The following is a 53,710-nucleotide window of genomic DNA, read 5'->3' as shown; positions in this document are numbered from 1 at the left end:
CACTCAGCGTGGAGCCGTCGGAGCCGCCCAGCGAGACCTGGTACCACTCGAGGCCGTCCTTGTCCACGCCCAGGATGCCGATGTGGCCGCTGTGGTGGTGGCCGCAGGAGTTGATGCAGCCGCTGATGTGTAAATCGATCTCGCCCAGGTCATGCAACTCGTCCATGTCCTGGTAACGCTCGGTAATCGCTTCGGCTATCGGGATGGAGCGGGCATTGGCCAGCGAGCAGAAATCGCCGCCGGGGCAGGCAATCATGTCGGTCAGCAGGCGGATGTTGGGCTTGGCAAAACCGGCCTTGCGCGCGGCGCGCCAGAGTTCGGGCAACTCGTCGCAACGCACCCAGGGCAAGAGCAGGTTCTGGTCGTGGGTGACGCGGACTTCGCCAGCGCTGAAACGATCCGCCAGGTCGGCGGCGGTGTCCAGCTGGTCGGCCGTGGCATCACCCGGGGCTTGGCCCAGGCGCTTGAAAGACAGGGTCACGGCACGCAGATCCGGGTTGCGGTGTGGCGCCACGTTTTGTTTGAGCCAGCGGCCAAACTCGATGTCGTCTTCGGCGGCGGCGCGCAGGATGTTGGCGATCTTGGCATCGGCACTTTTGCGGTCGCAGTTGAGCGTGGGCGGAACGAAGGAGGCCGTGACCCGGTCCAGTTCGGCCTGGGTGATGGTGTGCGGTCCACCGTCGTGTTCCAGAATCTGTTGGTACTCGGCCTCGACGTCGTCGATGTAGCGCTGGCCTTCGGCCTTCACCAGGATTTTGATACGCGCCTTGTAGATGTTGTCGCGGCGGCCGTAGCGGTTGTAGACCCGCACGATGGCCTCGATGAAATTCATGATCTGGTGCCAGGGCAGGAACTCGCGGATCACGGTGCCAATCACCGGCGTGCGGCCCATGCCGCCGCCAACCTGGACCTTGAAGCCGAGTTCCCCTTCGGCATTACGAATCAGGTGCAGGCCCACGTCGTGCCAGGCGGTGGCGGCGCGGTCTTCGCGGGCGCCGCTGATGGCGATCTTGAACTTGCGTGGCAGGAAGGCAAACTCCGGATGCAGCGTGCTCCACTGGCGCAGGATTTCGCCGAAAGGCCGCGGATCGGCAATTTCGTCCACCGCAATGCCGGCGCGTTCGTCGCTGGTGATGTTGCGTATGCAATTGCCGCTGGTCTGGATGCCGTGCATGCTGACACTGGCCAGCAAGTCCATCACCTCGGCCGATTTGTCCAGCGGAATCCAGTTGTACTGGATGTTCTGACGCGTGGTGAAGTGGGCGTAGCCAGTCGTCAGCTTGGAGCTGACGGACAGGCCGTTTTTCAGCTTGACGGGGCCGAGCTGGTCCTGCTTGGCCTGGGCTTCCTTGAACAAGGCAGCGTTAGGCTGGTCGTAGTCGCGCGCAATTTTGGCCAGCACACGCACTTGTGCTGTGGACAGTTCGCCATAAGGCACGGCCACACGCAACATGGGTGCATAACGCTGAACATACCAGCCGTTTTGCAGGCGCAGGGGGCGGAATTCGTCTTCCGGCAACTGGCCGGCCTGCCAGCGTGTCAGCTGGTCGCGGTACTGGGCGGCGCGGGCCTTGACAAATTCGCGGTCAAATTCTGTGTATTGGTACATGGCTGTCAGAGATCAAAAATGGATTCAGATGGCGATTAACTTGAGGCCGGCATACGCCAGCAGCAGGGAAAGCAGGGAACGTATCCAGCGGTCGGGGGTGCGGGTGACCAGGCGCGAGCCCAGCCAGATGCCGGGCAGGGAGCCGGCCAGCAACTTGGCCAGCAAAACCCAATCGACGGAGCCGATGGAGGCGTGGCCCAAACCGGCAACCAGGGTCAGCGGCACGGCGTGGGCAATGTCGGCGGCCACAATACGCGGCAGCGGCAGGGCCGGGTAAAGCAGCATCAGCACGATGACACCAATCGCGCCTGCGCCCACCGATGTGAGCGTGACCAGGCAACCAATCACCGCGCCAAACAGCATGGGCAGAGCCCAGTGGCGGGCCTGGGTGGCGGCGGCCAGGTCGGCGGCGGCAATGGCGCGTGGCGCGGCTTTGCCGTAAATGGCTTTGTACAAGGTGGCCGTGGCCGTCAGCAGCAGGGCCACGCCCAGGGTGGTGGTCATCACCGCATGGGCGGCCGGGCTAGCCGGACCGAGTTGCTGCAGCGCATACAAGGTGGCCAGCGAGGCCGGGATGCTGCCCGCCGCGGTTTGGCCGACAATTTTCCAGTCCACCACGCGGGCGCGCGCCAGGCTGACCGTGCCGCCCATCTTGGTGAAGGCGGCAAACAGCAGGTCGGTGCCTATGGCCAGATGGGGCTTGATGCCGAAAAAGAAGATCAGCAGCGGCGTCATCAGCGAGCCGCCGCCCACCCCGGTCAGGCCAACCACCAGGCCCACCGCAAATCCGGCAAATACAAAAGCAAAATCATGCATAAGCCGCAAACTGTAGAAGCCGCGCTTATAAAAACAAACTACAAATTTGTTGTGCGCTTATGCGAATAAGCTTATTCACTAGGCTGCATGCGGGTTCGCCGTGTTTTGAGGGGGTGTGGGCAAACCCCGAGGAAAAAGCGCCACACGCGCCCCGCATAATCCACGGCAAATAACAAGCACGGAGACAGCCGGATCGTGAAACGAATATTCGTCAAATACTACGGGTTCAGTGAGACCGAGCGCCATGCGCTGGACACGGTGTTTCGCCTGTCCGAATCGCGCGAGACGGTGTATTCCGCCTGGACGCCAGAGACCACGGACGCGCCGGACGTGCTGCTGATCGAAGGTGACAGCTGGGAGGCGGCGCTGGCACTGGCCAATCCCGAGCACGATGAACTCAAGCTGGTCTGGGTCGGCGATGATGCGCCCGGGCAGGTGTGGCGGGTGTTTCCCGCCCCGGTCAAATGGTCAGCCCTGATCGAAATCCTGGACGAGGAATTTGCGCCGCTGACTTCGCATGGCTTGTCGCTTGATCTGGACCTGGTGCATGCGGAGGACCTGGAGGTGCATTTCGACGAAGCGGACGATACCGCGCCACAGGAGCTGGAGCCGGCCGTCCCCCAGCGGCGGGTGCTGGTGGTGGATGCCGGGCGCGACGAACGCCTGTACTGGCGCGCCAAGCTGGCGGCCGCCGGCCTGTATGACGTGGATGAAGCGGCCAGCGGGGCCGAGGCGCTGGCCTTGTTGTATGAGCAGCCTTATCACCTGGTCACCGTCGATCTGGGCCTGGCCGACATGGACAGCTGGCAACTGATCAAGGCGGTGGAAGCCAGCAGACCGGTCGTGCCGCATCTGTTTGTCACAGGTTCGGAGCTGGCCTGGCACCAGGGCGTGCGCGCCTGGTTTTGCGGTGCCAAGGTGGCCTTGAAGAAACCTTTGCACCCCGGCCAACTTAAAGAGTTGCTGCAAAATCTATAGCTGCTTGTGCCCGTTCCATAAGGGCTGGAGGCCTAAAAGACTATGAGTGTTGGGCTGCGACCGGGGAAAAGCGCTGCGCCGCCAGCGCCTGCGCCAGGCGTTGTTCCAGCGGCAAGGGTTCACCGTGCAGCCTGGTGGCCAGCAATTCGCCACACAAGACGGCAAAGGTCAAACCACGTGAACCCATGGCGGTGTTGACCCACAGCCCTGGCTGCGCAGCCGCATCCACAGGCCCGACCAGCGGCAGCCGGTCCGGCGAGGCGCAACGTACTCCGGCCCAGGCCTGCGCCGCGCCGTTGCTAAACGCTGTGGCCAGGTGGGCTGCCGTGGTCGGCAGCAAGGTCTGCAGGCGTTCAAAATTGCTTTGCTGGTCTTGTGGTTGGATACGTGTGTGGTCTTGGTCACGCTCGAAGTTGGCGCCGGCCAGCCAGGCCAGGCCTTCGTCGGTCGGCACGGCAGGGATGAAGCTGCCGTGACCATTGACCGGGAACGAAGGAAAGGCCCCGACAGCCATTGTCTCATTCGCAGGCCGTAGCCCCCAGGACACCTGCCCGCGAATCGCCTGCAAAGGCAGACCAACGTCCACCAGCAGGCGGCTGGCGTAACCCGCCGCCAGGACCACCAGGTCGGCCTGCGCCAGGCACAAGCCCTCTGCATCAAAGACCTGCCAGACGCCTGTTGCCACGTCGCGCTGCAAACGTGCGGCCTGGCTGGCACCACGCCAGTGGATGCCAGGCTGCGCCAACAAGGCCTGGACCAAACGCGCGGGTTTGATCCAGCCTGCGCGGTGGTGCCAGCAGGCCGTCCCATCCGCGGTGGTGAGCCCGGCACCGGCCAGTTGCGTGGATCCGGCCGCTTCGCTCCAGTCGCGGCCGGCCGCCGGCCAGTCTGCGGGCAGGCCGGCGCTGCCGTCCAGGCGCCGTTCCAGCACACCGGAGGCTTGCCAGTCGCGGCCGTCCTGCAGCAGCGTCGCCGCCTGCTGCCAGGTGGCACGCACACCGCAGCGTGACAGACGTGAGAGTAGGCTGTCATCGGGGGAAATATGTGGCACCAGCAAGCCGGCCGGCAAACCCGACGCGCCACCGGCCGGCGTCGTTTGGCTGTCCAGCACCTCGACCCGCCAGCCGCGCCGGGCCAGACTGGCGGCCGTGGCCGCGCCGGCCAGGCCGCCGCCTATCACCACACAAGTCGAGGGTGTGACTGTCATGGCAGGTTTGGCCTTGCGTGGCTCCCAGCGCGGATTAAATTCGCCTTGCAGGTTGTCACGTTTGGGCGGCAGGCCAGGTGTTTTTGTGACGACAAAACCGCACTGGGTCAGGCCGTCCAGCACGGCGCGTGCCACGGTCCAGCTCGCGATACGTGTGCCGCGGCGGCAGCAACGCGCGACTGACTTGAGGGTGTGGAGGTCCCAGATGCCGGGGTTTTTGGACGGACTGAAGCCGTCCAGGTAAACCGTGTCGGCTTCAAACACCTGCTCACGCAACACGGCTTTGGTGTCGCCAATACACAGGCTCAAGAGCACCCGGCCTTCCTCAAACACCAGCCTATGCACGCCCGGCAACAAACCCCAGCATTGAGCCTGCAATTGCTCGGCCAACGGCAGCAGTTTCGGATGCGCCATCGCGGCGCGCAACACGTCGGCGGCGCTGGCCGGATGGGCTTCGGTCGCGACAAAATGCAACAGGCGCGGGCGCTGCGGATCGGCCTTCCAGGCCTGCCAGGTGACCAGAAAGTTCAGGCCCAGGCCGAAGCCGGTTTCCAGGATGCGCCACTGCGCTTGACCCGCCCAAGCCGCAGGCAAGCCGCAGCCGCGCAAAAACACTTCACGCGATTGCGCCAGGCCGCCGAGTTCACTGCGATAACGGTCGCCGAAGCGCGGGCTGTAGGGCGTGCCGTCCGCCAGCCATTCGATCACTTCAGACATGTTGGTCAGAAATACGGCAATGAGCGAGGAAAGAGGTCTTCATACAAGCCGGGGCCGCGGAACCGGCTTTGCCGGGCCGCAGGCGCAACGGCCCCCTAGGGGGGCAGCGCAGTACGCGAAGCGACAAGCGTGGGGGCTTAAGGTTGCGTCGGTGGGATGTAACCCTGCACGGCATCGGCGCCATCACCGAAGAAGTGTTTTTCCATCTGCCGCGCCAGGTATTGGCGGGCCCTGGCATCGGCCAGGTTCAGGCGGTTTTCGTTGACCAGCATGGTTTGCTGCTTCATCCATTCCGCCCAAGCTTCCTTGCTGACTTCTTCCCAGAGGCGTTTGCCGAGGGGGCCGGGGTAGGGCGGAAAGTCCAGGCCTTCAGCGTCCCGACCCAGTTTGATGCAATGAACAGTGCGTGCCATATGAGATTCTTTCGTGAAGAAGTATTTATAGATGTTATGGGTATTAAGAACTGAATTTTTATTCGTTCCAGTTTTGAATCAATGCTTCCAGAATCCAGTTTCTTCTTTAAATCGCATGCAAATGCAGCTGGACCCAGAAAGCAGATATGACTACTCGCCGCCATTTTATGAATGTTTCCACCCGCCTGGCATTAGCCGTGGCGCTGGCAGGGTCGGCGGGTGCCGCCTTGGCCCAGAAAGCGCCCGTGAGCTTGCTCAATGTGTCTTACGATCCGACCCGCGAACTCTATGTGGAATACAACGCCGCGTTTGCCAAACACTGGAAGGCGATCGCCGGCCAGGACGTGACCATCAAACAATCCCACGGCGGCTCGGGCAAACAGGCGCGCTCCATCATTGACGGCCTGGACGCCGATGTCGCCACGCTGGCTCTGGCCGGAGACACCGATGCGCTGGTGAAAAACGGCGGCTGGCTGGCGGCCGACTGGCAAAAACGCTTGCCGCACAACGCCTCGCCTTACACCTCGACGATTGTGCTGGCCGTGCGCCAGGGCAACCCCAAAGGCATCAAGGACTGGGACGACCTGATCAAACCCGGCATCAGCGTGATCACGCCCAATCCCAAAACCTCGGGTGGCGCGCGCTGGAACTACCTGGCGGCCTGGGAGTTCGCCAAACGCAAATACGGCAGCGACGCCAAGGCCAAGGAGTTTGTCGCCAAGCTCTACGGCAATGTGCCAGTCCTGGACACCGGTGCGCGGGGCTCGACCATCACCTTTGCCCAGCGTGCCCAGGGCGACGTGTTGATCGCCTGGGAAAACGAGGCCTACCTGCTCGAAAAAGAGTTCGGCGCCAAGTTCGACGTGATCGCGCCGTCCATCAGCATCCTGGCCGAGCCGGCCGTGGCCGTGGTCGATAAAAACGTCGACAAAAAGGGCACACGCGCCGTGGCCGAGGAATACCTGAAGTACCTGTATTCGGAAGAAGGCCAGGACATTGCCGGCAAAAACTTCTATCGCCCGGCCGTGTCGCAAAAGGCAATTGCCAAATACGCCAAACAATTTCCCAAGCTCAACCTGTTCACCATCGACCAGGCCTTTGGCGGCTGGGCCAAGGCGGACAAGGAGCATTTTGCCGATGGTGGCAGCTTTGACCAGATTTACGTCAGGAAATAAGCCGTACCTGCTCCCGCCTTTATTTCCACTGAAGAAAGAAAAACAGCCATGTCCGTGCAGCCTTCCGTGTTGCTTATCGCCGGCAGTCCGTCGGAGTACTCGCGCTCCTCCGGGCTGCTCGACTGGGTCGGCCAGCGGCTGGCCCAGCAGGGCCAGGCGGTGGATCGCCTGCCCATCCGTGAACTGCCGGCCGCCGCCTTGCTGCTGGCCGACTGGACCCACCCCGCCGTGATCCGGGCCATTGACCAGGTGGCCAGGGCCGCAGTGATCGTCGTGGCCACACCGGTGTACAAGGCCGCTTACAGCGGTGTGCTCAAGGTTTTCCTGGACCTGCTGCCGCAAACCGCGCTGAAAGGAAAAACGCTGCTGCCGCTGGCCACAGGCGGCAGCCCGCACCACATGCTGGCGCTGGACTACGCCTTGCGGCCCGTGTTGCAGTCGCTGTCGGCACGCCACATCCTGCCGGGTGTGTACGCCACCGATACGCAGGTACCCCCCATCGGCCGGCGGCGCTTATGCGCCTGGGCCCGATATTTCAACGCGGCTTGACGATGCCATCGCCACGCTGATGCTGGAAAGCTTCCAGTCGCCGGCCACCACCGGCTTCGAGCCCGTGCATTTTTCCAGGGTCCGATGTAGCGTTTGACGCTTGCTCCGCAGGCTGCCTGACGGCCTGCCATAACTCCCAGCTTGACGAATTGATCAACCGCCTGCGCAGGCGGCAGGGGACTGCTTTGCCTGCGCCAACGTTACGAGGACTTTCATGACATTTTTTTCCGCGAATTTTCCAAAACCGACGCCCTTGTGGCGCCGATTCAACCCGCTACAAAACCTGGCGCTGGTCGCGCTGGGGCTGGTGGGCCTGGCCTTGCTGCTCAGCCTGTTGCTGCTGCCCGTGGCCAGGGCGCAAGGCAAGCCCGCGACCGAGCTGCGCATTGGGTACCAGAAAGGCGCCAGCCTGTTTGTGTTGCAAAAAGCCAAGGGCACGCTGGAAAAACGCCTGGCACCGCTGAGCGCCAGCGTCAAATGGGTGGAGTTTCCGGCGGGCCCGCAATTGCTGGAAGGCCTGAATGTGGGCTCGGTGGATGTGGGGTATGTCGGCGAGGCGCCGCCCATTTTTGCGCAGGCCGCAGGGGCCCGTTTTGTCTACATCGGGCATGACCCGGCGGCGCCGCAGGCCGAAGCGCTGGTGGTGCCGAAAGACTCGGTCATCAAAACCGTGGTCGAACTCAAGGGCAAAAAAATCGCGCTGAACAAGGGCAGCAATGTGCATTACCTGCTGGTCAAGCTGCTGGAGAAAAACGGCCTGAAACTCAGCGACGTGCAAACCGTTTACCTGGCGCCGGCCGATGCCCGCGCCGCGTTTGAAAGCAAAAACGTCGACGCCTGGGTGATCTGGGACCCGTTCACCGCCGCAGCTGAAAAAGCCATTGGCGCCCGTGTGCTGGCCGACGGCACGGGGGTGGCCAACAACTACCAGTACTACCTGGGCGAACGCGGTTTTGTGGACAAACACCCCAAGCTGATTGCCGCCTGGTTTGAAGACTCGGTCGAGCAGGGCCGGTGGCTCAAAGCCAATGTGAAGCAGGCCGCCGAGTTGATTGCCCCTTTGCAAGGCTTGCCGGTGGACGTGACCGAGTTGAGCTTGCGGCGTTATGAATTCAAGGTCCAGCCGGTGTCCGACAGCGTGATCGCCGAGCAGCAAAAAATCGCCGACACCTTTTTTGAACTCAAGCTGATCCCCAAGCTCATCGCCGTGCGTGATGCCGCCTGGAAACCCGCGTTTTAACTGCAAAACATTTTCAGGACCACATCCCCATGACTCCTTTCGACTCCTCTTCCTCAGGCGCCGGTTTTTTGCGCCGCCGCTTTCTGCAAATCATGGGCACCACCGCCGCCGGCTGGGGCCTGAGCGGCAACGTGACGGCCCAGCCGGCCAGTTCCAAAGCGGAAAAAGCCCCTGAACAGTTGCGCATCGGTTACCAGAAGTCCGCCGTGAACCTGGTCATTCTCAAGCAGCAGGGTGTGCTGGAGAAACGTTTCCCCAACACCCGTATCCAGTGGGCCGAGTTTCCGGCTGGCCCGCAGTTGCTGGAGGCCTTGTCGGTCGGCAGCCTGGAGTTTGGCCTGACCGGGGACTCGCCACCGGTGTTTGCACAAGCGGCCGGCAAGGACTTGCTGTATGTGGGGGCGGAGCCGCCCAAACCGGACAGCTCGGCAATCCTGGTGCTGAATGGTTCGCCGCTCAAAACCCTGGCCGACCTCAAGGGCCGCAAGATCGCCTTGCAAAAAGGCTCGAGCGCGCATTACCTGCTGGTGCGAGCGGTGGAAAAAGCCGGCCTGTTGTGGAGCGACATCCAACCGATTTATCTGCCGCCCGCCGATGCACGCGCCGCGTTTGAGCGCAAAAGTGTGGACGCTTGGGCCATCTGGGACCCGTTTTACGCCGCCATCGAGTTGGCCATCAAACCACGCGCTTTGGCGACCGGCCGCGATTTGTCCAGCAACAACTCGTTTTACCTGGCGGCGGGCGTTTTTGCGACGCAACACAGCCAGGCCTTGGGGGTGCTGCTGGACGAACTCTCGCGTGCCGACCTGTATGCACAGACCCAGCGCAAGGACACCATCAAGCTGATTTCCAGCTTCAGCGGCCTGGACGCCGGTGTGGTGAGCCTCTTTATTCAGCGCCGGCCCAAGTCGCCGGTGTCGCCGCTGAGTGCCGCCACGGTGGCTGATCAACAACGCGTGGCCGATGCCTTTTTGAAACTCGGACTCATTCCCAAACCCATCAAGGTGGCCGACATCGTCTGGCGGCCCGAGGCCGCCCGCCTAGCCCAACTCGACCGCAAATAAGGAACACATCTCATGCAAGTTTTCTGGTTCATTCCTACCCATGGCGACAGCCGTTACCTGGGCACGGGCGAGGGCGCGCGCGAGGTCAGCCATGACTATCTGAAGCAGGTCGCCGTGGCGGCCGACACCCTCGGTTATGAAGGCGTGCTGATCCCGACCGGCCGTTCCTGCGAAGATCCCTGGGTGGTGGCCGCCAGCCTGCTGCCGGTGACGAAGAAGCTCAAGTTCCTGGTCGCGGTGCGGCCTGGATTGCACCAGCCCAGCCTGGCGGCACGTATGGCTGCCACCTTTGACCGGCTCTCGGGCGGACGGCTGTTGATCAACCTGGTCACCGGCGGCGACCAGGCCGAACTGGAAGGCGACGGTGTTTACCTCGACCACGCCCAGCGTTATGAGCAGTCGGCCGAATTCATCCGGATCTGGCGCGACATTCTGGCGCGCAGCCATGACGGTGAAAGCTTGGATTACCAAGGCCAACATCTGAGCGTCAAAGGTGCCAAGCTGCTGTATCCGCCGGTGCAAAAGCCTTATCCACCGGTGTATTTTGGTGGCTCTTCGCCGGCCGCCCACGAGCTGGCGGCCGAGCAGGTCGATACATATTTGACCTGGGGCGAGCCGCCCGCGGAAGTGGCGAAAAAAGTGGCCGATGTACGGGAGCGCGCCGCCAAAAACGGCCGGACCGTCAAGTTCGGCATACGCCTGCACGTGATCGTGCGCGAGACCGAGGACGAAGCCTGGCGTGCCGCCGAAAGCCTGATCAGCCGGCTCGACGACGACACGGTGATTCGCGCCCAGGCCGCGTTTTCACGCATGGACTCGGAAGGCCAGCGCCGCATGGCGGCTTTGCATGCAGGAGGCAAGAAGCGAAGCCGGGCCGACCTGGAGATCAGCCCCAACCTCTGGGCCGGTGTGGGCCTGGTGCGTGGCGGCGCCGGCACGGCGCTGGTGGGGGATGCGAAAACCGTGGCCGCACGGATCGAGGAATACGCTGGACTGGGGCTGGACACCTTTGTGTTCTCGGGTTATCCGCACCTGGAAGAGGCCTACCGTTTTGCCGAACTGGTGTTCCCGCTGCTGCCGCGCAAGTTGCGTGACAGCTTGTCAGGGCAAGGCCTGAACGGACCTTTTGGCGAGGTCGTGGCCAACGACTATCTGCCGCGGGTGTCGCAAAGCTGAGCCCCAGGAGTATTGATGACAACTTCTTATCCACGTGAAATCCAGGTCACCCCGGTGCCCGATACGGTCGATGCGCCTGGGCTGGGTTTTTTACCATTGGGCGCGGTCCTGAGCGGGCCGCAACTATCTGCTTTTCTGCGAGATGTGGGGCAACGCCTCTTGCCCTGGCTGGTGCCGGTGGGCCTGATCACGCTGTGGCAGCTGGCTTCGGCGCAGGGCTGGCTTTCGACCCGCGTCTTGCCCGCACCACTGGAGGTGATCAAGGCCGCCTGGGCGCTGGCCTTGTCCGGCGAGTTGTGGACCCATGTGAAAGTCAGCGCCGGTCGAGCGCTAGCGGGGCTGGCGATAGGCGGCAGCCTGGGGCTGTTGCTGGGCCTGCTGACCGGGTCGGTGCGGTTTTTTGAAACCCTGCTGGACTCGACCATCCAGATGGTGCGCAACATCCCGGCGCTGGCGCTGATTCCGCTGGTCATCCTGTGGTTTGGCATTGATGAGACGGCCAAAATTTTCCTGATTGCGGTGTCGGTGTTTTTTCCGATCTACATCAACACCTTTCACGGCATACGCAATGTGGACCCCGGCCTGATTGAGATGGCTCGCACCTATGGGCTGTCGCGTGCCCAGCTTTACCGCGAGGTGATATTGCCCGGCGCCTTGCCGTCCATCCTGGTGGGTCTGCGGTTTTCGCTGGGCCTGATGTGGGTGATCCTGATCGTGGCCGAAACCATTTCAGCCCAGGCCGGCATTGGTTACATGACCATGAACGCCCGGGAGTTTTTGCAGACCGATGTGGTGCTGGTCGGCATTCTTTTGTACGCCGCGCTGGGCAAGATCGCCGATCTGCTGGCCCGCGCACTGGAGCGCGGCTGGCTGCGCTGGCATCCCGGTTACCAGACAGCCAAGGCCTGAGGAGCACCCATGACAACAACGACAACATCTTCTGCCCCTGCCGGCGTGCGCCTGGACGTGCACGACGTGCACAAACGTTATGGCCCGCGCGAGGTGCTCAGCCATACCGAGATCACGATTTCACCCGGCGAGTTTGTCGCCATCGTTGGTCGCAGCGGCTGCGGAAAATCCACCTTGCTGCGTCTGGTGGCCGGGCTGGAAAGCCCGAGCACCGGCAGCTTGCGCATTGACGGCGAAGAGGTCACCGGCCTGCGCGAAGACACCCGCATCATGTTCCAGGACTCGCGCCTGTTGCCCTGGCGCCGTGTTTACGACAACGTGGCGCTGGGCCTGCCGCCCGCGCAGCGCTCACGCGCCAAGGATGTGTTGGCCCAGGTTGGTCTGGGCGACCGTGGCGGCGACTGGCCGGCCCGGTTGTCCGGCGGCCAGCGCCAGCGTGTGTCGCTGGCCAGGGCCCTGGTGCACAACCCACGCTTGTTGCTGCTGGACGAGCCACTGGGCGCCCTGGATGCGCTGACCCGCATCGAGATGCATCAGCTCATCGAAGGCCTGTGGCAGCGCAAAGGTTTCACGGCCTTGCTGGTCACCCACGATGTGCAGGAAGCCGTGGCGCTGGCCGACCGCGTGATCCTGATCGAGGACGGGCGGATTGCGCTGGACGAACGCATTGAACTGGCGCGGCCCCGTGTGCGCGGCAGTGCAGCTTTTGCGGCGCTGGAAGCCCGCGTGCTGAACCGCGTGCTCAGCAAGGACGGCCATGAACCAACCAACGAACGCGGCGACCACTCGCTGTTTGCCTCGGTGGCTCAGGTGCGCTGGGCCATCTGATTTTTTATTGTTTTTTAAACCCCAAGGAAACCCATGTCCATTCAAGCCATCAACGTACGCAATCAGTTCAAAGGCAAGGTCAAGGAAATCATTCGCGGTGACGTGATGTCCGAAATCGATGTCGAAACACCGTGGGGCATCGTCACCTCGGTCATCACCACGCGCTCGGTCGATCACCTGGAGCTGGTGATAGGCAGCGACGTCGTGGCGCTGGTCAAGGCCACCGAAGTCTCCATTGCCAAGCTCTGAGCCTTTCGACACCGCTCAAAAATCGCGCCGCCACTCGCAAGCTTCAGCGACCCCATCACCTCAAAGCATCGAGGTCTTCTGGCGCAAGCCTGAGGGTGGCTGCGCGCACGTTTTGCTCGAGGTGATCAATGGATTGCGTCTCAGGGATGGGCAGCATGACAGGCGACTTGGCGAGCAGCCAGGCAATGGACAAGGCGGCATGCGTGACACCGTGCCGCGTGGCGACCTGCTTCACCTTGCCTGCCCGCAGTCCGCATTTGCCACCCAGCGGGTACCAGGGCAGAAAGGCGATCCCCCAGACGTTCGCACGCGGCAAGCACGTCTTCGCTGGTTCGGTCCCGCAAGTTGTAGACGTTTTGAACCGACACGATGGGCGTGATGCGACGTGCCAGTTCGAGCTGCACGACGCTGACGTTCGAGAGGCCGAGATGGCGAATTTTGCCTGCGCGTTGTAAATCCGCGAGCGCGCCAACCGACTCTGCAAAGGACACCTTGGGATCAGGCGCATGCAACTGATACAGATCGATGCGCTCCAGCCGCAAGCGCCGCAGACTGCCTTCGACGGCCAGCCGCAAATGCTCGGGGCGCCCGTCCGCTACCCATGATCGCCGGTTAGGCCGCAGCAAACCACCTTTCGTGGCAATGACCAAACCTGGGTTTCCAAGGCCAGGCATGAACGATTGTTGACCAGGAAATCAACTGGATTGCCGATACGACAACGGGACTTTTCCAGAACGGCATCGAACGCCAACCCGGTTCTTGACAAGTCCTGATTTGATCTCACAATGAATCACGTTTTTGTCATATCCAAAGGTATGGCGAAAACGCTTGTTTTGCCGCATCCATGCACGTTGGCAAGCCAAGCCGACGCCAATCGGGCTTCGCGGCAGATATTGACGTTCAACCGTGTAGGAGATCGCCATGCAGAAAAGAAATTTTTTGGTCAATTCGGCAACCGTGTTGTGCGCCACCGCGCTGCTGCTTTCTGGCTGTACCACCACCCCTATGTCCGGGGCGAACACGTCCGCCAAGAAACAGGAAATCGATACCAGCGTGAATTCCACATTGGCCAGGCTGTCCAGTACGGTGCCCGGTTCGCGTGAACTGGTGAACAAAGCACGCGGCGTGCTGGTCTTTCCCTCCGTGCTGGCAGCCGGCTTGGGAATCGGCGGCGAATACGGCGAAGGCGCATTGCGCGTAGGCGGCAAAACCGTCGATTACTACAGCACGGCGACGGCTTCCTTCGGACTGCAGATTGGCGCGCAATCCAAGGCCGTCGTCTTTGTGTTCATGACGCAGGAGGCGCTGGATAAATTCCGCAGCAGCCAAGGGTGGACGGCCGGTGTCGATGCGTCGGTGGCCGTCATCAAGGCGGGCGCCAACGGCGACGTCGACCTGAACACGGTCACACAACCGGTGAACGTTTTCGTCATGACCAATGCGGGATTGATGGCCAACCTCACCGTGGAGGGTACAAAAATCACCAAGCTGAAGATGTCATAAGGACGATGACGGCGGTGCGCAGTACGCCCGGGTTCGTGTTCAACGTGCGTAGTGCGTCGTCTTGGGTACCCAGGGCGTCCGATCACCCAGATTTCCTGGAACGGCGAGAATGGAAGGAATGCAAACAACCTCTCGTTCTCCCGCCTCGGCTCGCCGCTGGCTTGCTCCCACGGTGCTGGCGATTTTCACCCTTGCGGGTTGCGCCTCCGCACCACCGGCCGAAACCAAGGCGCCGGCGCCATCGGTGGCTGTCGCCAGCCCGACCCCAGCCGTAGCCGGCGAGGTCGAACACGGCCAGAGGTTTGCCCGCTGGGTGGCCGAGTTCAGCACCAGCGCATGCGCAGCCGGCATTGACGAAGCAACGCTACACATCGCATTCGACAAGGTCCGCTTCATCCCGCGCGTCATCGCGTCGGACCGGGCACAACCCGAGTTCACCCGCACCGTATGGGATTACCTCGACGGCGCGCTGTCGGCGCAGCGCATCGCCCGCGGCCAGGACAAGCTGCTGCAATTACGCCCTGACATCGATATCACGACGGCGCGTTACGGCGTTCCGGCTGAGATCCTCGTCGCGATCTGGGGCATGGAGAGTAATTACGGCAGCAACGTCGGCGACATCCCGACCATAGACGCCCTGGCGACGCTAGGCTTCGAGGGCAGACGCGAGGAGTGGGCGCGTGGCCAATTGCTCGCAGCATTGAAAATTTTGCAGAATCGTGACATCACCCGCGCGCAGATGATAGGTTCGTGGGCCGGGGCCATGGGCCAGACCCAGTTCTTGCCCTCTAATTTTCTGGCTTATGCGGTCGATGCCGATGGCGATGGCCGCCGCGACATCTGGGGCAGCGTCCCCGATGTCATGGCTTCGACCGCGAACTTCCTGGCACGCTCCGGCTGGCAAGCCGGCCAGCCCTGGGGGCTTGAGGTGCGCTTGCCGCCGGGATTCGACTACGCGCGTGCCGATGCCGACGTGCGACAGCCGGCGTCCTTCTGGGCGGACCAGGGGGTGCAGGCGATGGATGGCGCGCCGCTGCCGGCGATGGAGGGCGCCTCGATTCTGCTGCCGGCCAGCGCACGCGGGCCGGCCTTCCTGGTCGGACCCAATTTCCGCACCATCCTGCGCTACAACAACTCGACCAGCTATGCGCTCGCGGTCGGCTTGTTGGCGCAAAAGCTGGCTGGCGGCCCCGCGGTGCAGGCACCCTGGCCGCGCGATTTGCAGGCGCTGACACGCAGCCAGTTGCTGGCGCTGCAGACGGCGCTGAATGGGCGTGGCTTCGACAGCGGCACGCCCGACGGCACCATGGGCCCAGCCACGCAACGCGGTATTCGCCAATACCAGCGCAGCCTGGGCCTGCCGGCGGACGGTTATCCAAGCCTGGACCTGCTGCAGCGCCTGCAGTGACAGGGCGGCACCGCGCCTTGATGTTGCTTATTGCCGCGTTTTTGTCCGGCAACCATCCAGCGCCCCGCACACCGCCCCCGAAAACCCGCATGGGCCAGGGCCGTGTCGCCGACTTGAATGGCTCGAAAAAAGATCTCATGCCCACTTTTTGCCAAGTGCCTCCAGCCCCGCTTTTTGCAAATCTTCAGGGCTCATCAACATGCGGAATTTGCAGTCGGCCTGGAAGTTGAGAAAAAAGGGCTCTGAAAAGCTGGACAGGTCCGAGAGCATTTTGATGTCGATCACGAAAATGCCGCCGCGCCTGCCGTCTTGCTCCGTGAAATAAGCCGTCTCCGGCTGGATGGCTTCGAGGATGCGCCCCGGGAGCTTGCCCGACATGCCTATGGCCAGGGCAAACGCGGCGACCACTCGCTGTTTGCCCCGGTCGCCCAGGTCCGTTGGGCCATCTGATTTTTTATTGCTTTTTTAAACCCCCAAGGAAACCCAAGTCGATTCAAGCCATCAACGTACGCAGTTCAAAGGCAAGGTCAAGGAAATCATCCGTGGTGACGTGAGGTCCGAAATCGATGTCGAAACACCGTGGGCATCGTCACCTCGCTCATCACCACCCGCTCGGTCGATCACCTGGCGCTGGCGTCACACGGCGCCAGCGTCTGCCCTTGGATGTGTCTTGCGGCTACAGGCGGGTCGCTGACACCTCCAGGTATTCCGCCTCATAACGGGTCGAGCCATCGGTGGCGAGGTTGTGTTGCGTCCACAGCTGCTCCAGGTCGCTGCGTAAGGCGGCCTGTCCTGCAGCGTCGAGTGCGGCGAAGGCGCGATTCGTGGGGCCGTAGTAACTGCGGTAGAACTCCACAACTTCCGGTGGGCCGAAGGGGTATTGAAACGGATACAGGTATTTGGTCATGCGCAGGTCGGTGATCCCGTCCTGCAGCCGCTCACGCACAGTCGCTTCGTTGCCCCACAACAAGGGCGAGGGCATCAGCGGCGAGGGCGGCACATGTTTGCCAATTGTCTTGAACATCTGGCCGACGAAACCTTCAGGTGTCCAGTTCGCCATGACGATGCGACCCCCCGGGCGGCAGACGCGGATCAGTTCCGCCGCGACACGTTCGGGCCGGGGCGCAAACATCGCGCCTATCAGACTGACCACCAGATCGAAGGTCCCATCCGCAACGGCCAGCATCTCGGCGTCGCCTTCGTTAAAACGGGCGTCCAGTCCCTCGGCCTGGGCGCGAGCGCGGGCCTGTTCAATGGAGTTCAGCGCGATGTCGACACCGGTCACACGGACACCGGCGCGCGCGGCCGGAATAGCGATCTGACCCGCACCGCAGCCCACGTCGAGCATGCGTGTTCCCGGTGCCACCGACAGGCGCTCCAGGAACGTCAGCGCGCCCGGTTCCAGGTACTTGGCAAAGTGTCCGTAGTCGCCGGCCATCCAGGTGGCTTTGAGGCGAACTTTCAGTGATTCCATCTCGGGCGTCATGGTGCTCATGGTTTTCTCCTGAACTGACGTGTTAAAAAAACAGAACTCGGGAAGCCGCCGAACATGTGCGTTCAGCGGCCGCCAGAGGCGAACCGACGGGGAAAGCTTGGGTGCGTCATCAGGAGGCGTAGGTATGGCACCCGCAATCCCACAACCTGGCGAGGTTATTCGGCTGTTGTCGGATCTATCATGGTTCGGACTTGCGACACCTTGTTGGCGGGAAAGCCGCCCAGGCGGGCATGCTCTCGAACCATCGCTTCATTCGGGGCGATGTAGACGCAATAGATCTTGTCGTCGGTCACGTAGCTTTCGACCCATTGAATCGACGGTCCCAGCTCCCGCAGCACATCGCAGGACTTGACGGCTACCCCTTGAAGATCGGCGGTGCTGGACTTTCCAACAGCGGGTATTTCACGTTCGATGACGTACTTGGGCATGTTCATCTCCTTGTGGCGGTTGCGATGGATTTCACTACACGCCGTTGCAACCCATGCGGCTCGTAGCGGCTGGCATCGTAGATTCCTTGTGGCATTGATAGGCTGCGTGATCAGGGGTCAGTTATTGCCGCAACCGATGTAGCAATTGCCCAAGGTTGAAGGTAAGGGGCGGGCTGCTTTTAACGCGTCCCGCTTGACCTCTGGGTGAGGCGGATCTCACGCCCACTTCTTGCCAAGTGCCTCCAGCCCCGCTTTTTGCAAATCTTCAGGGCTCATCAACATGCGGAATTTGCAGTCGGCCTGGAAGTTGAGAAAAAAGGGCTCTGCAAAGCTGGGCAGGTCAGACGGCGTTTTGATGTCGATCACGAAAATGCCGCCGCGCCTGCCGTCTTGCTCCGTGAAATAAGCCGTCTCCGGCCGGATGGCTTCGAGGATGCGCCCCAGGAGCTTGCCCGCCTGGCCATTTCTGACCAGGGTGTTGAAAGGTTCATGGGGGATGTCGACCGTCAATAACATTTTCATGAGGGGTTCTCCTGCTTTTGTTGCGGCAGGTGAAGGCGGTGCCGCACACGCCGTGGGCAAGGGAGCGTCGGGTGTTTATCCCAACTTGCCCAGAATCCCGTTCATTTCCGTCGCCGTGTAGGCGCGCAGGGTTTGCGTGCGGACATTGCCGGCCATGCCTATGGCCAGGGCAAAGGCGGTGGCCGAGGCGTCGTCGGGTGCTTCGATGATGGCCACCACGTCGTATTTCCCCAAGGTCCAGTAAATCTGCGTCATCTTGGCGCCAAACTTCTTGCCGGCCTCCTTGACGGCTTCGGCGCGTTGGGTGGTGTCCTTGACGTTGCGTATGCCTTGATCGGTGAAGTTGGAAAGTGCAATGTAGGTAAGCATTTTGGGTTCTCCGTCCGGGTAGAGGGCCTGACAGACAAACAGGCCAGCAACGGCCCCGTTGTGCTGGCGCAGGGTCACCCGTGCCGGCAGACTGCGCCTGCGTGGCGATCAGGGTGGCGGTGTGTGGCATGCCCGGCAACCCTCTCTCCGAATGACCTCAGCAACAGGCTACTAGCCTCTGCCGGCCACGCCTATGCCCAGAAATGGTGAGTGCTGCTCGCGCGGATTTGGCCTTGTATCAGGCCTCGCCTCCAAATTACTACTAAAACGTCTAACTAATAAATTTATTATTCTTTTGAGGTCTAGGGGAAACCCTGTAAAGTTCCACCTTGTTCCAAAAAAGAGCCCATACGCCTTCACCAGAGATGCGCGCGGCCATGACGGGTTTTCATGATTGAGCTCAAGAGTATTTTTCAAACGTACAAAGGCCCGACCGGGCCGGTTGAGGCCTTGCGAGGCGTCGATTTGCATATCCAGCCGGGCGAAGTCTTCGGCATCATCGGCCGCAGCGGCGCCGGCAAAAGTTCGCTGGTGCGTGTCATCAACCTGCTGAACCGTCCGACCTCGGGCCAGGTGCTGGTGGATGGCCGGGCGCTGACCTCGCTCGACGGTGACGCTTTGCGTGTGGCGCGGCGCGACATCGGCATCATCTTCCAGCACTTCAACCTGCTGTCGTCACGCACGGTGTACGACAACGTGGCCTTGCCGCTGGAGATTGCGGGGCTGTCGCCGCAAGAGATCAAAAAACGTGTCGAGCCCTTGCTGGACCTGGTCGGTCTGACCGCGTTGCGCGATCGTTACCCGGCGCAGATCAGTGGCGGGCAGAAGCAGCGGGTGGGTATTGCCCGCGCACTGGCGAATCGCCCCAAGGTCTTGTTGTCGGACGAAGCGACCTCGGCGCTGGACCCGGAAACCACACGCTCCATCCTGGGCCTGCTCAAGCAGATCAACAAGGAATTCGGCCTGACGATTGTGCTGATCACACACCAGATGCAGGTGATCAAGCAGGTCGCCGACCGCGTGGCGGTGATTGACGCCGGCCGCATTGTCGAAAGCGGCCCGGTGATTGATGTTTTTACCCGCCCCAAACACGAAACCACGCGCAGCCTGATCGCCGAAATCGTGCCGCAGGACTTGCCCGAAAGTGTGCTGGCGCGTATCCGTACCTTGATGAGTGCCGAACACCCCGAACAGGGCCATGAAGGTTGCCTTCTGCGCCTGGCTTTTGCCGGTGATGAGTCGGACCGGCCTTTGTTGTCGGATGTGATTCGCCGTTTTGGCATAGATCTGTCCATCGTGCATGGCCAGATCGACGAAATCCAGGGCAAACCGTTTGGCACGCTGGCGGTGTTTGCGCGTGGTGCGCGCGAGCAACTCAATGCCGCCGTGGCGCATTTGCGCGGTGCCGGTGTCCATGTTGACCAGGTGGGGAGTTAAGCCATGTTCAGTAATTTTTCGCAAGCCCTGTTGGAGCTGTTTGTCAGCTCGCTCTGGGAAACCGTGGTCATGGTCAGCATTTCGGGCCTGGTGGGTGCGCTGATCGGCATTCCGCTGGGTGTGTATTTGCGGCTCAGCGATGACGGCGGCGTCTTGCACAACCCGGTGGCGAACCGCGTGGTGGGCGGCATTGTCAACGCGGTGCGCTCCACACCTTTCATCATCCTGCTGGTGGCCATCATCCCGCTGACGCGGTTTATCACCGGCTCGTCCATCGGGACGGCAGCCGCCGTGGTGCCGCTGACGATTGCGGCGGCACCGTTTGTGGCGCGGCTGGTGGAGGCTTCGCTGCGCGAGGTCGACCATGGCCTGATCGAGGCGGCGCTGGCCATGGGCGCCACCACGCGGCAGATCGTGCTCAAGGTCTTGCTGCCCGAGGCCTTGCCTGGCATCGTGGGCGGCCTGACCATCACCTTTGTGAGCCTGACCGGTTATTCGGCCATGGCCGGCGCGATTGGCGGCGGCGGCCTCGGCGACCTGGGTATTCGTTACGGCTACCAGCGTTTTTTGCCTGAAGTGATGCTGGCCGTGGTGATTGTGCTGATCCTGTTTGTGCAGGCGGTGCAAAGCCTGGGCGACTGGGCGGTGCGGCGGCTGAGCCACAAATGAGCGCGCAGCTTCCGCTAAGCGCTTACCAGCGTTGTTGACGATGCTATATTTTTAATAGCTGCCTGCGCCCGTCCTGTCTGGGCTGGAGCCCTGTTTTTCTTAAGAAACAGGTGCGCAAACGATTTCTCCGATTTTTTTCATTCATTCCCCTGTTATTTCTCAAGAAGGACACATCATGAACAAACGTACGCTTATCCAGTCGGCCCTCGCGCTGGCCCTGGCCACTTCTTTCTCCACCGGCGTGCTGGCGCAGGACAAACCGATCAAAATCGGCGTCACCGCCGGCCCACACGCGCAGATTTTTGAGCAGGTCAAAAAGATCGCCGCCAAGGACGGCCTGAACATCCAGGTCGTCGAATTCAGCGACTACATCCAGCCCAACGCCGCTTTGGCGTCCGGCGACCTCGACGCCAACAGTTACCAGCACAAACCTTTCCTGGACCTGCAGGTGCAAGACCGTGGCTACAAGATTGTCTCGGTGGGTTACACCGTCAACTTCCCGATCGGCCTGTATTCCAAAAAGGTCAAAAGCCTGGCCGAGCTGAAAGAGGGCGCGCGTTTCGGCATCCCCAACGACCCGACCAACGGCGGCCGCGTCTTGCTGGTGCTGCAGGACAAGGGCCTGATCAAGCTCAAGCCCGGTGTCGGCCTGAAAGCCACGCCTCTGGACGTGATCGAGAACCCCAAGAAACTCAAGTTTGTCGAGCTTGAAGCCGCGCAACTGCCGCGTTCGCTGGACGACCTGGACGCCTCGGCCGTCAACACCAACTTTGCACTGTCCGCCGGCCTGAACCCCAAGGACGCGATTGCCCAGGAAGGCGCCAAGTCGCCTTACGTGAACATCCTGGCCGTGCGCGCCGCCGACAAGGACAAGCCATGGGTCGCCAAGTTGCTCAAGGCTTACCAGTCCGAAGAAATCCGCAAGTTCATCCAGACCGAGTTCAAGGGTTCGGTGCAGGCCGGCTTCTAAACAGCAGGTGTATCCAACGGCAACTGCCTGGGCTTGATTTTTAAATAAATCGGGCTATCCCCCTTGTCCACCGGGCGCAAGCAGCTATGAAAAAAATAGTGAGCCGGAAGGGGCAGGGCAGGGCTGTTGCGCATCCTGGGGCCATTCGGCTGGTAAAATGGAGGCTTCCCGCGTTTGATTTTCAGGCGGGAACCCCCAGCTACCGTGCATGACTACCACCCAAACCCCTTCATCCAGCGCGAGCCTGACCGTGACGCACGTGCTGGCCGAGTTGCTTGAGCGGCTGGAGCACAGTGCCGAGCCGGTCGGGCCTGAGCAATACCTCTCCGTGGTGAACCACCTGGTTCATGCCTTTGAGGATGTGGCGCCCGGTCTGGCATTGGGGGCTTTGCTCGATACTCACCCGGCCGCGGCCGAGTTGTACGAAAATATCAACTACCAGTACGCCGGCCTGTGCCGCTCACCGCTGGAAAGTTCACTCAGCGCCGAGCAACAAGCCAGGCAAGCGATAGAACGCGCAATGCGTCCACCCACCAACAAAGGAAACCCCAATGGCCAGAGCTGATGCCAAAACCACTGTCCTTGCCGACGGGCTGCGCTACAAGTCCAAGGTGTCGGGCTCGCCTTTTGTGGCGTCCGCATCTTTCGGCGCGGCCACGATGTCGTGTTTCATGTGCGGCAAACACCGGCCCCGTTCGCAGATGGGCACACGCAAGGTGCTGGGCAAGTCCCACGCCGTGTGTGCGCCTTCCTGCAAGGCGCTGGACGAAGCCAGCAGCAGCTAACCCTGCTCAGCAACAAAGCGGGCGGGCGCGATGACTGATTCCCTTCACATCGTCTGCCCGCACTGCCACACCACCAACCGCGTCAGGCAGGGCGATCTGGCCCAGGCGCCCGACTGCGGCAGTTGCCACCAGGCCTTGTTCACAGGCCGGCCGGCGGCGCTGGGTGAAGCCGCGTTTGAGCGCCACCTCACCCGCAGCCAGATTCCGCTACTCATCGATTTCTGGGCGCCCTGGTGCGGCCCCTGCCTGCAGATGGCGCCGGCCTATGAACAGGCGGCGGCGCAACTGGAGCCCCGCTTTCGTGTGGCCAAGGTCAACACCGAAGAAGCCAGCGCCTTGGGCGCACGATTCAATATTCGCAGCATTCCGACCCTCGCACTTTTTGTGGGTGGCCGTGAAGTGGCGCGCCAGCCCGGTGCCATGGGTGCGGCCGACATCGTGCGCTGGGCACAGTCGCACCTGCCAGCCGACTTGCGCTGAAGCCTGTTGCTGCATTCCGGAGCCCATGCCATGAATGCCCATGCCAAACCCGACCCGGTGCTCCAGCCCGACCTGGCCATCGACCATATCCTGGGGCCGGTATCGGCCGGCGTGACGCTGGTCGAATACGGCGATTTTGAATGCCCGTCCTGCGCCCAGGCGCATTCGGCCATGAAAGTTTTGCGTGCACATTTCGGCCGGCAACTGTGTTTTGTCTACCGCCACTACCCGCAGCGCCGGGTCCACCCCGATGCCGAACTGGCGGCCGAAGCCGCTGAGGCCGCGGCGGCCCAGGGCAAGTTCTGGCCGTTTCACGACCTTTTGTTCGAGAACCAGCAACACCTCAAAGAAAAACACCTGGCCGCGTATGCCGGCCGGCTGGACCTGGACCTGGCCCGCTTCCAGAACGAAATGAACGACCATGTCTACCTGCAGCGTGTGCAGGAGCATCTGCACAGCGGGCAATACCTGGGCCTGCGCAGCACGCCGGCGTTTTACGTCAACGGCCATTTCACCGACGTGTCGTTCGGTCTGCGCCACCTGCATGAGGCGATTGAGCAGGCATTGGCGGCCGCGAATTAGTTGCTATCAATAGCGTAGCTGCTTGCGTCCGTCCTGCCTGGACTGGATGCCTTTTTTGTGCATAAACTCGGCAAAAGCCGCGTCATGACGCAGATGTCCGTTTCCGGCGAGTCTGAACGCGCTGGCTGCCCCAAACTCGGCGCCATGACCTTGTTTTCCACCCCACACATCCAAACCCCGCCCACAGGCGCGGCGTTGCCGTGGCCTTTGCTGCTCGACACCTTGCAAACCCGCGGCAGCGTGGTGCTGCCTCAACTGCTGAGCGCCGCTGAATGCCAGGCCATCGCCGGGCTTTACCCTCAAGCAGAGCATTTCCGTAGCCGGGTGGTGATGGCGCGCCATGGTTTTGGCCAGGGCGAGTACCAATATTTCAGCTACCCCTTGCCCGAGCTGGTGCAGGAACTTCGCAGCAGCTTGTACCCCCGCCTGGTGGGGGTGGCGAATCGCTGGAACGAAGCCATGGGTATAGACGTTCGTTACCCGGCCGAGCACGCCGCTTTTCTGGCGCGTTGCCATGCGGCAGGGCAGACCCGCCCGACACCGCTGCTGCTGCAATACGCAGAAGGCGACTACAACTGCCTGCACCAGGACCTGTACGGCGACCATGTGTTTCCGCTGCAGGTGGCGGTGTTGCTGTCGCGGCCGGGGGAAGATTTCAGCGGCGGCGAGTTTGTGCTGACCGAGCAGCGCCCGCGTATGCAGTCGCGGCCCGAGGTGGTGCCGCTGGCCCAAGGCGATGCGGTGGTTTTTGCCGTGCACCACCGGCCGGTGCAGGGCAGCAAGGGCTTTTACCGCGTCAACATGCGCCATGGCGTGAGCCAGCTACGCTCCGGCCATCGCCACACACTGGGTGTGATTTTTCATGATGCGCAGTAGCATGAGTGGACGCGACTGCACGAACAGGACACCGTTTGACCGCAGACCTTTTTGATGACTTGCCCGTACTCGGGCCCGCGCATGAACTCATCGCGCCGGGCGCCGTCTTGCTGCGCGGTTTTGCCCGGGAGCTTGATGCGGCCCTGCTGCAGGCCCTGGACGATGTCATTGCCCAGGCGCCTTTGCGCCACCTCGTTACCCCCGGCGGCTACACCATGTCGGTGGCCATGAGCAACTGCGGCCCGCTGGGTTGGGTGTCGGATCGCAGCGGTTACCGCTACGACGCGCTGGACCCGCGCTCGGGCCGGCCCTGGCCGGCGATGCCGGCGTGCTGGATGGACCTCGCGGTGCGGGCCGCCGCGCAGGCCGGCTTCGCGCAGTTCCGGCCCGACGCCTGCCTCATCAACCTGTACGAACCCGGCGCGAAACTTTCGCTGCACCAGGACAAGGACGAGAAAGATTTCTCCGCGCCAATTGTGTCCGTGTCGCTGGGCTTGCCCGCGGTGTTTTTGTTTGGCACCTCGCATCGCAGCGATCGCCCGCGGCGCCACTGGCTGAGCCACGGCGACGTGGTGGTCTGGGGTGGGCCGGCGCGGCTGGCTTATCACGGGGTTGCGCCGCTGGCCGACGGCGAACACGCCTTGCTGGGCCGGCGCCGCATCAACCTCACTTTTCGGCAGGCCGGCTGATTTTTAAGTCAAAAAGCCTCCTGGCCTCCGAAGGGTAAGCGCGGCAAGCTATCGAAAGCATAGCGATCGGAGGCCGGTCTGACGCCTGCAAGCCCCTGTCGCTGAGGGTTTCCACGCCCGGCTTTTCATCGTCTAATGGGCGTGTATTCAGCGCCTGATGCGCTGGGTCATGGCACGCTGGAGTTACCTCATGGCTGACGCTTCATTTGACAACGCGCCTCCCGATTTGCCTGCTGAGGGCACAAGCCGGCGCCACCAGATGTTTCCTGTCCTCAGCGAAGACGATATCGCGCGCATGCAGCGTTTTGGCCAGGTGCTGCACTTCGGGCGCGGTGAGCGCCTGTTTGCCGCCGGCGAGCCCAGCCCAGGCATGTTTGTTGTGCTCAAGGGCGAACTGGCCGTCACCCAGCGTGACGGCCTGGGCCATGTGGTGCCGGTGGTCACGCACAGGCGCGGCGAGTTTTCGGCAGAAGTGGGCCAGCTCTCGGCCCGTCCCTCACTGGTGGACGGCCATGCACAGGCCGATGTTGACGCACTCCTGATCGCACCCGAGCAGTTGCGCGCGCTCATCATTGCCGAGGCGGACCTGGGCGAGCGCATTGTGCGCGCGCTGATTTTGCGGCGCGTGGCCCTGATTGAAGCGGGCGCCAGCGGTCCGGTGCTGATAGGCCAGCCGCAGTCGGCGGGCGTGATTCGCCTGCAGGGGTTTTTAAACCGCAACGGCCAGCCGCACCACGTCATGGACATCAGCCGGGACGCAGATGCCGCCGCGCTGCTCGAGCAGTACAGCGCGGGCGCCGCAGACATGCTGGCGGTGTGCCCGAACGGTTCGGTGCTGCTCAACCCGACAGAGGGCGAACTTGCCCGCTGCATAGGCATGGTGGACACGGCCGACCACGACGAGTTGTTTGACGTCATCGTCGTCGGTGCCGGACCGGCCGGCCTGGCGACGGCGGTGTATGCCGCATCGGAAGGTCTGCATGTGCTGGTGCTCGACTGCCGGGCCTATGGCGGCCAGGCCGGCGCCAGTGCGCGCATTGAAAACTACCTGGGTTTTCCCACCGGCATCTCGGGTCAGGCGCTGGCCGGCCGGGCTTTTGTGCAGGCCCAGAAGTTTGGCGCTGAACTGCTGATCCCGGCGCAGGCGAAATCGCTGGATTGCAGCTACAAGGCCAGCGATGGCGAATTGCGCCTGGAACTGACCGACGGCCGGCACCTGCGCGCCAGAACCGCCGTGGTTGCCAGCGGTGCCCGTTATCGCCGGCCGGACGTGCCGCGCCTCGCGGAGTTTGAAGGCCGCGGTGTCTGGTACTGGGCTTCCGCGCTGGAGGCCAAGATGTGCAGCCAGACCGAAGTCGCACTCGTAGGCGGTGGCAACTCGGCCGGCCAGGCCGCGGTGTTTTTGTCGCAACATGCGGCCAAAGTGAACATGCTGGTGCGCGGCCCCAGTCTGGCGGCCAGCATGTCGCGCTACCTGATCGACCGCATTGACGCCGCGTCCAATATCGAACTGCTGCCGCATACGGAGCTGGCTTCGCTGCAAGGCGACCCTGGGACAGGCCTGACGTCCATTGGCTGGCGCAACCGCGAAAAAGGCATCGAGCAGCAAGCCGCGATACGCAATGTCTTCCTCTTTGTGGGGGCAGACCCCGAAACGGAATGGCTCACCAACTGTGGCGTGGCAATTGACGCGCATGGTTTTGTGCTCACGGGCGACAAGGTCGCCAGCCATGATCCGGCCCATACAACCGCGCCGCTGGAGACCAGCATCCCGGGCCTCTTTGCCGTGGGTGATGTGCGCAGCGGCTCGGTCAAACGCGTGGGCGGCGCGATAGGCGAGGGCGCGGCGGCGGTGGCGATGATTCACCAGAACCTGGCGGCGATGAATGGCAACAAGACTGCCGCCTGACCGGCAATGACATTAGACTGTTCCAACCCCGGAGTCCTGACATGCGCATCGAACCCTGCTCCCATGTCCCTGCTGAGATCCATGCACCCCATTCCTTACGGGGTTGTGAAGAATGTCTACGGACGGGCGACAGCTGGGTGCATTTACGGCTGTGCGTGCATTGCGGCCATGTGGGCTGCTGTGACGACTCCAAGAACAAACATGCGACCAAACACCATGCCGCGACCGGGCATGCGGTGATCCAGTCCCTGGAGCCGGGGGAGGGCTGGATGTGGTGTTATGCGCATGAATTGCAGGTGGGCTAGCCCGGGCGCCTCCATTCACCTCTGCTCTAGCCTCACTTCACCTTGATGAATTCCGTGACCGCAACTTCCACCGGATCGGAGCGTGGGCTGCGTTGCCAGTGTTCGTCCGCGGCTTTTTCTATCGCTTCTTTGTTGAAGACCCCTTTGGACAGGTCGGACCAGACGTGGACATAGGTTTGGCACCAGAGTTCTTTGTCCTCTTTGACTTTTTTCTCCGCAAACTCCGGATTGAGTTTTGTGTCCATCCAGACATCCTAGCGGGCTATGGGTCACGCCGTCCATGCCCAGGTGAAATGATGGGCAGAATGTGCCCATGAGCGATTTACGTTGGCGGTACGAAAGCGCGGTGACCACCCTGGGCGAACAAGTCGCCCGCATGCTGGCGTCCGGCATGGCCGAAGAAAGCGTGGCGCTCTGGGCGGTTGCGCAGCGGAATCAGCTCAAGCAGGTCTACCGCGACATGACGCCGCCGGAGGTGCTGGCAACCATAGAGGCGCGGTCCCTGGCGCAATACGGAAACGTCCTTGGGCCGTCGCTGGCGCAGCTCCGGGCGGACGGAAAATCCTGGGCCGCGATTGCCGTCGCGGCCGGGCGCCCGGGGACATTGCCCCAAAGCCGTCCCGCCGAGACGAAGCTCACACCAGGCGCTTGATCGCCTTCTTTTTCCACACCAGCCGGTAATACGCCGTCTGCAAAGTCAGCATCGCAATAAACGTCACCGGGTAGGCAATCCAGATGCCGTTGATGCCTATGCGCTGGCTCATGAACCAGGCCACCGGCACCTCGACCGCCATGATGCAGAAAATCGCGATGCCTGTGGGCACCAGTACCGAGCCGCTGGCGCGCATGACGCCGGACAACACCGAAGCCATGCCGAAGATCACGGTGCTCCACAGCATGATGTGCAGCAAGGTCTGGGCGATTTCGATCACCGGGGCGCTGGTGATGAAAAACCGACCAGGTAACGCGAGAGCAAATAACCCAGCAGCACCAGCGAACCGGTCAGCACCAGGTTCATCATCAGGCCGGTACGGGCGATGGCACCCAACTGGTCGGCGCGGCCGGCGCCTATGGCCTGGGCGCCCAGGATGGAGGCGGTGATGGCGATAGAGATCGCCGGGAACTGCACATAAGCCACCACCTGGTTCACCGCGCCATAGGCGGCCGTGGCATTCGAGCCATAGCTGTTGACCATGGACAGAAGCGCGACTTCGGCCAGCGAAATCACAATCATCTGCACGCCGGTGGGCACGCCGACCTTGAGCACGGTTTTCAGGATGCCCGGGTTGATACGCAGGCTGTGCGCAAAAGCGGCATCGGGTGCCAGCGGACTGCCGATGCGACGCAGGCGAAACCCCAGCCAGGTGGTGGCCAGGATAAAGGACACCACCGTGGCGGCCGCGCCGCTGGCCACACCCAGCATGGGCAGGCCGAACCAGCCGCGTATCAGCGCCGGCGTGAGCAGCAGGCCGATCACGGTGGAAATCGCCAGCGTGTACAGCGGCGTGACCGTGTCGCCCACGCCGCGCAACATGGCGGTCGAAAGCAAAAACACAAACAGCCCCGGCATCGCGATCAGCATGATGCGGGCGTACACCGTGGCGTCTGCCAGGATGTCGGGCGGCGTGCCGAGCAGGTCCATCATGGGCCGGGTGAAGGTGCCGCCAAACACCGCGACCAGCAGCCCGAAGGCCACACCCACCGTGAGTGTGGTGCCGGCCACGGCCTTGACCTTGCCGACATCACCCGCGCCCCAGGCCTGGCCGATCAGCACCGAGGCGCCGGCGCCCAGGCCTATGGTGAAGGCAATGAAGAAAAACATCACCGGGAAAAAACTCGACACCGCCGCCAGCGCGCCGACGCCCAGCATCTGGCCCAGATAGACATTGTTGAGCGTGCCCGAGAGCGACTGCAGGATGTTGCTGAGCAACATGGGCGCGAGAAACGCCAGAAAAATTTTCCAAAGCGGGCCTTTGGGCGTGGGCGGGCGGCGCCGTGCCGCGGCAGCGGGGGCCGCTGGCGCAGTCATTTCGCCGGCCACGGCCCGGTCTGGGGTGGGTTCGGTCATGGCAGGTGGTTTCATGAATTTTTAGCGCAGGATATAAGCTGCCAGAACACTTTGCACTTCATAAATGCTCAGTTTCTTGTTGAAGCGCTTTTGTACAGGCGCAGCCATCCCGGAAATCCAGATTTTCAGTTCGGCATCGAGGTCGAAATGGCCGCCGGTCTCCACGCTGAAATGCGTGATGCTTTTGTAGGGAATCGAGTGGTATTCCACCTTGCTGCCCGTCATGCCTTGTTTGTCGACGAGAACAAGACGCTTGTTGGTGAACACAAAGTAGTCACGGATCAATTGGTAAGCATGTTCGACTTGCTCGCCCGTGGAGAGTATCTGACTGAATTCTTGCTGAATCTTGCCGGCATCGATCTTTGACGCATTCCCCAATATTCCGTCCAGCAAGCCCATGAAAAATCCTTGGTGACAATCGTTGTTGAGATCTTGATGCCAGGCGCGTGGCCTGGACCAAGTCATTCTAGGCTGTGAGTTTGAACAGGGTTCTAACGTTGGTTCAATCCGCAAGCTCCCACTGCGGGTTCCACGCCACTTCCCACACATGCTGGTCCGGGTCCTGGAAGTAGCCGGCATAACCGCCCCAGAAGGTGTCCTGCGCCGGTTTCACGATAGTCGCGCCGGCCGTGGCGGCTTGCGCCATCACAGCATCAACCTCGGCTTTGGACCCAACGTTGTGCCCCAGGCTGAATTCGGTCGGATTCGCTTGACCAGCGGGCAGACCGGTATCGTGCGCCAGGCTTTGGCGCGGCCAGAGCGCCAGCTTCAGCCCGGCCTGCAGCTCAAAAAAGGCGACGGCGCCATGTTCAAACTCTGTGCCGATGATGCCCTCGGTCTTCAGGCCCAGGCCGTCGCGATAAAACATCAGTGCGCGTTCCAGGTCGTCCACGCCCAGGGTGATGAGGCTGATGCGGGGTTTCATGTGGGTTTCTCCTCAGGGTTTGTTTTGCCTTTTTCAATCAGCCCCGCCAGCAGGCTGAGCTGCTCCTTCTGAATGGCCAGCAGTTCACCCCATTGGCCTTCCCGCAACAAGTCCAGCTTTTCGTGCAGCAGCATGATTTCAAGCTCGGCCTTCAGGTTGACTTCGTAGTCATGTTCTGCACTGAGCCGGTCTTTTTCGGCTTGCCGGTTCTGCGACATCAGGATGATGGGCGCCTGAATCGCGGCCAGCATGGAGAGCACCAGGTTGAGCAGGATGTAGGGGTAGGGGTCAAAACTCGTGTTGTACCTGGCCAGAATCAGCGAGTTCAGGCCTACCCAGGCGACCAGGACCACCGCGAAGATCATGATGAATGTCCAGGAACCGCCAAAACCCGCCACCAGATCGGCGGCGCGTTGGCCGGTGGTGGTCCTGGCATCAAACTCCGTGACCGTGTTTCTGGCGATGTGTTTGCGTCCGGCGATGTGGCGCGCCACTTTTTGAGTGCGTTCGTCCAGGGCTTCGTACGGCATGCCCAGCTGCTTGGCTGCAATCTCTTCAGGTTTTTTCATGGTGGCTTGACGTGAGTTCGGGTGGTCAGCGGGGCCCGGCGTAGCGTAAAACCGCTGTGCGGGGGCATGCCTGCATTCTGAACCTCCGTCGCTCGTCGTTGCGGCCCCTTGCATGGCCAGCACGATTCCCGGCCACTCCGCATAATGGGCGGGCCACTTCATTTTCAAATCCCGTCCACCCTCTTTTCCAGGAGAAGCTCATGGCTCAATACAAAATTGCCGTTGTTGTCGGCAGTCTGCGCAAGGATTCGTTTAACAAAAAGCTGGCGCTGGCGCTGGCCAAACTGGCACCGTCCGACTTCTTGTTCGAGCAGGTGCGGATTGACGACTTGCCGCTGTACAACCAGGACGACGATGGCCATCCGGCCGAACAGGTGAAACGCCTGAAGTCGCACATCCTGGAGTCACAGGGTTTGTTGTTTGTCACGCCGGAGTACAACCGCTCGATGCCGGGTGTGCTGAAAAATGCGATTGACCATGCCTCGCGCCCTTATGGGCAAAGCGCCTGGGCCGGCAAACCCGCAGGGGTGATCGGAATCTCCGTCGGCGCCATTGGCACGGCATTGGCCCAGCAGCACCTGCGCAACGTTCTGGCTTACCTCGACGTGCCGGTACTGGGCCAGCCCGAGGCTTTTGTCCAGGCCAAAGAGGGGGTTTTCAATGCGGACGGCAGCGCTGGAGATGGCATCAAAAAGTTTTTGCAGGGCTGGATGGATGCTTACGTGGCCTTTGTCAAAAAACCGCGTTAAAAAGACAGTCCGAAAAAAAAAGCCCGCAGCTGCGGGCTTTTTTGATTGCAGCGCCTGATCAGCGCCACATCAGCTTCGTGGGCTCAGGCGGCCAGGGCAGCTTGTTCCTGGTTGGCCGCCGTCTGGACTTGCGCCTTGATCTCAAGGGCCGCGGCCGTCACCGCCGCCGCCTTGGCGGTATCACCCATGGCCAGGCCTTCGGCGCGCACGATACGCACATCGGTCATGCCCATAAAACCAAAGACGGTTTTCAGGAAACTTTCCTGGTGTTCCATCGCATTGCCGGCATCGCTGGTGGAATAAGCGCCGCCGCGGGTGGACGCCACGATCACGGTTTTGCCGGTGGCCAGGCCAACCGGGCCTGTTTCGGTGTACTTGAAGGTACGGCCGGCTTGGGCCACACGGTCAATCCAGGCCTTGAGCTGGGTCGGGATGGTGAAGTTGTACATCGGTGCGCCCACGACGATCACGTCGGCGGCCAGGAGCTGTGACACCAGGGCTTCGGACACGGCGTTTTCGCGCTTTTGCACATCGCTCAGTTCAGCACTTGCGGGCGCCCGAAAACCCAGGGACTCGGCCGAGAGGTGGCTGGGCGTGTCCACGGCCAGGTCCAGGTAGCTGACTTCGGTGGCCGGATTGGCCGCGCGCCAGGAGGCAACGATCTGGGCCGTGAGTTGGCGCGAAACCGAGTTGCCGCCAAGAATGCTGGAGTCGATGTGAAGAAGCTTGCTCATGATGAATTCCTTTGAAGATGTGAATCGGGTGGTGGCCGTGTTCACCGTGAATCGCAGCCATGGATAGATTGTGCTGTTGAGTCGATTGATTGATAAGTCGGCAAAATTGCGATTAATTGTTCTATTGGTGGGACAATTGGAGCCATCAAACCTTTGAGGAACGCCCACATGCAGGATTTGAACGACATGGTGTATTTCGCCGAGGTAGCGGAGCGGGGCGGTTTTGCGGCGGCGGGGCGGGCGCTGGGTTTACCCAAATCGCGCTTGTCGCGGCGTGTGGCCGAACTGGAGGCGCAACTGGGCGTGCGGCTGCTGCAGCGCACCACGCGCAAACTGTCGCTGACCGAGGCCGGCGCGCTTTACCTGCGCCACTGCGTGGCCATGCGCGAAGAGGCACTGGCCGCCGGCGAAGCGGTGGCGCAGATGCAGATGGAGCCGCGCGGCACCTTGCGTGTGACCTGCCCGGTGACTCTGGCGCAGGGCACGCTGGGTTATCTGATTCCGCGCTACCTGGCCAAACACCCGCAGGTGAAGCTGGACATGCGCGTGACGAACCGCGTGGTGGACCTGGTGGAGGAGGGCATCGATGTCGCGCTGCGGGTACGGCCCACCCTGGATGACAGCGGCAGCCTGGTGATCAAAAACCTGGGCGCCACGGGCGGCCAGTTGCTGGCCAGCCCGGCGCAACTGCAGCGCCAGGGTACGCCCAAGGGGCCGCAAGACCTGGCCAGGCTTGACACCATCGCCATGTCGGCCAGCGACGGGCGCAGCAGCTGGACGCTGATAGGCCCCGAGGGCCAGGAGTTTGTGCTCCAGCACCAGCCGCGTTTTGTGGCCGACGATTTGTTGACCCTGAAGCTGGCGGTGATGGCCGGCAGCGGCATCAGTTTTCTGCCGGACACCATCAGCCAGGCCGAGTTGCAAGCCCAGTTGCTGGTGCCGGTCTTGCCGGGCTGGGCGCCCCCGCCGGGCGTGGTGCATGCGGTGTTTCCCTCACGCCGCGGCCAGGTGCCGTCGGTGCGCAGCTTTCTGGATTTCCTGGGGGAACACATGCAGGGCGACCGGCTGGTTTAACGGCGCCCCTGAGCCGCTCTTGTTTTGATAGCTGCTTGCGCCCGTAGTAATTGGGCTGGAGGCATATTTGATGTTCAATCGTAGCGTTGGTCAGACGCCAGCCGATTTTTCGCTGTGTATTGTCATCATCCGCCGCGGGTCAGGAGGTTCACTCCAGCCCGGCCTTCCGTAAGGCCAAGGCCCGCTTGAACAGGCCACGACAGGCAAATCTTGTATCAACGCCGCGGGCGGGCGCGGCAAATGCCGCAAGCCATGCCGCACACAGGGCCGCGCAGTGGTGAACGCAAGTGGCTGGTCGTTTGGGGCCGGTTGTGTGACGGGGACAGCAGCCGGGTTTGTTGCGTAACAGGCGAGCCGGGCAAGCCTTGTGGTGCAAGCCGGCGGCCGTGTTTTGTAAGCCTCGGTGCCGGGTTTGTAAATCTTTATATTCATTTATGGAGATAAATTAAGAGCGATATATTCTTTTGAGTTTTAGCCTTTGCTCTCCACAATGATTGTCATGGTGTTTTTTGTAGCACCCGCAACCCATCAGGAGCACTTTATGGCGACTCTCAGACTTGGCGACACCGCCCCCGATTTCACGCAGGAATCCACCGCCGGCACCATCTCTTTTCACGAATGGGCGGGTGATTCATGGGTGGTGTTGTTTTCGCATCCGGCTGATTTCACCCCGGTGTGCACCACGGAACTCGGCAAAACTGCGGCCCTGAGCGGTGAATTTGCCAAACGCGGCGTCAAACCTATCGCCGTCAGCGTGGACCCGCTGGACTCGCACCAGCAATGGGTGAGCGACATCAACGACACGCAAAACACCACGGTGAACTTCCCCATCCTGGCCGATGCCGACAAAACCGTGGCCAACCTCTACGACATGATTCACCCGAAGGCGCTGACCAACGCCACCGTGCGCAGCGTGTTCATCATCGACCCGAAAAAGGTCATACGCACCACCTTTACCTATCCCGCCAGCACCGGCCGCAATTTCGACGAAATCCTGCGTGTGATCGACTCGCTGCAACTGACCGACGGCCACAAGGTGGCGACACCGGTCAACTGGAAAGACGGCGACGACGTGGTCATCCTGCCCAGCATCCAGGATCCGGCCGAATTGGCCCAGCGTTTCCCCAAAGGCTTTAATGCCGTGCGGCCGTATCTGCGCATCACGCCGCAGCCTAACAAGTAACCACTCAAAGAAGTAACCACTCCAAGATCGGCCTCGCAGCGTGCGTTTCATCATTGTTCCCGGCTGGCGCGACTCCGGCCCCGGCCACTGGCAAAGCCTGTGGGCCGACCGCCTGGACGATGCCGTGCGGGTACAGCAGGACGACTGGATCACGCCTTCGCGTCCGGCCTGGGTGGCTTCGCTGGCCCGCACCATCCTGCTGCAACAGGAGCCGGTGGTCATCGTGGCGCACAGCCTGGGCTGTATTGCCACGGCGCATCTGCCGGCCGAGGTGGCGGCCCGTATCCACGGGGCTTTGCTTGTGGCGCCGGCCGATCCGGAGCGGCGCGCCATCCTGAGCGACTTTGCGCCCGTGCCGTATCAGAAGTTGCCTTACCGCAGCGTGCTGGTGGCCAGCAGCAACGACCCGTATTGCCCGGTGCGCCTGGCCGGGGCTTATGCCCGGGCCTGGGGCAGTGAATTTGTCCGCATCCAGGATGGCGGCCACATCAACATCGAATCGGGCCACGGCGAATGGCCGCTGGGTGCGGCCCTGCTGCAATCGCTGGCCGGTGATGCGCCCGTGGCCTCGCGCCTGCATCAATCGCTTTCTTCCTCTTCTTCTTTTCCTTCTTCCTCTGCTTCTCTGGAAACTGTATGACCTCCAAAATCAAACTCGCTCTTGCATCCATCGCGCTGGCCACAGGCGGCCTGGCGTCTGCCCAGACCCTGCTCAACGGCTCTTATGACGTGGCGCGCGAGTTCTACAAGGACTACAACGCGGCCTTTATTTCCAACTACAAAAAGACCACCGGCAAAGATGTCAAGGTGGACCAGTCCCACGCCGGCTCCAGCGCCGTGGCGCGCGCCGTGGCCGACGGCCTGGACGCCGACGTGGTGACCATGAATACCACGACCGACATCGAGTTCCTGGCCGACAAGGGACTGGTGGCCAAAGACTGGGCCAAACGGTTTCCGAATGACGCCTCGCCCACCACCTCGACCATGTTGTTCCTGGTGCGCAACGGCAACCCCAAAAACATCAAGGACTGGAACGACCTGATCAAGCCCGGCGTGCAGGTGATTGTGGTCAACCCCAAAACCGGCGGCAACGGCCGTTACGCCTACCTGGGCGCCTGGGGCTCGGTGCGCAAAAACGGCGGCACCGATGCGCAGGCCGCCGAGTTTGTCAGCAAGCTCTACAAAAACGTGCCGGTGCTGGCCAAGGGCGGGCGTGACGCCACCGCCACCTTCCTGCAGCGCAACATTGGCGACGTGTTGATCACCTTTGAGTCCGAAGTCTTGTCCATCAATCGCGAGTTTGGCGAAGGCAAGGTTGACGCGATTTACCCGTCCGTCAGCATCGTGGCGGAAAACCCGGTGGCCGTGGTCGAACGCACCGTGGCCAAAAAAGGCACGGGCGAACTCGCCAAGGCTTACCTGAACTACCTGTACTCGGATGAAGGCCAGGAGATCGCCGCCAAACATGCGCTGCGCCCACGTTCGCAAGCCATCCTGAAAAAATATTCCAACATCTTCAAGCCATTGCAGCTGTTCACGGTGAAGGACTATTTCGGCTCCTTGAGCGAAGCGCAAAAAGTCCACTTCAACGACGGTGGCCTGTTCGACAAGATCTACACCGTCAAGTAATTACATGACTGCCGCGACCCTTTCCGCGGCGCCGCCCCCGGCGCTGCCGGCCCGGCGTGCCGCCAAAAAAGTCCTGCCGGGTTTCGGTTTGACCTTGGGCTACACGCTGTTTTATCTCAGCATCATTGTGCTGATTCCGCTGTCGGCGCTGTTGTTCAAGACGTTCTCGTTAAGCTGGGAGCAGTTCATCGCGGCGGTGACGTCGCCGCGTGTCATGGCCTCTTACCGCCTGACCTTTGGCGCTTCGCTGATTGCGGCGCTGGTCAATTTGGTGTTTGGTTTGCTGGTCGCCTGGGTGCTGGTGCGCTACAAATTTCCCGGCAAAAAAATTGTCGATGCGCTGGTCGATTTGCCTTTTGCCCTGCCCACCGCCGTGGCCGGCATTTCGCTGACCGCCATCCTGGCCGGCAATGGCTGGATAGGCCAATACCTGGAGCCGCTGGGCATCAAACTGGCCTTCACGCCGGCCGGTGTGGTGATTGCGCTGATTTTTATCGGCCTGCCGTTTGTGGTGCGCACTGTGCAGCCGGTGCTGGAAGACGCCGAAAAAGAGCTTGAAGAAGCCGCCACCTCGCTGGGCGCAACACGCCTGCAGATTTTCACCAAGGTGATTCTTCCGCACATCGCGCCGGCGCTGCTGACGGGCTTTGCCATGGCTTTTGCACGTGCCATTGGCGAGTACGGCTCGGTGATTTTTATCGCCGGCAACATGCCCATGATTTCCGAAATCACGCCGCTGATCATCATCGGCAAGCTCGAACAATACGACTACGCCGGCGCCACGGCCGTGGCGGTGGTGATGCTGGTGATTTCTTTTGTGCTGCTGCTGGTCATCAATGCGCTGCAAGCCTGGCAGCGGCGCAACACAGGGGCGCCCGCATGAGTGCCACTGCCCGTACCAACACTGCCGGCGCCAGGGCCGGGACCACCGAAGCACCTTGGGTTCGCTACACCTTGATCGGTATCGCGCTGGTCTTCCTGTTTCTTTTCCTGGTGCTGCCGCTGGCCGCCGTCTTCACCGAAGCCTTGCGCAAGGGCTTCGGCGCCTACCTGGCCGCACTGAAAGAACCCGACGCCTGGTCGGCCATCAAACTGACCCTGATCGCTGCCGCGATTGCCGTGCCGCTGAATCTGGTGTTTGGTGTGTCCGCCGCCTGGGCGATTGCCAAGTACGAGTTTCGCGGCAAGTCCTTTTTGACGACCCTGGTGGACCTGCCGTTTTCGGTGTCGCCTGTGGTCGCCGGCCTGATGTATGTGCTGCTTTTCGGCGCCCAGGGCTGGTTCGGCCCCTGGTTGCAGGCACATGACATCAAGATCATTTTTGCGGTGCCAGGCATTGTGCTAGCCACGGTGTTTGTGACTTTTCCCTTCATCGCCCGCGAGCTGATCCCGCTGATGCAGGCCCAGGGCAGCGACGAAGAGCAGGCCGCCATCGTGCTGGGCGCCACCGGCTGGCAGACCTTCTGGCATGTGACCCTGCCCAACATCAAGTGGGGCCTGGTCTACGGCGTGATATTGACCAACGCTCGCGCCATGGGCGAGTTTGGCGCGGTGTCCGTGGTGTCCGGCCACATCCGTGGGCAGACCAACACCTTGCCCTTGCACGTGGAAATTTTGTACAACGAATACCAGTCGGTGGCCGCCTTTGCCGTGGCCTCGTTGCTGGCACTGCTGGCGCTGGTCACGCTGCTGATCAAGTCGGTGGCCGAGTGGCGCGCCGAGCAGGAGCAAAAAGCCGCGGCCGACTTGCCGCCGGAGCGGCCTCCCACCCCCGCCGCACCGCTTGGTGCGTTGTGATTGAGCAGAAACGAGATTCCCATGAGTATTGAAATTCGCAACGTCAGCAAACATTTCGGCAACTTCCAGGCGCTGGGTGACGTCAGCCTGGACATCGCGTCGGGCGAACTGGTCGCCTTGCTCGGCCCCTCGGGTTGCGGCAAAACCACCTTGCTGCGCATCATTGCGGGGCTGGAAACCGCCGACCAGGGCAGCATCTTTTTCAGCGGCGAAGACACCACCGACGTGCATGTGCGCGAGCGGCAGGTCGGTTTTGTGTTCCAGCATTACGCCTTGTTCCGCCACATGACGGTGTTTGAAAACGTCGCCTTTGGCCTGCGTGTCAAGCCGCGCGGTATGCGCCCCAGCGACGCCGACATCAAGAAAAAAGTGCACGAGCTGCTGAGCCTGGTGCAGCTCGACTGGCTGGCCGATCGTTTTCCGTCACAACTCTCCGGCGGCCAGCGCCAGCGGATTGCACTGGCTAGGGCCCTGGCGGTCGAGCCCAAGGTCCTGCTGCTGGACGAACCGTTTGGCGCCCTCGACGCCAAGGTGCGCAAAGAGCTGCGCCGCTGGTTGCGCCGCCTGCACGACGACCTGCATGTCACCAGTATTTTTGTCACGCACGACCAGGAAGAAGCCCTGGAAGTGGCCGACCGCGTGGTGCTGATGAACCAGGGCCAGGTCGAACAAATCGGCTCGCCGCAACAGGTCTGGGACCACCCGGCCAGTCCCTTTGTCTATGGTTTTTTGGGTGATGTGAACCTGTTTCACGGCCGCGCCCACGAAGGCCAGATCCAGCTCGAAGGTATGCGCCTGGACTCGCCCGAACACAGCGGCGCCCAAAACGCCAAGGCTTTTGCCTATGTGCGCCCGCACGACTTCGATGTGCAGCGTTATACGCCGGGCGCCGAAGGCATTGCCGCGCAACTCAGCCGCGCGATTGTGATCGGCCCGATTGCCCGGCTGGAACTGCTGCCGTCCGAAGAAAGCCAGCAAGCCGACCCGCTGATCGAAGCGCAGATTCCCTCCCAGCAATACCGCGACATGGGTTTGCGCGAGGGCGACCTGCTGGTGCTGACACCGCGCAAGGCGCGGGTGTTTGTGGAGGAGGGGGCGGGGATTTGAGGTTTTTTAAGACGATTGCACTGCGCTGATCTGGACTGTGGCTATCCTCCTTGAATTACGACGATGACCGGGTTTGGGTCTAACGTTTGAGCTAGGCCTCAATTCCCGTAGACACGATGTGCGACATCGTTGCCTTGCAGCGCAGCTTTTGCTTCGGCCGACTCGAGTCCAGCGGGCGAAAACTTGATAGTGATGAGACGCCTGTCGTTTGTCGTAACGCTGAGTCCTGCAGGGCTCGGAGTGGACTCATTGGCCGCTTTAGGCGAAAGGACCACATTGACGACCGTAGAGTAGGTTCCGTTGCGATCTGGGAGTTGAGAACTGAGCTTCTCCAAATAGGTAAGAAGGTACTTCCGGACATCTATGTGAGCCAGAGCTTGCGGCTGGAGCGCAGCCCGAAGATCCAATCGCGCCGAGTGCGCAGGCAGCGACCGAAACTCTAGCATTGGGTTTGACAGAAACTGTGTCAGTCCGACTATGCCAATGATCTCCAGGGCTACAGCGTCGATTGCCTTCTTTCCCGTGTTCTGCACCGTGACGATCGTCTTCAGTTCCTCCTTGAGGATGGTTGGGTCGGTGAAGTCAAAGGTGAAGCGGGACTGGTCAGAGAACGCAAACTCCAGCACGGCAGGTTCCCGAACTAGACCCAGAGAAATTTCGTTCGCTTGGCGCGCGGTCTTCAATGCCTCGGTTGCGATCTGGTTCGTCGTCTTCGTGCCTGCGAATGCGACATAGAGCGCAATTGCGCTAACAACTAAGCTAACTACTGCCGTTAGGGCAGAAACGATCTCCCACTTCAAGGTATCTTCTTCCATCGTTTGCTGAACGATCCGACGGTTATGTTGAGGCCTAACGCCCACGGTAAGCGATGCTGGAGGCCGCAGGCCTGCGCAGCATACTGGCATCCGCTTGACCACCCAGTTAGGCTGGAGGGCGTAGAGGAACGCTGGTTGCGCGACGTTGTTCTAGAGATGATGGCTACCTCTTGCATCAATGATTATTGAAGTTGTTGACTTGGATGTTTTGCGCGTAGTTGTTGATGACGATAGTCACGCGCTCCGGCTCAACATCGGTGCCATTCACGATTACCTTTTCAGGTGGTTTTTCTTTGAACCTATCGTAAAGCCATGCCGCTACTAAATTTACGTCAATGGTGACTGATGCTTCAACAATGAAGCTGAGTACTTTTTCTACCGGTGGAATCCATTCTGCGGAGTCACATGTGAATGCTCGTCTCATTAGGCGCAGACCTTCAATGTTTTGAGCTTGAAGATCTCGCAGGAGGGCCGTGTCAGATGTTTCAATTTCTATGCGCAGAACGGAAGAGGACATGATGTTGTTCCCAAGTTTCGAGTCGGATTAGAGGCCTAACGTGAGATAGACCGCAAACCTGCGAAACAATGTGGCTGAGTTCGCATGCCTGTATCCCCTTTGTTTTTGTAACTGCTTGGTTTATATCAGTATCTTCCAGGCTGGCAACGGGCACTCGCCACAACAAGCCCACATATGCCGCAAAGGCGCCAGGGCCTCAAGCGAGCCGCCTATAGTCAAGATAGCGCTTCTGATTTTTCCTAGCTCGGGAACTTATCCCCGCCCAAACTCACGAACCAGCGGACAATTCGTACATCGATCAAAAAGGAACGTGATGTTTTTAAAGTATTTCGAAGCGGCACCGCGCCGTGTGCTGGCGCTGGTGGCTGTGGCCTGTGTGGCCATGCTGGCTTTTGGTTTGTATTTGCAGCATGTGGTGGGCCTGGAGCCTTGCCCCATGTGTATCGTGCAGCGTTATGCCTTGATCGTGGTGGCCGTGGTTTCTGGCCTGACGGCTTTCGCCTATAAAAAGGGCTTGCTCATCACAGGTTCTTTCGTGACGCTGCTGGTGGCTGGTTTTGGTGCTTTTGTCGCCGCGCGCCAGAGTTTTCTGCAGTGGTACCCGCCTGAAATCTCCTCTTGTGGCCGTGACTTCTACGGCATGATCGAAACCTTTCCGCTCAAACGCGCGATTCCCATGATCTTCAAGGGCAGCGGCGACTGCACGAAGATCGACTGGACTTTCCTGGGGGGCTCGATTGCCAACTGGTCTTTTGTCTGTTTTGTGGCGATCGGGCTGGTCATGCTGACGCTGATGCTGCAGCAGGCGCGCAAGCGCTAAAGCGGACCGCTTCAGCGATACTGCCGGGCGAACCGGCTTATGGGCCATCGCCCGTGCCATGCCGGGCATAAAAACCAATAACACCGCATGACCTACCTGCTTGTCCTCACCGTTGGCCTGATCGCGGGCACCATCAGCGGCATTGTTGGTTTCGGCTCCAGCATCATGTTGATGCCGGTGCTGGTGATTGCCTTTGGCCCGCGCGAGGCGGTGCCCATCATGGCGATTGCGGCCATCATGGCCAATGTCTCGCGGGTGGCGGTCTGGTGGCGCGAGGTGGACTGGCGCGTGGTGGGCGCTTATGCGTTGACCGGTATTCCCGCCGCCGCCCTGGGCGCCCGCACCTTGCTGGTGTTGCCGCCGCGTATCGTGGAGGCGGTGCTGGCGGTGTTTTTTATCGCCATGATTCCGCTGCGCCGCTGGCTGGCCGCGCGCAACTTCAGGCTCAAGCTCTGGCACTTTGCGGTGGTGGGCGCAGTGATTGGTTTTTTGACCGGCATCGTGGTGTCCACCGGGCCGGTCAATGCACCGTTTTTCCTGGCGTATGGGCTGGTGAAGGGTGCTTTTCTGGCGACGGAGGCGATGGCCTCGCTGGTCGTATATGTCAGCAAAAGCCTGGTTTTTCGCAGTTACGGCGCCTTGCCGCTGGCGGCGATTGCCCAGGGCCTGATCATCGGTTGTTCGCTGACAGCGGGCTCTTTTATCGCCAAACGTTTTGTGCTCAGCCTGGACCCTGAAAAATTCCGCCTGCTGATGGATGTCTTGCTGCTGGCCTCGGGCCTGAGCATGCTCTGGACGGCCTTGCGGTAAGACCGGCCTGCGCCGCTGACAGGGGTATTCGCCCCCGGCTTGAATCTGGTCATATACTGTATAAAAATACAGTTATCTGATTCAAGCTGCACCCCATGTTTTCCCCGACTTTTGCCCGCCGCGCCTTGCCGGACTTTGTCCACACCCAGGTGTGGCGCGCCGGCGAGCTGGGCAGCGCCAGCCTGCAGGTACTCCTCACGGGTTATGCCGCGCTGAACATCGTTTTGCCCGGCGGCGGCTGGCCGCAAGGCGCGCTGGTCGAAGTGCTTCAGCCGCAGGCGGGCCAACATGAATGGGGTTTGATCGCGCCGGCCCTGGCCGCCCTCCAGGCGCAGGCGCCGGCGAAATGGCTGGTGCTGGTGGGTGCGCCTTACCTGCCTTTTGGCCCGGCGCTGGGCGCGCGCGAGCTCAATATGCAGCGCCTGTTGGGGGTGCAGGGCAGGGATGCACCGACCCTGCTCTGGGCCACACGCGAGGCTTTGCAATGCGCTGACGTGGCCGCCGTGCTGGCCTGGTTGCCGGATGCACGCAGCGCCCATTTGCGCCGGCTGCAGATTGCGGCACATACACATCACAAGCTGCTGTTTGCTTTCCGCACGCCGCAGGCACAGCACGAGTCTTCACCCGCGCCGCTGCGCCTGCTGCTGGAAGGCACAGTCAACGAGACCGGCAATCTGCGGGTCCATGTGCTCAAACGCCGTGGCCCGCCGCTGGCCGCGCCGGTATTGCTGGACACGCGGCCGGCCCGGCTATCGGCGCTGCTGGCCGCCAGCCGCGAGCGCACGCGCCGCCAGCGCGAAGAGTTGGCGCCCGTGTGGCTGCCGTCGTTTTCTTCAACCTCATTGCAAAGTCCCGCCCATGCGCCGCTGGATCGCATTGCACACCTCGATCACCATTGAGCCTGCGCAAGTGACTCAGCCGGTGTGGGACGCCGCCGCCGTGCAGCAGGCGGTGGCCAGCATCGCGCTGGGCTGGACACCGCGTGTGGCACTGGTCGACGAAGCCGTGCTGCTGGACGTGACCGGCAGCCTGCGCCTGTTTGGCGGCCTGGCGCGGCTGGGTCAGTTGCTGGAACAGCGTTTGCTCGATTTTTTTGAGTCAAATCAGGCTCTGGCTCTTGTACATCGTGCGCAAGGTGCTACTTCTTTGATAGCTTTGGGGCGGCTGCGCCAGAACATCAGCCAGGCCACCCCAAGCCGGCGACGTGTGGCCGACCTGCCCATGCACACACTCACGGCAGCACGTCCGCACCTGGGCGTGCTCGAACGTATTGGCTGCCGCACCTGGGACGACTTGTTGCGCCTGCCGCGCGACGGCGTGGCCAGGCGCTTTGGCGCCGAGCTGCTAGCCGCGCTGGACCGCGCCCGCGGCAGTGTGCCCGACGACTATGCCTGGCAGGTCTTGCCCGAACAGTTTGAAGACAAGCTCGAACTGAATGCCCTCGTCAGCCATGGGCCGGCGCTGATGGCGGGTGTCGAGCGCCTGCTCGTCAAGCTGCAGGCCTGGCTGCTGGGCCGGCAAAGTGGTCTCAGTGCGCTCAGGCTGACCTGGCACCTGGACAAGCGCCGCAACGTGGCGCCCACAGTCGCGCTGGAGATTCGCACCGCCCAACCGGCGCAGGACTTGCGCCATGTGGCACGCCTGATCGCCGAACACCTGGCACAGCAAAAGCTGCCGGCGCCTGTGCATTCCCTGAGTTTGCAGTCGCTGGTGACCGAGCGCCTGGCCGATGCGGCGGCCGCCACCGGCAGCCTGCTGGCGCAGGAGCGCAAGCAGGGCGATAGCGCGGTCGAACTGATCGAGCGGCTGAGCGCGCGCCTGGGCGAGGCGCAGGTCTTGACCTGGCAAGCCGCCGCCGATCACCGGCCCGAGCAGATGCAGCGCTGGGTGCCGGCCCAAGGCGCTATTATTTCCATAGCTGCTTGCGCCCGTCCCATCAGGGCTGGAGGCCCGAAAGACTTAAGAAAAGCGGAAACCCCCAAAACCGAGGCCTTGTACCCAAGCTGGCTCTTGCCCGAACCACTTCGGCTGCAGACGCTGCGCGACAGCCCGGTGTACCAAGGCCCGCTGGTGCGCCTGGCCGGGCCGCAGCGGTTGGAAGCCAGCGGCTGGCTGATGACCGGTGATGTGGAAGGCGCCCGTGGCAAGCCGCCGGCCATGCGCGACTACTTCATCTACCGCAGCCAGCAGGGCAGCCTGTTGTGGATTTACCGCGAACGCCTGGCCATGGGCGCGCCCGAGGCGGCGCAGCGGCGTGCCTGGTACCTGCACGGTTTTTTTGCCTGAGCATCATGCGGACTGGACCACTTCCCGATTACGCCGAGTTGCACGCGCTCAGCAATTTCAGCTTTCAGCGCGGTGCCTCCCATGCTCAGGAACTGGCCGAGCGGGCTTTCAGTCTGGGCTACCAGGCGCTGGCCATCACCGATGAATGTTCGGTCGCCGGCGTGGTGCGGGCGCATGTCGCGGCCAAAGCGTTGGGCCTGAAGCTGCTGCCGGGGGCTGAATTTTTAGTGCAAGCCGAGCTTGCTTTCCGCATCGTCGTGTTGCCGCACAACGCATCCGGCTGGGGCAATCTGTGCGAGTTCATCACCGCCGCCAGGCAGGCCGGCGACGGTCTTGCAAAAGGCAGCTACCGGGTCGCCCTGGGCGAGAGTGACTTTGCGCTGCTGGCCGACTGCGAGGTCTTGCTTGTGCCCTTGCCGGATGCTATTAATACAGAAGCGCTTTGCGCTCATGCCGTCTGGGCTACAGGCCTTTTTGGCTTGAATGCCTGGCTGGCCGTGGAGCTGCTGCAAGGCCTGGACGACGCGTTGCGCCTGCAGCAACTGCAAGACGTCGCCGGCCGCACCGGCCTACGCCTGGTGGCAGCGGGCAACGTGCTGATGCATGTGCGCTCACGCAAGCCGCTGCACGATGTGATGACCGCCATAGGGCTGGGCAAAACCGTGCACGAATGCGGCTTTGCCTTGCAGGCCAATGCCGAGGCGCACCTGCGCCCGCGCATGCGACTGGCCGAGATTTACCCGGCGGCGCTGCTGCGCGCCACGCTGGTGGTGGCGGCGCGCTGCCGCTTCAGTCTGGACGAGATTCGCGAGCTCTACCGTTATCCGCGCGAAGACATGGTGCCGGCGGCTGAAACGCCGGCGCGCTGGCTGCGGCGGCTGACCTGGCAGGGCGCTCACGGGCGTTATCCGCAGCACCTTCCCCGAAAAATCAGGAAGCAACTGGGCAAGGAGCTGGATTTGATCTCGGAGTTGGGCTACGAGATGTACTTCATCACCGTGCATGACATCGTGCGTTTTGCCCGGGGGCAGCAGATTCTTTGCCAGGGCCGTGGCTCGGCGGCCAATTCCGCCGTGTGTTTTTGCCTGGGCGTCACCGCCGTCAATCCGGTGGAAAGCGACTTGCTGTTTGAGCGTTTCATCAGCCGCGAGCGCCGCGAGCCGCCAGATATCGACGTGGACTTCGAGCATGAGCGGCGTGAGGAGGTGATCCAGTACATCTACCAAAAATACGGCCACGACCGCGCGGCCCTGGCCGCCACCGTGATCCGCTACCAGCCGCGCAGCGCGATTCGCGATGTCGGCAAAGCGCTGGGCGTGGCGCCCGATTTGATAGAACGTTTCGCCAAAGAACATGTCTGGTTTGACGGCCGCGAAGCGCTGGCGGCAAAAATAGCCGAAGCCGGTCTGGGCGCAGACAGCGGCCCGGTTTTGCAATGGCTGGACCTGGCGGGGCAGTTGATAGGTTTTCCGCGCCATTTAAGCCAGCATGTCGGCGGTTTTGTGCTGACGCAGGGCAAACTCACGCGGCTGGTGCCGGTGCAGCCGGCGGCCATGGAAGCGCGCCGCATCATCCAGTGGGAAAAACGCGATCTGGAAGCGATGGGTCTGCTCAAGGTGGATGTGCTGGCGCTGGGCATGTTGTCGGCGATTCGCCGCTGCCTGGCGCTGGTGAACCAGACACGCGGCAGCCAGCTTGAGATGCACACGATTCCCCTGAAGGACGAAGCAACCTACGACATGATCTGTGCGGCCGACACCGTGGGCGTTTTCCAGATCGAAAGCCGGGCGCAGATGTCCATGTTGCCGCGCCTGAAGCCGCGCAATTATTACGACCTGGTGGTGGAGGTCGCCATCGTGCGGCCTGGCCCCATCCAGGGCGGCATGGTTCACCCCTACCTCAAGAACCGCGAGATCAAACGCCTGGGCGGGGAATTCAAACCCGAGTACCCGGCGCTCAATTCAGCGCTGGAGCGCACCCTGGGCATTCCCATCTTCCAGGAGCAGGTGATGCAAATCGCCATGATCGCCGCCGACTTCACGCCGGGCGAGGCCGACGATTTACGCCGCTCCATGGCGGCCTGGAAACGCGAGGGCGGGGTGGGGCGTTTTCATGGCCGGCTGGTCAATGCCATGGTCAAAAATGGCTACAGCGACGAGTTTTCGGAACGCATCTTCAAGCAGATCCTGGGCTTTGGCGACTACGGTTTCCCCGAAAGCCATGCCGCCAGTTTTGCCAAGCTGGTGTATGTGAGCAGCTGGCTCAAGCGTCATGAACCGGCCTGTTTCCTGGCGGCTTTGCTCAACTCCCAGCCCATGGGTTTTTATTCACCTTCGCAACTGGTGCAGGACGCACGCAAACATGAGGTCGAGGTGCGGGCCGTTGATGTGATGTGCAGTGAATGGGATTGCACACTGGAACCCGTCAAAGAAGCGGCCCAGTCTGCGGTGCGCCTAGGCTTGCGCCTGGTCACAGGCCTGCGTGAAGCGGCGGCACTGCGGCTGGTGGCGGCACGTGCCCAGGCGGCTTTCACCTCCACCGAAGACCTGGTGTCGCGTGCGCAATTAAACACGCAGGAAACCAACGCCCTGGCCGCCGCCGATGCGTTATTGCCACTGGCCGGCCACAGGCGCCAGCAGGTCTGGGAAGCCGCGGCCATCCAGCCCGCGCCGGCGCTGCTCAAGGCCGTGCCCACGTACGAAACCGCGCTGGTCTTGCCGGACACGCCCGAAGGCGAAAACATTCTGTTCGATTACAAAGCAACCGGCCTGACCTTGCGGCGCCATCCACTGGCCCTGCTCAGGCCGCGCCTGGCCCAAAAGGGGCTGCTTACCGCGGCCGAGTTGAATGCACGCCCCGATGGCGAAGCGCTTGCGGCCTGCGGCATCGTCACCGTGCGCCAGCAGCCGCAAACCGCCAAAGGCACGATCTTCATCACCCTCGAAGACGAAACCGGCCCGGTCAATGTGATTGTCTGGAAGTCGCTGCGCGAGCAGCAGCGCGCCGAAGTGCTGCATGCGCGCCTGCTGGCGGTGTACGGCGTCTGGCAACGCAGCGAGGAAAGCGGCACGGCCCCCGGTTACGGCGCGGTGCGCAACCTGGTGGCGCAGCGGCTGGAAGACCTGACGCCGCTGCTGGGCCGACTGGGCACCTCGAGCCGGGACTTTCATTAGCCTGACCCGAGGCATTGCCTCACGTCACTATACTCAGCGACTGATGCAGGACCATGCCCGGGAATGCCGACCAGCAATCCGCCGGGAGTTCCGTGATGGCCTTTGAGAAAAAACCGAAAACCTCCCCCTTGACCGCGCCCAATCCTTTGGCGAACCAACTGCTGGCCGCGCTGCCGGAAGCCGAGTTGCAACGCTGGCTGCCCCAGCTGGAGTGGGTGGACCTGCCGCTGGGCCATGTGCTCTATGAGTCGGGCAGCACGCTCAAACATGTGTATTTCCCGATCACGGCCATTGTTTCCCTGCTGTATGTGATGGAGAACGGCGCCTCGGCTGAAATTGCCGTGGTCGGCAACGAAGGCCTGGTCGGTGTGTCCCTCTTCATGGGCGGCGGCTCCACCCCCAGCCGCGCGGTGGTGCAAAGTGCCGGTGAAGGCTTTCGCCTGAAAGCGGCCGTGATGAAAGAAGAGTTCGACCGGGCCGGCCCGGTGTTGCAACTGCTGCTGCGTTACACCCAGGCGCTGATCACACAAATGGCGCAAACCGCCGTCTGCAACCGCCACCACTCGCTGGACCAGCAGTTATGCCGCTGGCTGCTGCTCAGCCTGGACCGTTTGAACAGCCATGAACTGGTGATGACGCAGGAGTTGATCGCCAACATGCTGGGCGTGCGCCGCGAGGGGGTGAACGAAGCCGCGCTCAAGTTGCAAAATGCCGGGCTGATTCGTTATGCCCGTGGCCACATCTCGGTGCTGGACCGGCCTGGCCTGGAGACGCGGACCTGCGAGTGTTACGCGGTGGTCAAAAAGGAATACGACAGGCTGCTGCCGGGCAAGACCGCGAGCTGATCAAACCGCGTCCAGCTGGATTGCGTGTTCCAGCAGTTTGCTGTAGTTTTCCAGCTTTTTGTACAGCAGCCGCACTTCCAGCATGTTGTGGATACGCGTTTTGACTTCCACCAGGTCAAACGGTTTGCTGATGAAGTCCTTGGCGCCGGCCTGCAGGGCCCGCAACTTGTGCCCGGGCTCTGCCGTCAGCACGATGACGGGCAGGTAACGATCGGTGGTGTTTTCTTTCAACGCTTCCATCACCTGGAAGCCGTCCATGAGGGGCATTTTCAGGTCCAGCAAGATCAGGTCGTAAGGATTCGCCGTGTGTAAGGCGCAGACCTCCTGCGGATGCATGGTGGAACTGACCTGGGTGTAGCCGGTTTCACTGAGCAGTTGCTCCAGCAACTGCACATTGACGATCTGGTCGTCCACCACCAGGATGCGGGCGTTGAGAATGGCAAACTCTTCAATCATGTGATTTTTCCTCTTTCGCCTGGCTGGCGGCGCTGCGGGTGGATGCCGCAAACTTCAGTGCCGCATCCAGCGTGTCCATGAATTCGTTGATCTTGATGGGTTTGGTGAGGTAGCGGAAAAAGCCGGCTTCCAAGCCTTTTTCGATGTCGCGCGGCATGGCATTGGCGCTGAGCGCCACCACCGGAATATGTGCGGTCAGCGGGTCGTCGGACAAAATTTTCAGCGCCCGGATGCCGCTGATGCCGGGCAGGTTGATGTCCATCAGGATGAAATCCGGCAGCGACGCTTTGGCAATGGCGATGCCGCTGGTGCCGTCCCGCGCGGACAGCAGGCGCAGGTCAGGGCGTCTGGCCATCAGGTCTTCCACCAGCATGAGGTTGGCCGGGTTGTCTTCGACGTAAAGCACGGTGTGGGCTTGCGCCAGCGCCGGCGCCTTGGACGCGGGTGCCAGGGCCACGAGTTCCACGGCATGCTGGCGCTCGACCGTGGTGTTCATTTCAATCCAGAACATGCTGCCCTGGCCGACCACACTTTCCACGCCGATCACGCCGCCCATCAGCTCGACCAGGCGTTTGGTCATGACCAGGCCAATGCCTGTGCCCTGTTCGGCGCTGGCCGCTTGGCCCAGGCGATTGAAGGGCTGGAACAGCTGGTCGATTTTCTCGGGGCCCAGGCCTTCACCGGTGTCTTCCACGCAGATGCGTATGCGCTGCTGAGCGATGGCCAGACATTTAAGGGCCACCGAGCCGTGTTCGGTGTTGTATTTGATGGCGTTGGAGAGCAGGTTGATCAAGACCTGCTTAAGCCGGGTGCGGTCGGCCATGACGAAACAGGGCTGCTCGAAGCGGGGGAAGCTCACCTTGATGCCGCGTTTTTCGGCCTGCGATTCGATCATGGTTTCGCATTCGCGCATGACCTCGGCGAGCGAAACCGGCTCCAGCGACAGCGACAACTTGCCGGACTCGATCAGGGCCAGGTCCAGGATTTCATTGATCAGGTCCAGCAAATACCAGCCGGCCTGAAGAATCTGGTCCACGCTGCGTTTCTGCGAGGGCGTGGGTTGCGGCGTGCCGGATTCAATCAGTTGCGCAAAACCGAGGATGGCGCTGAGCGGGGTGCGCAACTCATGGCTCATGCTGGACAAAAAATCCGACTTGGCGAGGTTGGCTTTTTCGGCCACCGCCATGGCGTCTTTCAAGGCGACTTCGACCTGTTTGCGCACCGAGTTGTCGGTGCCTATCAGCAGGTAACCGATGATGGTGCCGTAATCATCACGCAGCGCGGTGATGGAAATGATGCACGGAAAACGGCTGCCGTCCTTGCGGATGTAAGTCAGTTCGTAGATGTCTTCAATGCCGCGCGAGGCCTTGAAGGCCAGGGCTTCAAAACCCGGCGTGATCGTGGTGGCCAGTTCCAGGCTCAAGGCCTGAGCCCGGGCCATCACTTCCTGCGGGTCGTGGATGTCGCTGGGGTTGATCTTGTTGACGACTTCGGCGGCCAGGTAACCCAGCATGCGTTCGGCGCCCACATTGAACAGCTGGATGATGCCTTTTTCGTCGGTCGCAATGATGGAGAAGTTTTCGCTGGTCAGGATCGCGGTCTGCAGGGCCCCGGTTTTGAGCAGTGCTTCCTGGCGTTTGACTTCGATGCCGTTGGCCCTGGCGATGTCGTCGAGAACGCTAGGGTGGGGGATTTGGGGCATGGCCGCATTCTTTGGAAAGTGAGGCGATCGTGGGCGCGCGGTTCTGGCCGGACGGTCGCGGGAAGCCGTGGTCGGGCCAGGCCGGAAACCACGTCTTCAGAAAAGACTGTTGATGCTTACAGTTATTGGCCCCGTGGTCTGTGCGTTACAACACATAAGCCCTCACGCGGGAGATTGGCTGACACGGGCATGGTCCCGCCTGGCCTGAGCCAACAGCATGCAGACCTCGTCGTCGCTGCATTGCGGAAATTCCCGGTAATAACGGCCCACGGCGCGAAACGGTTCGGGCGTGGCGCAACAAATCACCGCGTCGGCCTGCCCGCCCAGGGCCGCGCAGCTGTCCGCCGCGCCCACCGGCACCGCCGCGGCCAGATGCCGGGGCTGCTGCTGGCGGATGGCCAGCAGTGCGGCTTGCATCGTGGCGCCCGTGGCCAGCCCGTCATCCACCACGATGAGGATGCGGTCCTGCAAAGGCTCGGCGGGGCGCTGCTGGCGGTAAAACAACTCGCGCCGTGCCAGCTCGGCCTGTTCGCGACTGACCACGGCCTGGACCAGATCGGGCGGAACCGCGCCTTCGGTCAGCGGGTTCATCACACACACGCCGCCGCTGGCGATAGCGCCCATGGCGTATTCCTCCTGGCCGGGAAAGCCGAGTTTGCGCACCACAAAAATGTCCAGCGGCGCCTGCAGTACCCGCGCCACCTCGCAGGCCACAGCCACACCGCCACGCGGCAAGGCCAGCACCAGCAAGCCGGGCTGGCCGCGGTAATGGCCCAACAGGCGGGCCAGTTCCTGGCCGGCCTGTTGCCGGTCCCGAAACGGGAGGTGAGGGCGGGTGTTGGGCATGGTGTAGCGCCTTGGTCTGCCATGTTTCACCCTGCGGTGCGTGTTGTCTGTCAGACCGGGGCGATTTATCTGTAGGACAGCTTGTCAGCCCAGAGATTAGGCATGAAAAGTGGCCTCAGCCCATCATGGCCGGGCGCAAGCAGCTATTAAAATAGGAGCGATCGGGCCGCTTCTTGAATATTCCCCGAGAGGGCTCCATATCTTTGTTTCCAGGCCGTCCCACACCGGGGCGCCCCATCACCTGCAAGGCTGTTTACCCATGACCACGACCACCCGCCCCACCATGAAAATCGATTTTGTCTCCGACGTTTCCTGTCCCTGGTGCGTGATTGGCCTGAAGTCGCTGGAAGACGCCATCGCCCGGGTCGGCGACCAGGTCCAGGCCGAGCTGCATTTCCAGCCTTTCGAGCTGAATCCCAACATGCCGGCCGAAGGCCAGGACATCGGTGAACACCTGGCCGAAAAATACGGTGCCAGCCCCGAACAGTCGCAAAGCAACCGCGAAATGATCCGTGCACGCGGCGAGGCCGTGGGTTTTACCTTCAGCATGGACAAACGCGGCCGCATCTACAACACCTTTGACGCACACCGCTTGCTGCATTGGGCCGAGGAAGAAGGCCGCCAGCTGGCACTCAAGGAAGCCTTGTTCAAGGCTTATTTCACCGACGGTGAAAACCCGGGCTCACACGAGGTGCTGGCCCGTGTGGCCGGCGAGGTCGGGCTGGATGTGGCCCGCGCCAAGGCCATCCTGGCATCTAGCGAATATGCCGATGTGGTGCGCGAGCGCGAGCAGTTTTATCAGCGGCAAGGCATCCACTCGGTGCCGGCCATCATCATCAATAACAAACACCTGATTTCGGGTGGGCAGCCGGCCGAGGTCTTTGAGCAAGCGTTGCGCCAGATCGCGGCGGCCGGCTAAGCCTTCGCGCCCTGGTGATTCGCTGGTCGCCACCGACGTTTCGTCCCAGGCCTGCATTTTCTACGATGCCGGGGGGCGCTTGGTTGACACCCACATCGACGAGCTCTCCGCGGCTTCGCGGGCCAGCATGCTGGAGGCCTTGCGCACGCGCACGGACCACCCAGCCAGGAACTGAATGGCCTGGGACTCGGGCGCTTGTCAAAAGACCGCTTCGATCAGGCGTCTGTGCTTATTTTGGCGTGGCGACGTAGCGATCCAGCGCGCGTTTGGTCACGGCAACATCTTGCCGCCGGCCTTGCGCGTTGACCACGGTGACAATGAGGTCGTGGGCATTGAAAACCCGGCGCCGCATGCCATCGATCCGGGAGTCGGGTCCGAAGCCCGCGATATTTCTGGCGATGGCCTGTGCGGCATTGCGCAGTTCTGCGTTGTTCAGCATGTCAATGGTGCTCGTATGAAGGTCAATGGGGACACACGAATGCCGCCTGGCCGGACGGCGCCTGTTGATTTGCGGTTCGACGGTTCTGAAACGGGGAATGCGAGCCTTTCAAGTCAAGACGTCGATGCGCAAACTCAACCGGGTCACGTTTTTGGCAGGCCACCAGGCGTCTGCGTTGAACGTCACCTTGACTGTTTATCGGCAGATGGCGAGAAAAGTTGAGGCCGGCGCGGGCAAGCGCCTCGCCGGAATCGACGTGAACCCACACCATGCTGGCCGGAGCAAAGCCGACCAGAGAGGGCGCACGTTCAGGGGTGCAGGTTTTTCACCAGCACCTGGCTCTTGCGGTTCACGTTGTATTTACGCTTGCGTGCATCCGGCAGCCATTCCGGGTCGACCGGCACAAAACCGCGTTTGATGAACCAGTGCATGGTGCGTGTGGTCAGCACAAAAATGCTTTGCAGGCCCATGGCCTTGGCGCGCTGTTCGATGCGTTTCAGAATGCGTTCACCGTCGCCTCCGCTCTGGCTTTGCGGTGACACCGTCAGCGCCGCCATTTCGGCGGTTTTGGCTTCGGGGTAGGGATAGAGCGCGGCGCAGCCGAAGATGACGCCGTCATGTTCAATCACGGTGTAGAGGCTGGCGTCGCGTTCGATCTCGGTGCGGTCGCGTTTGACCAGGGTGCCGTCTTTTTCAAACGGTTCGATCAGCTGCAAAATGCCGCCCACGTCGTCGGCCGTGGCTTCGCGCAGGCTTTCCAGCTTTTCGTCGATGACCATGGTGCCTATGCCGTCGTGCACATAAATCTCCAGCAGCAAGGAGCCGTCCACCGCAAAGGGCAGGATGTGGCTGCGCTCGACGCCGGACTTGCAGGCCTGGACGCAGTGCTG

At 61.8% G+C, this 53,710-nt stretch carries 58 protein-coding genes and 4 pseudogenes (2 of these 62 running past the window's edge); 39 read left to right on the top strand and 23 right to left on the bottom strand.

The window, feature by feature from the left end:
* A protein-coding gene (locus tag ACHMXK_RS13180) for a nitrite/sulfite reductase (RefSeq protein WP_397441009.1) crosses the window boundary here: on the bottom strand, window positions 1-1,609 show its 5' portion. Its footprint begins 218 nt before the window's first position; the window shows 1,609 of its 1,827 coding nt (coding positions 1-1,609); the start codon lies at window positions 1,607-1,609; its stop codon lies off the left edge, out of view.
* A 24-nt stretch (window positions 1,610-1,633) separates the two neighbouring features.
* Complete coding sequence (locus tag ACHMXK_RS13175; RefSeq protein ID WP_397441007.1) at window positions 1,634-2,425, bottom strand: sulfite exporter TauE/SafE family protein; 792 nt, start codon at window positions 2,423-2,425, stop codon at window positions 1,634-1,636.
* 195 nt (window positions 2,426-2,620) lie between these two features.
* Between ACHMXK_RS13175 and ACHMXK_RS13170 the strand changes: the two genes are divergently transcribed.
* Window positions 2,621-3,403 carry a response regulator gene (locus tag ACHMXK_RS13170; protein ID WP_397441005.1) on the top strand — a complete coding sequence of 261 codons (783 nt, stop codon included), beginning with the start codon at window positions 2,621-2,623 and terminating at the stop codon, window positions 3,401-3,403.
* A gap of 40 nt (window positions 3,404-3,443) precedes the next feature.
* Here the strand turns inward: ACHMXK_RS13170 and mnmC are convergent, their stop codons facing one another.
* On the bottom strand, window positions 3,444-5,327 hold the full coding sequence (mnmC, locus tag ACHMXK_RS13165; protein WP_397441003.1) for an FAD-dependent 5-carboxymethylaminomethyl-2-thiouridine(34) oxidoreductase MnmC: 1,884 nt from the start codon (window positions 5,325-5,327) through the stop codon (window positions 3,444-3,446).
* A 137-nt stretch (window positions 5,328-5,464) separates the two neighbouring features.
* The gene (locus ACHMXK_RS13160; protein WP_397441001.1) at window positions 5,465-5,740 is read right to left on the bottom strand and encodes an oxidative damage protection protein; all 276 of its coding nucleotides are present in this window, start codon (window positions 5,738-5,740) and stop codon (window positions 5,465-5,467) included.
* A 146-nt stretch (window positions 5,741-5,886) separates the two neighbouring features.
* Here ACHMXK_RS13160 and ACHMXK_RS13155 point away from each other — a divergent pair, with 146 nt between their 5' ends.
* The 8 genes and pseudogenes from ACHMXK_RS13155 (at window position 5,887) to ACHMXK_RS13120 (ending at window position 12,930) form a co-directional block, all read left to right on the top strand.
* Complete coding sequence (locus ACHMXK_RS13155) at window positions 5,887-6,915, top strand: sulfate ABC transporter substrate-binding protein (RefSeq protein WP_397441000.1); 1,029 nt, start codon at window positions 5,887-5,889, stop codon at window positions 6,913-6,915.
* Window positions 6,916-6,963: 48 nt separating this feature from the next.
* Window positions 6,964-7,561 (top strand): annotated as a pseudogene (gene ssuE, locus ACHMXK_RS13150) (NADPH-dependent FMN reductase).
* A 117-nt stretch (window positions 7,562-7,678) separates the two neighbouring features.
* The gene (locus ACHMXK_RS13145) at window positions 7,679-8,704 is read left to right on the top strand and encodes a sulfonate ABC transporter substrate-binding protein (RefSeq protein ID WP_397440998.1); all 1,026 of its coding nucleotides are present in this window, start codon (window positions 7,679-7,681) and stop codon (window positions 8,702-8,704) included.
* Window positions 8,705-8,733: 29 nt separating this feature from the next.
* The gene (locus ACHMXK_RS13140; protein WP_397440997.1) at window positions 8,734-9,768 is read left to right on the top strand and encodes a sulfonate ABC transporter substrate-binding protein; all 1,035 of its coding nucleotides are present in this window, start codon (window positions 8,734-8,736) and stop codon (window positions 9,766-9,768) included.
* Between the two features lie 12 nt (window positions 9,769-9,780).
* Window positions 9,781-10,944, top strand: a complete 1,164-nt coding sequence (ssuD, locus tag ACHMXK_RS13135) for an FMNH2-dependent alkanesulfonate monooxygenase (RefSeq protein ID WP_397440995.1) — start codon at window positions 9,781-9,783, stop codon at window positions 10,942-10,944.
* Between the two features lie 15 nt (window positions 10,945-10,959).
* Window positions 10,960-11,853: an aliphatic sulfonate ABC transporter permease SsuC gene (gene ssuC / locus ACHMXK_RS13130; RefSeq protein ID WP_397440993.1), complete on the top strand. Its 894-nt coding sequence runs from the start codon at window positions 10,960-10,962 to the stop codon at window positions 11,851-11,853.
* Window positions 11,854-11,862: 9 nt separating this feature from the next.
* Window positions 11,863-12,681: an ATP-binding cassette domain-containing protein gene (locus ACHMXK_RS13125; RefSeq protein ID WP_397440988.1), complete on the top strand. Its 819-nt coding sequence runs from the start codon at window positions 11,863-11,865 to the stop codon at window positions 12,679-12,681.
* Window positions 12,682-12,714: 33 nt separating this feature from the next.
* Window positions 12,715-12,930 carry a molybdopterin-binding protein gene (locus ACHMXK_RS13120; protein ID WP_318408646.1) on the top strand — a complete coding sequence of 72 codons (216 nt, stop codon included), beginning with the start codon at window positions 12,715-12,717 and terminating at the stop codon, window positions 12,928-12,930.
* A gap of 55 nt (window positions 12,931-12,985) precedes the next feature.
* Here ACHMXK_RS13120 and ACHMXK_RS13115 read toward each other — a convergent pair.
* Window positions 12,986-13,604, bottom strand: a pseudogene (locus ACHMXK_RS13115) (aldo/keto reductase).
* Window positions 13,605-13,851: 247 nt separating this feature from the next.
* Between ACHMXK_RS13115 and ACHMXK_RS13110 the strand changes: the two are divergent.
* Entirely contained in the window at window positions 13,852-14,433 is a 582-nt protein-coding gene (locus tag ACHMXK_RS13110) for a YSC84-related protein (RefSeq protein WP_397440986.1), read from the top strand.
* Window positions 14,434-14,542: 109 nt separating this feature from the next.
* Entirely contained in the window at window positions 14,543-15,841 is a 1,299-nt protein-coding gene (locus ACHMXK_RS13105) for a lytic murein transglycosylase (protein WP_397440984.1), read from the top strand.
* Between the two features lie 135 nt (window positions 15,842-15,976).
* Here ACHMXK_RS13105 and ACHMXK_RS13100 read toward each other — a convergent pair whose 3' ends face one another.
* A complete protein-coding gene (locus ACHMXK_RS13100; protein WP_397440982.1) occupies window positions 15,977-16,219 on the bottom strand; it encodes a panthothenate synthetase in 243 nt (80 codons plus the stop codon).
* Between the two features lie 157 nt (window positions 16,220-16,376).
* Between ACHMXK_RS13100 and ACHMXK_RS13095 the strand changes: the two are divergent.
* Window positions 16,377-16,474: pseudogene (locus tag ACHMXK_RS13095) on the top strand (transporter); the annotation flags it as partial.
* A 43-nt stretch (window positions 16,475-16,517) separates the two neighbouring features.
* On the opposite strand, the gene ACHMXK_RS13090 reads toward ACHMXK_RS13095, so the two are convergent.
* From ACHMXK_RS13090 to ACHMXK_RS13075, 4 genes are all read right to left on the bottom strand, one after another.
* Window positions 16,518-17,336 (bottom strand): class I SAM-dependent methyltransferase, encoded by an 819-nt coding sequence (locus ACHMXK_RS13090; protein WP_397440980.1) that lies wholly within the window; start codon window positions 17,334-17,336, stop codon window positions 16,518-16,520.
* Between the two features lie 155 nt (window positions 17,337-17,491).
* Window positions 17,492-17,764: a DUF4242 domain-containing protein gene (locus ACHMXK_RS13085; RefSeq protein WP_397440978.1), complete on the bottom strand. Its 273-nt coding sequence runs from the start codon at window positions 17,762-17,764 to the stop codon at window positions 17,492-17,494.
* 216 nt (window positions 17,765-17,980) lie between these two features.
* Window positions 17,981-18,286: a panthothenate synthetase gene (locus ACHMXK_RS13080; protein ID WP_397440976.1), complete on the bottom strand. Its 306-nt coding sequence runs from the start codon at window positions 18,284-18,286 to the stop codon at window positions 17,981-17,983.
* Between the two features lie 75 nt (window positions 18,287-18,361).
* The gene (locus tag ACHMXK_RS13075; protein WP_397440974.1) at window positions 18,362-18,655 is read right to left on the bottom strand and encodes a GYD domain-containing protein; all 294 of its coding nucleotides are present in this window, start codon (window positions 18,653-18,655) and stop codon (window positions 18,362-18,364) included.
* 390 nt (window positions 18,656-19,045) lie between these two features.
* Here ACHMXK_RS13075 and ACHMXK_RS13070 point away from each other — a divergent pair, with 390 nt between their 5' ends.
* The 11 genes from ACHMXK_RS13070 (at window position 19,046) to ACHMXK_RS13020 (ending at window position 27,357) form a co-directional block, all read left to right on the top strand.
* Window positions 19,046-20,092, top strand: a complete 1,047-nt coding sequence (locus ACHMXK_RS13070) for a methionine ABC transporter ATP-binding protein (protein ID WP_397440972.1) — start codon at window positions 19,046-19,048, stop codon at window positions 20,090-20,092.
* A 3-nt stretch (window positions 20,093-20,095) separates the two neighbouring features.
* Window positions 20,096-20,761, top strand: a complete 666-nt coding sequence (locus tag ACHMXK_RS13065) for a methionine ABC transporter permease (protein ID WP_397440970.1) — start codon at window positions 20,096-20,098, stop codon at window positions 20,759-20,761.
* 175 nt (window positions 20,762-20,936) lie between these two features.
* Window positions 20,937-21,731, top strand: coding sequence for a MetQ/NlpA family ABC transporter substrate-binding protein (locus ACHMXK_RS13060; protein ID WP_397440968.1), 795 nt, complete (start codon window positions 20,937-20,939; stop codon window positions 21,729-21,731).
* Window positions 21,732-21,939: 208 nt separating this feature from the next.
* A complete protein-coding gene (locus tag ACHMXK_RS13055; protein ID WP_397440966.1) occupies window positions 21,940-22,296 on the top strand; it encodes a hypothetical protein in 357 nt (118 codons plus the stop codon).
* Complete coding sequence (locus tag ACHMXK_RS13050; protein ID WP_397440965.1) at window positions 22,283-22,516, top strand: hypothetical protein; 234 nt, start codon at window positions 22,283-22,285, stop codon at window positions 22,514-22,516. The genes ACHMXK_RS13055 and ACHMXK_RS13050 overlap by 14 nt, the downstream gene beginning before the upstream one ends.
* A 30-nt stretch (window positions 22,517-22,546) precedes the next feature.
* Entirely contained in the window at window positions 22,547-22,996 is a 450-nt protein-coding gene (gene trxC, locus ACHMXK_RS13045) for a thioredoxin TrxC (protein WP_397440963.1), read from the top strand.
* Window positions 22,997-23,026: 30 nt separating this feature from the next.
* Window positions 23,027-23,578 (top strand): DsbA family protein, encoded by a 552-nt coding sequence (locus ACHMXK_RS13040; protein ID WP_397440961.1) that lies wholly within the window; start codon window positions 23,027-23,029, stop codon window positions 23,576-23,578.
* An 84-nt stretch (window positions 23,579-23,662) separates the two neighbouring features.
* A complete protein-coding gene (locus ACHMXK_RS13035) occupies window positions 23,663-24,454 on the top strand; it encodes a 2OG-Fe(II) oxygenase (RefSeq protein WP_397440959.1) in 792 nt (263 codons plus the stop codon).
* A gap of 35 nt (window positions 24,455-24,489) precedes the next feature.
* On the top strand, window positions 24,490-25,143 hold the full coding sequence (gene alkB / locus ACHMXK_RS13030) for a DNA oxidative demethylase AlkB (protein ID WP_397440957.1): 654 nt from the start codon (window positions 24,490-24,492) through the stop codon (window positions 25,141-25,143).
* 190 nt (window positions 25,144-25,333) lie between these two features.
* Entirely contained in the window at window positions 25,334-27,052 is a 1,719-nt protein-coding gene (locus ACHMXK_RS13025) for an FAD-dependent oxidoreductase (protein WP_397440955.1), read from the top strand.
* 41 nt (window positions 27,053-27,093) lie between these two features.
* Window positions 27,094-27,357: a UBP-type zinc finger domain-containing protein gene (locus ACHMXK_RS13020; RefSeq protein WP_397440953.1), complete on the top strand. Its 264-nt coding sequence runs from the start codon at window positions 27,094-27,096 to the stop codon at window positions 27,355-27,357.
* 32 nt (window positions 27,358-27,389) lie between these two features.
* Here ACHMXK_RS13020 and ACHMXK_RS13015 read toward each other — a convergent pair whose 3' ends face one another.
* Entirely contained in the window at window positions 27,390-27,602 is a 213-nt protein-coding gene (locus ACHMXK_RS13015; RefSeq protein WP_397440951.1) for a hypothetical protein, read from the bottom strand.
* 68 nt (window positions 27,603-27,670) lie between these two features.
* On the opposite strand from ACHMXK_RS13015, the gene ACHMXK_RS13010 reads away from it, so the two are divergent.
* Window positions 27,671-28,009 carry a hemagglutinin gene (locus tag ACHMXK_RS13010; protein WP_397440949.1) on the top strand — a complete coding sequence of 113 codons (339 nt, stop codon included), beginning with the start codon at window positions 27,671-27,673 and terminating at the stop codon, window positions 28,007-28,009.
* Here ACHMXK_RS13010 and ACHMXK_RS13005 read toward each other — a convergent pair.
* The 4 genes and pseudogenes from ACHMXK_RS13005 to ACHMXK_RS12990 form a co-directional block, all read right to left on the bottom strand.
* A pseudogene (locus ACHMXK_RS13005) lies at window positions 27,993-29,290 on the bottom strand (MATE family efflux transporter). The gene ACHMXK_RS13010 and the pseudogene ACHMXK_RS13005 overlap by 17 nt on opposite strands.
* A gap of 156 nt (window positions 29,291-29,446) precedes the next feature.
* On the bottom strand, window positions 29,447-29,824 hold the full coding sequence (locus ACHMXK_RS13000; RefSeq protein WP_397440947.1) for a PH domain-containing protein: 378 nt from the start codon (window positions 29,822-29,824) through the stop codon (window positions 29,447-29,449).
* 103 nt (window positions 29,825-29,927) lie between these two features.
* Window positions 29,928-30,350, bottom strand: coding sequence for a VOC family protein (locus ACHMXK_RS12995; RefSeq protein WP_397440945.1), 423 nt, complete (start codon window positions 30,348-30,350; stop codon window positions 29,928-29,930).
* Window positions 30,347-30,919, bottom strand: coding sequence for a DUF1003 domain-containing protein (locus ACHMXK_RS12990; protein ID WP_397440943.1), 573 nt, complete (start codon window positions 30,917-30,919; stop codon window positions 30,347-30,349). The genes ACHMXK_RS12995 and ACHMXK_RS12990 overlap by 4 nt, the downstream gene beginning before the upstream one ends.
* Before the next feature lie 200 nt (window positions 30,920-31,119).
* On the opposite strand from ACHMXK_RS12990, the gene ACHMXK_RS12985 reads away from it, so the two are divergent.
* Window positions 31,120-31,668: an NADPH-dependent FMN reductase gene (locus ACHMXK_RS12985; protein WP_397440942.1), complete on the top strand. Its 549-nt coding sequence runs from the start codon at window positions 31,120-31,122 to the stop codon at window positions 31,666-31,668.
* An 83-nt stretch (window positions 31,669-31,751) separates the two neighbouring features.
* Here the strand turns inward: ACHMXK_RS12985 and ACHMXK_RS12980 are convergent, their stop codons facing one another.
* Window positions 31,752-32,402: an FMN-dependent NADH-azoreductase gene (locus ACHMXK_RS12980; protein WP_397440940.1), complete on the bottom strand. Its 651-nt coding sequence runs from the start codon at window positions 32,400-32,402 to the stop codon at window positions 31,752-31,754.
* Window positions 32,403-32,570: 168 nt separating this feature from the next.
* On the opposite strand from ACHMXK_RS12980, the gene ACHMXK_RS12975 reads away from it, so the two are divergent.
* From ACHMXK_RS12975 to ACHMXK_RS12945, 7 genes are all read left to right on the top strand, one after another.
* Window positions 32,571-33,476: a LysR substrate-binding domain-containing protein gene (locus ACHMXK_RS12975; protein WP_397440938.1), complete on the top strand. Its 906-nt coding sequence runs from the start codon at window positions 32,571-32,573 to the stop codon at window positions 33,474-33,476.
* A 541-nt stretch (window positions 33,477-34,017) separates the two neighbouring features.
* Window positions 34,018-34,659 carry a peroxiredoxin gene (locus ACHMXK_RS12970; protein ID WP_397440936.1) on the top strand — a complete coding sequence of 214 codons (642 nt, stop codon included), beginning with the start codon at window positions 34,018-34,020 and terminating at the stop codon, window positions 34,657-34,659.
* Between the two features lie 40 nt (window positions 34,660-34,699).
* A complete protein-coding gene (locus ACHMXK_RS12965) occupies window positions 34,700-35,299 on the top strand; it encodes an RBBP9/YdeN family alpha/beta hydrolase (RefSeq protein WP_397440934.1) in 600 nt (199 codons plus the stop codon).
* Window positions 35,296-36,288, top strand: a complete 993-nt coding sequence (locus ACHMXK_RS12960) for a sulfate ABC transporter substrate-binding protein (RefSeq protein WP_397440932.1) — start codon at window positions 35,296-35,298, stop codon at window positions 36,286-36,288. Before ACHMXK_RS12965 ends, ACHMXK_RS12960 begins: the two co-directional genes overlap by 4 nt.
* 4 nt (window positions 36,289-36,292) lie before the next feature.
* Window positions 36,293-37,171 carry a sulfate ABC transporter permease subunit CysT gene (gene cysT / locus ACHMXK_RS12955; RefSeq protein WP_318408685.1) on the top strand — a complete coding sequence of 293 codons (879 nt, stop codon included), beginning with the start codon at window positions 36,293-36,295 and terminating at the stop codon, window positions 37,169-37,171.
* Window positions 37,168-38,085 (top strand): sulfate ABC transporter permease subunit CysW, encoded by a 918-nt coding sequence (gene cysW / locus ACHMXK_RS12950; RefSeq protein ID WP_397440929.1) that lies wholly within the window; start codon window positions 37,168-37,170, stop codon window positions 38,083-38,085. The genes cysT and cysW overlap by 4 nt, the downstream gene beginning before the upstream one ends.
* 21 nt (window positions 38,086-38,106) lie before the next feature.
* Complete coding sequence (locus ACHMXK_RS12945) at window positions 38,107-39,192, top strand: sulfate/molybdate ABC transporter ATP-binding protein (protein ID WP_397440927.1); 1,086 nt, start codon at window positions 38,107-38,109, stop codon at window positions 39,190-39,192.
* A 98-nt stretch (window positions 39,193-39,290) separates the two neighbouring features.
* Here ACHMXK_RS12945 and ACHMXK_RS12940 read toward each other — a convergent pair whose 3' ends face one another.
* Complete coding sequence (locus tag ACHMXK_RS12940) at window positions 39,291-40,007, bottom strand: hypothetical protein (RefSeq protein WP_397440925.1); 717 nt, start codon at window positions 40,005-40,007, stop codon at window positions 39,291-39,293.
* Window positions 40,008-40,182: 175 nt separating this feature from the next.
* Entirely contained in the window at window positions 40,183-40,524 is a 342-nt protein-coding gene (locus ACHMXK_RS12935) for a hypothetical protein (protein ID WP_397440923.1), read from the bottom strand.
* 313 nt (window positions 40,525-40,837) lie between these two features.
* Between ACHMXK_RS12935 and ACHMXK_RS12930 the strand changes: the two genes are divergently transcribed.
* The 6 genes from ACHMXK_RS12930 (at window position 40,838) to ACHMXK_RS12905 (ending at window position 48,458) form a co-directional block, all read left to right on the top strand.
* The gene (locus ACHMXK_RS12930; RefSeq protein WP_397440921.1) at window positions 40,838-41,344 is read left to right on the top strand and encodes a disulfide bond formation protein B; all 507 of its coding nucleotides are present in this window, start codon (window positions 40,838-40,840) and stop codon (window positions 41,342-41,344) included.
* A gap of 87 nt (window positions 41,345-41,431) precedes the next feature.
* Window positions 41,432-42,154, top strand: a complete 723-nt coding sequence (locus tag ACHMXK_RS12925) for a sulfite exporter TauE/SafE family protein (RefSeq protein WP_397440919.1) — start codon at window positions 41,432-41,434, stop codon at window positions 42,152-42,154.
* 95 nt (window positions 42,155-42,249) lie between these two features.
* Window positions 42,250-43,053, top strand: coding sequence for a translesion DNA synthesis-associated protein ImuA (gene imuA, locus ACHMXK_RS12920; protein ID WP_397440917.1), 804 nt, complete (start codon window positions 42,250-42,252; stop codon window positions 43,051-43,053).
* The gene (locus ACHMXK_RS12915) at window positions 43,013-44,440 is read left to right on the top strand and encodes a Y-family DNA polymerase (protein WP_397440915.1); all 1,428 of its coding nucleotides are present in this window, start codon (window positions 43,013-43,015) and stop codon (window positions 44,438-44,440) included. The genes imuA and ACHMXK_RS12915 overlap by 41 nt, the downstream gene beginning before the upstream one ends.
* Before the next feature lie 5 nt (window positions 44,441-44,445).
* On the top strand, window positions 44,446-47,613 hold the full coding sequence (locus ACHMXK_RS12910) for an error-prone DNA polymerase (protein WP_397440913.1): 3,168 nt from the start codon (window positions 44,446-44,448) through the stop codon (window positions 47,611-47,613).
* A 95-nt stretch (window positions 47,614-47,708) separates the two neighbouring features.
* Complete coding sequence (locus ACHMXK_RS12905) at window positions 47,709-48,458, top strand: Crp/Fnr family transcriptional regulator (RefSeq protein ID WP_397440911.1); 750 nt, start codon at window positions 47,709-47,711, stop codon at window positions 48,456-48,458.
* Here the strand turns inward: ACHMXK_RS12905 and ACHMXK_RS12900 are convergent, their stop codons facing one another.
* The 3 genes from ACHMXK_RS12900 to ACHMXK_RS12890 all read right to left on the bottom strand — a co-directional run bounded on the left by ACHMXK_RS12900 (window position 48,459) and on the right by ACHMXK_RS12890 (window position 51,462).
* Window positions 48,459-48,914, bottom strand: coding sequence for a response regulator (locus ACHMXK_RS12900; protein ID WP_397440909.1), 456 nt, complete (start codon window positions 48,912-48,914; stop codon window positions 48,459-48,461).
* A complete protein-coding gene (locus ACHMXK_RS12895) occupies window positions 48,907-50,616 on the bottom strand; it encodes an ATP-binding protein (RefSeq protein WP_397440907.1) in 1,710 nt (569 codons plus the stop codon). Before ACHMXK_RS12895 ends, ACHMXK_RS12900 begins: the two co-directional genes overlap by 8 nt.
* Window positions 50,617-50,778: 162 nt before the next feature.
* On the bottom strand, window positions 50,779-51,462 hold the full coding sequence (locus ACHMXK_RS12890; protein WP_397440905.1) for a phosphoribosyltransferase: 684 nt from the start codon (window positions 51,460-51,462) through the stop codon (window positions 50,779-50,781).
* A 259-nt stretch (window positions 51,463-51,721) separates the two neighbouring features.
* On the opposite strand from ACHMXK_RS12890, the gene ACHMXK_RS12885 reads away from it, so the two are divergent.
* Window positions 51,722-52,381, top strand: a complete 660-nt coding sequence (locus tag ACHMXK_RS12885) for a DsbA family oxidoreductase (RefSeq protein WP_397440903.1) — start codon at window positions 51,722-51,724, stop codon at window positions 52,379-52,381.
* Between the two features lie 229 nt (window positions 52,382-52,610).
* Here the strand turns inward: ACHMXK_RS12885 and ACHMXK_RS12880 are convergent, their stop codons facing one another.
* On the bottom strand, window positions 52,611-52,820 hold the full coding sequence (locus tag ACHMXK_RS12880; protein WP_397440901.1) for a hypothetical protein: 210 nt from the start codon (window positions 52,818-52,820) through the stop codon (window positions 52,611-52,613).
* 308 nt (window positions 52,821-53,128) lie between these two features.
* Window positions 53,129-53,710, bottom strand: the end of a protein-coding gene (gene argA, locus ACHMXK_RS12875; RefSeq protein ID WP_397440899.1) for an amino-acid N-acetyltransferase. It continues 771 nt past the right edge of the window; the window shows 582 of its 1,353 coding nt (coding positions 772-1,353); the start codon falls outside the window, past its right edge — the gene reads right to left on this strand; its stop codon occupies window positions 53,129-53,131.

Origin of the sequence: Polaromonas sp. UC242_47, assembly GCF_044452385.1 — a bacterium.
Lineage (GTDB): Bacteria > Pseudomonadota > Gammaproteobacteria > Burkholderiales > Burkholderiaceae_C > Polaromonas.
This window is presented reverse-complemented; position numbering and strand designations above follow the sequence as displayed.

Bases quoted from the DNA above. Each gene is read 5' to 3' on its own strand.
- ACHMXK_RS13175 (WP_397441007.1), bottom strand. From the start codon at position 2,425: ATGCATGATTTTGCTTTTGTATTTGCCGGATTTGCGGTGGGCCTGGTG.
- mnmC (WP_397441003.1), bottom strand. From the start codon at position 5,327: ATGTCTGAAGTGATCGAATGGCTGGCGGACGGCACGCCCTACAGCCCG.
- ACHMXK_RS13160 (WP_397441001.1), bottom strand. From the start codon at position 5,740: ATGGCACGCACTGTTCATTGCATCAAACTGGGTCGGGACGCTGAAGGC.
- ACHMXK_RS13155 (WP_397441000.1), top strand. From the start codon at position 5,887: ATGACTACTCGCCGCCATTTTATGAATGTTTCCACCCGCCTGGCATTA.
- ACHMXK_RS13145 (WP_397440998.1), top strand. From the start codon at position 7,679: ATGACATTTTTTTCCGCGAATTTTCCAAAACCGACGCCCTTGTGGCGC.
- ACHMXK_RS13140 (WP_397440997.1), top strand. From the start codon at position 8,734: ATGACTCCTTTCGACTCCTCTTCCTCAGGCGCCGGTTTTTTGCGCCGC.
- ssuD (WP_397440995.1), top strand. From the start codon at position 9,781: ATGCAAGTTTTCTGGTTCATTCCTACCCATGGCGACAGCCGTTACCTG.
- ssuC (WP_397440993.1), top strand. From the start codon at position 10,960: ATGACAACTTCTTATCCACGTGAAATCCAGGTCACCCCGGTGCCCGAT.
- ACHMXK_RS13125 (WP_397440988.1), top strand. From the start codon at position 11,863: ATGACAACAACGACAACATCTTCTGCCCCTGCCGGCGTGCGCCTGGAC.
- ACHMXK_RS13120 (WP_318408646.1), top strand. From the start codon at position 12,715: ATGTCCATTCAAGCCATCAACGTACGCAATCAGTTCAAAGGCAAGGTC.
- ACHMXK_RS13110 (WP_397440986.1), top strand. From the start codon at position 13,852: ATGCAGAAAAGAAATTTTTTGGTCAATTCGGCAACCGTGTTGTGCGCC.
- ACHMXK_RS13105 (WP_397440984.1), top strand. From the start codon at position 14,543: ATGGAAGGAATGCAAACAACCTCTCGTTCTCCCGCCTCGGCTCGCCGC.
- ACHMXK_RS13100 (WP_397440982.1), bottom strand. From the start codon at position 16,219: ATGTCGGGCAAGCTCCCGGGGCGCATCCTCGAAGCCATCCAGCCGGAG.
- ACHMXK_RS13090 (WP_397440980.1), bottom strand. From the start codon at position 17,336: ATGAGCACCATGACGCCCGAGATGGAATCACTGAAAGTTCGCCTCAAA.
- ACHMXK_RS13085 (WP_397440978.1), bottom strand. From the start codon at position 17,764: ATGCCCAAGTACGTCATCGAACGTGAAATACCCGCTGTTGGAAAGTCC.
- ACHMXK_RS13080 (WP_397440976.1), bottom strand. From the start codon at position 18,286: ATGAAAATGTTATTGACGGTCGACATCCCCCATGAACCTTTCAACACC.
- ACHMXK_RS13075 (WP_397440974.1), bottom strand. From the start codon at position 18,655: ATGCTTACCTACATTGCACTTTCCAACTTCACCGATCAAGGCATACGC.
- ACHMXK_RS13070 (WP_397440972.1), top strand. From the start codon at position 19,046: ATGATTGAGCTCAAGAGTATTTTTCAAACGTACAAAGGCCCGACCGGG.
- ACHMXK_RS13065 (WP_397440970.1), top strand. From the start codon at position 20,096: ATGTTCAGTAATTTTTCGCAAGCCCTGTTGGAGCTGTTTGTCAGCTCG.
- ACHMXK_RS13060 (WP_397440968.1), top strand. From the start codon at position 20,937: ATGAACAAACGTACGCTTATCCAGTCGGCCCTCGCGCTGGCCCTGGCC.
- ACHMXK_RS13055 (WP_397440966.1), top strand. From the start codon at position 21,940: ATGACTACCACCCAAACCCCTTCATCCAGCGCGAGCCTGACCGTGACG.
- ACHMXK_RS13050 (WP_397440965.1), top strand. From the start codon at position 22,283: ATGGCCAGAGCTGATGCCAAAACCACTGTCCTTGCCGACGGGCTGCGC.
- trxC (WP_397440963.1), top strand. From the start codon at position 22,547: ATGACTGATTCCCTTCACATCGTCTGCCCGCACTGCCACACCACCAAC.
- ACHMXK_RS13040 (WP_397440961.1), top strand. From the start codon at position 23,027: ATGAATGCCCATGCCAAACCCGACCCGGTGCTCCAGCCCGACCTGGCC.
- ACHMXK_RS13035 (WP_397440959.1), top strand. From the start codon at position 23,663: ATGACGCAGATGTCCGTTTCCGGCGAGTCTGAACGCGCTGGCTGCCCC.
- ACHMXK_RS13025 (WP_397440955.1), top strand. From the start codon at position 25,334: ATGGCTGACGCTTCATTTGACAACGCGCCTCCCGATTTGCCTGCTGAG.
- ACHMXK_RS13020 (WP_397440953.1), top strand. From the start codon at position 27,094: ATGCGCATCGAACCCTGCTCCCATGTCCCTGCTGAGATCCATGCACCC.
- ACHMXK_RS13015 (WP_397440951.1), bottom strand. From the start codon at position 27,602: ATGGACACAAAACTCAATCCGGAGTTTGCGGAGAAAAAAGTCAAAGAG.
- ACHMXK_RS13010 (WP_397440949.1), top strand. From the start codon at position 27,671: ATGAGCGATTTACGTTGGCGGTACGAAAGCGCGGTGACCACCCTGGGC.
- ACHMXK_RS13000 (WP_397440947.1), bottom strand. From the start codon at position 29,824: ATGGGCTTGCTGGACGGAATATTGGGGAATGCGTCAAAGATCGATGCC.
- ACHMXK_RS12995 (WP_397440945.1), bottom strand. From the start codon at position 30,350: ATGAAACCCCGCATCAGCCTCATCACCCTGGGCGTGGACGACCTGGAA.
- ACHMXK_RS12990 (WP_397440943.1), bottom strand. From the start codon at position 30,919: ATGAAAAAACCTGAAGAGATTGCAGCCAAGCAGCTGGGCATGCCGTAC.
- ACHMXK_RS12985 (WP_397440942.1), top strand. From the start codon at position 31,120: ATGGCTCAATACAAAATTGCCGTTGTTGTCGGCAGTCTGCGCAAGGAT.
- ACHMXK_RS12980 (WP_397440940.1), bottom strand. From the start codon at position 32,402: ATGAGCAAGCTTCTTCACATCGACTCCAGCATTCTTGGCGGCAACTCG.
- ACHMXK_RS12975 (WP_397440938.1), top strand. From the start codon at position 32,571: ATGCAGGATTTGAACGACATGGTGTATTTCGCCGAGGTAGCGGAGCGG.
- ACHMXK_RS12970 (WP_397440936.1), top strand. From the start codon at position 34,018: ATGGCGACTCTCAGACTTGGCGACACCGCCCCCGATTTCACGCAGGAA.
- ACHMXK_RS12960 (WP_397440932.1), top strand. From the start codon at position 35,296: ATGACCTCCAAAATCAAACTCGCTCTTGCATCCATCGCGCTGGCCACA.
- cysT (WP_318408685.1), top strand. From the start codon at position 36,293: ATGACTGCCGCGACCCTTTCCGCGGCGCCGCCCCCGGCGCTGCCGGCC.
- cysW (WP_397440929.1), top strand. From the start codon at position 37,168: ATGAGTGCCACTGCCCGTACCAACACTGCCGGCGCCAGGGCCGGGACC.
- ACHMXK_RS12945 (WP_397440927.1), top strand. From the start codon at position 38,107: ATGAGTATTGAAATTCGCAACGTCAGCAAACATTTCGGCAACTTCCAG.
- ACHMXK_RS12940 (WP_397440925.1), bottom strand. From the start codon at position 40,007: ATGGAAGAAGATACCTTGAAGTGGGAGATCGTTTCTGCCCTAACGGCA.
- ACHMXK_RS12935 (WP_397440923.1), bottom strand. From the start codon at position 40,524: ATGTCCTCTTCCGTTCTGCGCATAGAAATTGAAACATCTGACACGGCC.
- ACHMXK_RS12930 (WP_397440921.1), top strand. From the start codon at position 40,838: ATGTTTTTAAAGTATTTCGAAGCGGCACCGCGCCGTGTGCTGGCGCTG.
- ACHMXK_RS12925 (WP_397440919.1), top strand. From the start codon at position 41,432: ATGACCTACCTGCTTGTCCTCACCGTTGGCCTGATCGCGGGCACCATC.
- imuA (WP_397440917.1), top strand. From the start codon at position 42,250: ATGTTTTCCCCGACTTTTGCCCGCCGCGCCTTGCCGGACTTTGTCCAC.
- ACHMXK_RS12915 (WP_397440915.1), top strand. From the start codon at position 43,013: ATGCGCCGCTGGATCGCATTGCACACCTCGATCACCATTGAGCCTGCG.
- ACHMXK_RS12910 (WP_397440913.1), top strand. From the start codon at position 44,446: ATGCGGACTGGACCACTTCCCGATTACGCCGAGTTGCACGCGCTCAGC.
- ACHMXK_RS12905 (WP_397440911.1), top strand. From the start codon at position 47,709: ATGGCCTTTGAGAAAAAACCGAAAACCTCCCCCTTGACCGCGCCCAAT.
- ACHMXK_RS12900 (WP_397440909.1), bottom strand. From the start codon at position 48,914: ATGATTGAAGAGTTTGCCATTCTCAACGCCCGCATCCTGGTGGTGGAC.
- ACHMXK_RS12895 (WP_397440907.1), bottom strand. From the start codon at position 50,616: ATGCCCCAAATCCCCCACCCTAGCGTTCTCGACGACATCGCCAGGGCC.
- ACHMXK_RS12890 (WP_397440905.1), bottom strand. From the start codon at position 51,462: ATGCCCAACACCCGCCCTCACCTCCCGTTTCGGGACCGGCAACAGGCC.
- ACHMXK_RS12885 (WP_397440903.1), top strand. From the start codon at position 51,722: ATGACCACGACCACCCGCCCCACCATGAAAATCGATTTTGTCTCCGAC.
- ACHMXK_RS12880 (WP_397440901.1), bottom strand. From the start codon at position 52,820: ATGCTGAACAACGCAGAACTGCGCAATGCCGCACAGGCCATCGCCAGA.